Origin of the sequence: Paenibacillus sp. VMFN-D1 (assembly GCF_003386155.1) — a bacterium.
Lineage (GTDB): Bacteria > Bacillota > Bacilli > Paenibacillales > Paenibacillaceae > Paenibacillus_AQ > Paenibacillus_AQ favisporus.
The window spans coordinates 3,223,254-3,280,924 of sequence record NZ_QRDU01000001.1 but is presented as its reverse complement, the minus strand read 5'-3'; the positions used below and the strand labels follow the sequence as shown (position 1 = coordinate 3,280,924).

At 48.6% G+C, this 57,671-nt stretch carries 39 protein-coding genes and 2 pseudogenes (2 of these 41 cut by a window edge); 28 read left to right on the top strand and 13 right to left on the bottom strand.

The annotated features are described in order from the left end of the window. The 8 genes from C7820_RS15000 to C7820_RS14960 all read left to right on the top strand — a co-directional run. Positions 1 to 1,012: the 3' portion of an ABC transporter substrate-binding protein gene (locus C7820_RS15000; protein WP_116231550.1), read on the top strand. 488 nt of this gene lie to the left of the window's left edge; only the last 1,012 of its 1,500 coding nucleotides appear in the window; its start codon lies beyond the left edge, outside the window; its stop codon occupies positions 1,010 to 1,012. 141 nt (positions 1,013 to 1,153) lie between these two features. Then, the gene (locus C7820_RS14995; protein WP_116231549.1) at positions 1,154 to 2,101 is read left to right on the top strand and encodes an ABC transporter permease; all 948 of its coding nucleotides are present in this window, start codon (positions 1,154 to 1,156) and stop codon (positions 2,099 to 2,101) included. Between the two features lie 19 nt (positions 2,102 to 2,120). Next, positions 2,121 to 3,005 carry a carbohydrate ABC transporter permease gene (locus C7820_RS14990; protein ID WP_116231548.1) on the top strand — a complete coding sequence of 295 codons (885 nt, stop codon included), beginning with the start codon at positions 2,121 to 2,123 and terminating at the stop codon, positions 3,003 to 3,005. A 66-nt stretch (positions 3,006 to 3,071) separates the two neighbouring features. After that, positions 3,072 to 4,742, top strand: coding sequence for a CocE/NonD family hydrolase (locus C7820_RS14985; RefSeq protein WP_258875244.1), 1,671 nt, complete (start codon positions 3,072 to 3,074; stop codon positions 4,740 to 4,742). Positions 4,743 to 4,747: 5 nt separating this feature from the next. Beyond that, on the top strand, positions 4,748 to 5,437 hold the full coding sequence (locus C7820_RS14980; protein WP_116231547.1) for a CoA transferase subunit A: 690 nt from the start codon (positions 4,748 to 4,750) through the stop codon (positions 5,435 to 5,437). A 13-nt stretch (positions 5,438 to 5,450) separates the two neighbouring features. Further along, positions 5,451 to 6,119 carry a CoA transferase subunit B gene (locus C7820_RS14975; RefSeq protein WP_116231546.1) on the top strand — a complete coding sequence of 223 codons (669 nt, stop codon included), beginning with the start codon at positions 5,451 to 5,453 and terminating at the stop codon, positions 6,117 to 6,119. 37 nt (positions 6,120 to 6,156) lie between these two features. After that, a complete protein-coding gene (locus C7820_RS14970) occupies positions 6,157 to 6,942 on the top strand; it encodes an alpha/beta hydrolase (protein ID WP_116231545.1) in 786 nt (261 codons plus the stop codon). 1,194 nt (positions 6,943 to 8,136) lie between these two features. Next, entirely contained in the window at positions 8,137 to 8,964 is an 828-nt protein-coding gene (locus C7820_RS14960) for a methyltransferase domain-containing protein (protein ID WP_181909044.1), read from the top strand. A gap of 402 nt (positions 8,965 to 9,366) precedes the next feature. On the opposite strand, the gene C7820_RS14950 is transcribed toward C7820_RS14960, so the two are convergent. Then, complete coding sequence (locus C7820_RS14950; protein WP_181909043.1) at positions 9,367 to 11,886, bottom strand: vWA domain-containing protein; 2,520 nt, start codon at positions 11,884 to 11,886, stop codon at positions 9,367 to 9,369. A 516-nt stretch (positions 11,887 to 12,402) separates the two neighbouring features. Between C7820_RS14950 and C7820_RS14945 the strand changes: the two genes are divergently transcribed. From C7820_RS14945 to C7820_RS14925, 5 genes are all read left to right on the top strand, one after another. Next, positions 12,403 to 13,335: an ABC transporter permease gene (locus C7820_RS14945; protein WP_258875243.1), complete on the top strand. Its 933-nt coding sequence runs from the start codon at positions 12,403 to 12,405 to the stop codon at positions 13,333 to 13,335. Between the two features lie 36 nt (positions 13,336 to 13,371). Next, positions 13,372 to 14,253, top strand: a complete 882-nt coding sequence (locus tag C7820_RS14940; protein ID WP_116231540.1) for a carbohydrate ABC transporter permease — start codon at positions 13,372 to 13,374, stop codon at positions 14,251 to 14,253. A gap of 36 nt (positions 14,254 to 14,289) precedes the next feature. Beyond that, complete coding sequence (locus tag C7820_RS14935) at positions 14,290 to 15,900, top strand: extracellular solute-binding protein (protein WP_147306280.1); 1,611 nt, start codon at positions 14,290 to 14,292, stop codon at positions 15,898 to 15,900. Between the two features lie 110 nt (positions 15,901 to 16,010). Beyond that, positions 16,011 to 17,765 (top strand): cache domain-containing sensor histidine kinase, encoded by a 1,755-nt coding sequence (locus C7820_RS14930; RefSeq protein WP_181909042.1) that lies wholly within the window; start codon positions 16,011 to 16,013, stop codon positions 17,763 to 17,765. A 156-nt stretch (positions 17,766 to 17,921) separates the two neighbouring features. Beyond that, positions 17,922 to 21,005, top strand: coding sequence for a glycoside hydrolase family 2 TIM barrel-domain containing protein (locus tag C7820_RS14925; protein WP_181909041.1), 3,084 nt, complete (start codon positions 17,922 to 17,924; stop codon positions 21,003 to 21,005). Positions 21,006 to 21,116: 111 nt separating this feature from the next. Here C7820_RS14925 and C7820_RS14920 read toward each other — a convergent pair. Further along, positions 21,117 to 21,437 (bottom strand): annotated as a pseudogene (locus C7820_RS14920) (GrpB family protein); the annotation flags it as partial. Positions 21,438 to 21,874: 437 nt separating this feature from the next. Between C7820_RS14920 and C7820_RS14915 the strand changes: the two are divergent. Genes C7820_RS14915 through C7820_RS14905 form a run of 3 tightly spaced genes read left to right on the top strand, consistent with a single transcriptional unit; the run spans position 21,875 to position 24,832 of the window. After that, complete coding sequence (locus tag C7820_RS14915; RefSeq protein ID WP_116231535.1) at positions 21,875 to 24,310, top strand: heavy metal translocating P-type ATPase; 2,436 nt, start codon at positions 21,875 to 21,877, stop codon at positions 24,308 to 24,310. A 52-nt stretch (positions 24,311 to 24,362) separates the two neighbouring features. Next, positions 24,363 to 24,569, top strand: a complete 207-nt coding sequence (locus C7820_RS14910) for a heavy-metal-associated domain-containing protein (RefSeq protein WP_116231534.1) — start codon at positions 24,363 to 24,365, stop codon at positions 24,567 to 24,569. Positions 24,570 to 24,592: 23 nt separating this feature from the next. Beyond that, positions 24,593 to 24,832 (top strand): glutaredoxin family protein, encoded by a 240-nt coding sequence (locus tag C7820_RS14905; RefSeq protein ID WP_116231533.1) that lies wholly within the window; start codon positions 24,593 to 24,595, stop codon positions 24,830 to 24,832. Between the two features lie 167 nt (positions 24,833 to 24,999). Here the strand turns inward: C7820_RS14905 and C7820_RS14900 are convergent, their stop codons facing one another. The 6 genes from C7820_RS14900 to C7820_RS14875 form a co-directional block, all read right to left on the bottom strand. Beyond that, a complete protein-coding gene (locus tag C7820_RS14900; RefSeq protein WP_116231532.1) occupies positions 25,000 to 26,190 on the bottom strand; it encodes a GDSL-type esterase/lipase family protein in 1,191 nt (396 codons plus the stop codon). 322 nt (positions 26,191 to 26,512) lie between these two features. Further along, positions 26,513 to 28,219: a biosynthetic-type acetolactate synthase large subunit gene (gene ilvB / locus C7820_RS14895; protein ID WP_116231531.1), complete on the bottom strand. Its 1,707-nt coding sequence runs from the start codon at positions 28,217 to 28,219 to the stop codon at positions 26,513 to 26,515. A gap of 1,034 nt (positions 28,220 to 29,253) precedes the next feature. After that, complete coding sequence (locus tag C7820_RS14890) at positions 29,254 to 29,646, bottom strand: carboxymuconolactone decarboxylase family protein (protein ID WP_076169017.1); 393 nt, start codon at positions 29,644 to 29,646, stop codon at positions 29,254 to 29,256. 18 nt (positions 29,647 to 29,664) lie between these two features. After that, positions 29,665 to 31,311 carry a thiamine pyrophosphate-binding protein gene (locus tag C7820_RS14885; RefSeq protein ID WP_116231530.1) on the bottom strand — a complete coding sequence of 549 codons (1,647 nt, stop codon included), beginning with the start codon at positions 31,309 to 31,311 and terminating at the stop codon, positions 29,665 to 29,667. Between the two features lie 4 nt (positions 31,312 to 31,315). After that, a complete protein-coding gene (locus tag C7820_RS14880) occupies positions 31,316 to 33,562 on the bottom strand; it encodes an EAL domain-containing protein (protein ID WP_116231529.1) in 2,247 nt (748 codons plus the stop codon). 183 nt (positions 33,563 to 33,745) lie between these two features. Beyond that, a complete protein-coding gene (locus C7820_RS14875; RefSeq protein WP_309545756.1) occupies positions 33,746 to 34,828 on the bottom strand; it encodes an AI-2E family transporter in 1,083 nt (360 codons plus the stop codon). Between the two features lie 278 nt (positions 34,829 to 35,106). Here C7820_RS14875 and C7820_RS14870 point away from each other — a divergent pair, with 278 nt between their 5' ends. The 3 genes from C7820_RS14870 to C7820_RS14860 are packed head-to-tail and all read left to right on the top strand — an operon-like array spanning position 35,107 to position 36,302. Beyond that, positions 35,107 to 35,442: a DUF1801 domain-containing protein gene (locus C7820_RS14870; protein ID WP_116231527.1), complete on the top strand. Its 336-nt coding sequence runs from the start codon at positions 35,107 to 35,109 to the stop codon at positions 35,440 to 35,442. A 19-nt stretch (positions 35,443 to 35,461) separates the two neighbouring features. Further along, positions 35,462 to 35,779, top strand: coding sequence for an ArsR/SmtB family transcription factor (locus C7820_RS14865; RefSeq protein ID WP_116231526.1), 318 nt, complete (start codon positions 35,462 to 35,464; stop codon positions 35,777 to 35,779). Between the two features lie 25 nt (positions 35,780 to 35,804). Then, a complete protein-coding gene (locus tag C7820_RS14860) occupies positions 35,805 to 36,302 on the top strand; it encodes an SRPBCC family protein (RefSeq protein WP_116231525.1) in 498 nt (165 codons plus the stop codon). A 242-nt stretch (positions 36,303 to 36,544) separates the two neighbouring features. Here C7820_RS14860 and C7820_RS14855 read toward each other — a convergent pair whose 3' ends face one another. Continuing rightward, positions 36,545 to 37,399 (bottom strand): AraC family transcriptional regulator, encoded by an 855-nt coding sequence (locus C7820_RS14855; RefSeq protein ID WP_116231524.1) that lies wholly within the window; start codon positions 37,397 to 37,399, stop codon positions 36,545 to 36,547. Positions 37,400 to 37,522: 123 nt separating this feature from the next. Between C7820_RS14855 and C7820_RS14850 the strand changes: the two genes are divergently transcribed. The 6 genes from C7820_RS14850 (at position 37,523) to C7820_RS14825 (ending at position 50,462) form a co-directional block, all read left to right on the top strand. Continuing rightward, positions 37,523 to 39,577, top strand: coding sequence for a beta-galactosidase (locus tag C7820_RS14850; RefSeq protein ID WP_116231523.1), 2,055 nt, complete (start codon positions 37,523 to 37,525; stop codon positions 39,575 to 39,577). A 102-nt stretch (positions 39,578 to 39,679) separates the two neighbouring features. Further along, entirely contained in the window at positions 39,680 to 40,747 is a 1,068-nt protein-coding gene (locus tag C7820_RS14845) for a glycoside hydrolase family 88/105 protein (RefSeq protein WP_116231522.1), read from the top strand. A 428-nt stretch (positions 40,748 to 41,175) separates the two neighbouring features. Continuing rightward, positions 41,176 to 44,640 (top strand): DUF5722 domain-containing protein, encoded by a 3,465-nt coding sequence (locus C7820_RS14840; protein ID WP_116231521.1) that lies wholly within the window; start codon positions 41,176 to 41,178, stop codon positions 44,638 to 44,640. A 398-nt stretch (positions 44,641 to 45,038) separates the two neighbouring features. Next, positions 45,039 to 46,751 carry a hypothetical protein gene (locus C7820_RS14835; RefSeq protein ID WP_147306279.1) on the top strand — a complete coding sequence of 571 codons (1,713 nt, stop codon included), beginning with the start codon at positions 45,039 to 45,041 and terminating at the stop codon, positions 46,749 to 46,751. 56 nt (positions 46,752 to 46,807) lie between these two features. Then, entirely contained in the window at positions 46,808 to 49,207 is a 2,400-nt protein-coding gene (locus C7820_RS14830) for an alpha-L-rhamnosidase-related protein (RefSeq protein WP_116231519.1), read from the top strand. 130 nt (positions 49,208 to 49,337) lie between these two features. Beyond that, complete coding sequence (locus tag C7820_RS14825; protein ID WP_116231518.1) at positions 49,338 to 50,462, top strand: GntR family transcriptional regulator; 1,125 nt, start codon at positions 49,338 to 49,340, stop codon at positions 50,460 to 50,462. A 225-nt stretch (positions 50,463 to 50,687) separates the two neighbouring features. Here C7820_RS14825 and C7820_RS14820 read toward each other — a convergent pair whose 3' ends face one another. The 3 genes from C7820_RS14820 to C7820_RS14810 form a co-directional block, all read right to left on the bottom strand. Further along, entirely contained in the window at positions 50,688 to 51,323 is a 636-nt protein-coding gene (locus C7820_RS14820; protein ID WP_116231517.1) for a DJ-1/PfpI family protein, read from the bottom strand. Positions 51,324 to 51,414: 91 nt separating this feature from the next. After that, entirely contained in the window at positions 51,415 to 52,620 is a 1,206-nt protein-coding gene (locus tag C7820_RS14815; RefSeq protein ID WP_258875242.1) for an epoxide hydrolase family protein, read from the bottom strand. A gap of 25 nt (positions 52,621 to 52,645) precedes the next feature. After that, positions 52,646 to 53,461, bottom strand: a complete 816-nt coding sequence (locus C7820_RS14810; protein ID WP_116231516.1) for a helix-turn-helix domain-containing protein — start codon at positions 53,459 to 53,461, stop codon at positions 52,646 to 52,648. Positions 53,462 to 53,680: 219 nt separating this feature from the next. Here C7820_RS14810 and C7820_RS14805 point away from each other — a divergent pair. Next, positions 53,681 to 53,785 (top strand): annotated as a pseudogene (locus C7820_RS14805) (HTH domain-containing protein); the annotation flags it as partial. A gap of 161 nt (positions 53,786 to 53,946) precedes the next feature. Here C7820_RS14805 and C7820_RS14800 read toward each other — a convergent pair. Beyond that, positions 53,947 to 54,468: a DinB family protein gene (locus tag C7820_RS14800; protein WP_116231798.1), complete on the bottom strand. Its 522-nt coding sequence runs from the start codon at positions 54,466 to 54,468 to the stop codon at positions 53,947 to 53,949. A 422-nt stretch (positions 54,469 to 54,890) separates the two neighbouring features. On the opposite strand from C7820_RS14800, the gene C7820_RS14795 reads away from it, so the two are divergent. Together C7820_RS14795 and C7820_RS14790 are read left to right on the top strand one after the other, a co-directional pair. Further along, positions 54,891 to 56,561 (top strand): ABC transporter substrate-binding protein, encoded by a 1,671-nt coding sequence (locus C7820_RS14795; protein WP_240913217.1) that lies wholly within the window; start codon positions 54,891 to 54,893, stop codon positions 56,559 to 56,561. Between the two features lie 108 nt (positions 56,562 to 56,669). Next, positions 56,670 to 57,671, top strand: partial view of a DUF5711 family protein gene (locus C7820_RS14790; protein WP_116231514.1) — the 5' portion only. The gene runs 912 nt beyond the window's last position; 1,002 of the gene's 1,914 nt are visible here — the first part of the coding sequence; it begins with the start codon at positions 56,670 to 56,672; the stop codon falls past the right edge of the window.

Genomic DNA, 57,671 nt, shown 5'->3' with positions numbered 1-57,671 from the left:
GGCTGCGGATTACGGCTTTATCGCTAGAAAAGATCTGTTGAACAAATATAAAATCGATCTCAGCCAGGTGAAGGCGTACGAAGACCTAGAGCCGATTTTTAAGATCATTAAAGATAACGAGCCCGGTATCATTCCGCTCGTGCAACGCTCAAACACGAACACGATCGCCAATGAGCTGATCTCTTCGAAAATAGACTCTCTTGGCGACGGGCTCGGTGTATTGGTATTGGCTGATGACAATACCCACGTTGTCGATCTGTATGAAACAGACGCCTATCGGCAAGCGGTTGAGACAGCCAGGAAATGGTATCAGGCCGGTTATATCATGAAGGATGCTTCGACTACTCAGGAATCCAACGTTGCATTAGTGAAAGCGGGCAGGGGATTCGGCTATCTGTCAAATATGAAGCCGGGATTTGAGTTCCAGGAGACGAATCTGACCGGCTATGAGATGGAGGCGGTAAGGATCACTCCGGTCATCGGTGGATCGACCGGACCGGCGGCTTTCATGGTATCGATACCGCGTAATAGCAAGCATCCGGAAGCGGCCATGAAGTTCATGAATTTGCTGTATACGAACGCGGATATCATGAATCTGCTCACCTTGGGAATCGAAGGCAAGCACTATGTGAAGAACGCCGACGGTACAATCAAACCCCCTGTAGGTGACGATATCGGTTATGTGCTGAATCAGTGGGAGATCGGCAACAACGCGCTCACTCATGTATGGGAAGGCTGGGATCCGAATCATTGGGAGGAAATGAAAGCGTTTAATAGGAAGGCGGTCTATTCCAAGGGCCTCGGCTTCATGTTTAATTCGGAGGGGGTAAAGGCCGAAATTGCATCTGTCAACAATGTGGTGGACAAGTACAGAGCAGGCCTCGGGTCAGGCAGCCTGGATCCCGCGGGTAACCTGGATAAATTTATCAAAGAACTGAAATCGGCAGGAATCGACAAGATCATCGCTGAGAAACAAAGACAGATGGACGAGTGGCTCGCTACCAAAAAATGATTTCAGTCGCTTATGTCGCTATCGTGTCCTTTCCACATTTTTGCAGTCGTATTTAACGACACTTTAAGATCCAAGGGGACGGCAGCACGGCGGCAAAGATCGCCGTCCCTATCTTTCTTGTGAGAGGTGAAGGTTAACATCATGACACGGTTCCTGCAGAGCAAGCGACTCAAGAAACTTTTTCGTTACCGCGCGATGTTTCTAATGATCCTGCCGGGCGTCATCTATTTAATAATCAACAATTACTTGCCGATGCTTGGCATAACGTTTGCATTCAAAGACCTGAATTATTCATATCGCGGATTGTTCAATATGATCTGGCACAGCGACTGGATCGGACTGAAAAATTTTGAATATTTGTTCAAAACGAAGGATGCTTTCATCATTACGCGCAACACAATCTTGTACAATGCGGTCTTTATCGTGCTGAACACCGCTGTGGCGATTACCATTGCGATACTCCTGAACGACATCAGAAATAAACTAGCATCCCGTTTATATCAAAGCTTAATCCTGCTCCCTTATTTAATCTCGATGGTTATCGTCGCCTATTTGACGCTGTCTTTCCTGAATGTAGAGAACGGCATTATGAATCGCATCATCCTGCCTTTGTTCGGCATCGATCCGGTATCTTGGTATAACGAACCCAGGCACTGGCCGTTCATCCTGACGCTGGTCAATCTGTGGAAGAACATCGGATATCTTTGCATCATCTACTTGGCTGCGATCGTGGGGATCGATCCTGAATACTACGAAGCTGCGAAAATTGACGGAGCCAACAAGTGGCAGCAGATCAAAAATATCACGGTTCCGCTGTTAATGCCGACCATCATTATCATGACCTTGCTGGCAATCGGCCGAATCTTCAACTCGGATTTTGGGTTGTTCTATCAAGTGACCTTAAATTCCGGGCCGCTGCAATCAACGACAGACGTTATCGATACATATGTGTATCGGGGGCTGATGACCCTGGGGGATATCGGCATGTCCTCGGCGGCAGGCGTTTATCAATCCATTGTCGGGTTCGTGCTGGTCATCTTCTCCAACTATTTGGTAGCAAGAAAAGACCGCGAGCGGGCATTGTTCTAGAAGGGAGAAAGTGCGATTCATGTATGAAAACAAAATCTACCAGGCCGCCGCAAATCTGGTGATGTTCGCCTTGTCTTTGGCCGCCATTCTACCTTTTATCCTATTGTTCATCGCTTCAATTTCGGATGAGAACTCAATCGTGCTGAACGGCTATACGTTCTGGCCCGAGAAATTCAGTCTCGATGCTTATCTTTACATGTGGAATAACGTCGAGAGCATCACTAGGGCATACGGGATTACGATCGTTGTCACGGTGATCGGTACTTTCACAGGATTGCTCATATCCACGTTAATCGCATATCCGCTGTCCCGTTCTGATATGCCGATGAGATCCTTTCTGTCGTTCTTCGTGTTCTTCACCTTGCTGTTCAACGGCGGTCTGGTACCAACTTATCTCATCTACACGGAAATCTTTCAAATCAAGAATACGCTCGCTGCACTGATTGTTCCAGGACTATTGACGAACGGTTTCTTCATCTTACTTATCCGCTCGTTCTTCAGCACGACGATCCCAAACGCGGTTATCGAATCAGCATATATCGACGGCGCCGGCGAATTTAAGATTTTCTATCGCATCGTGATGCCGCTTTCGCTTCCGATCTTGGCGACGATTGGCTTGATGCTATTGATTAACTATTGGAATGATTGGTTCAATGGATTGATATATATCACCGATCCGCAGTTATATAGCATTCAGAATCTTCTAAACCGGATGCTGAGTAACATCCAGTTCCTGCAGCAGAACAACCTGGACGGAAATGCGTCGCAAGCGATGGCCAACTTGCCGATGAACTCCGTACGTATGGCGATGGCTGTTATCGGGATTTTGCCAATCATCTGTGTGTATCCGTATCTCCAGAAATACTTTGTCAAGGGACTTGTGATCGGCGCCGTCAAAGGTTGAGAAAGGAAAGATGGAGAAGTGGCTTCGTCAGTTTAATAATGGGGAGGCTAAGGAGGTCTTTGATCGATGATATCCGATGCAGTGAAACATGATCATGTCATGGTACTGTTGAGCGATGGTGTCCGCCTGTCTACCTATATCTGTCTGCCTGATGAAGAAGGAGCGTGGCCTGTCATCTTCGGGAGAATGCCGTATCCGAATCTGCTCGATTCGTGGCTGGAAGAAGCGGCATATTGGTCGGAACACGGATATGCTTTCGTCTTCCAGGAATGCAGGGGCACAGGCGGATCTGAAGGGGAGTGGACGCCTTTCATCCATGAGCAGCAGGATGGGTTGGAAACGCTCCAGTGGATCGTGAAGCAGCCGTGGTCGAACGGTCGCCTTGCCACTTACGGCGCTTCTTACTCCGGGGTCGTGCAATGGGCAATGGCGGATCGGTTGCCGCCTGAGGTCAAAACGATGTTTATCGCTTTTACGGGGATCGAGCGATACAGACAAAATTATATGAACGGGATGTTTCGCCATGATATTTACACCGTGTGGGCTCTCGGCAACGCCGGCGCAAAACCCCTTGGAACTGCGCATGATCTGTATGGGAGGGCGCTTGCTGTTCGGCCGCATATCGACATGGACGTAGAACTGTTCGGGATTCGTCTGCCCTGGTACCGGGAATGGATAACGCAAGTCAGTCCGGAAAGTGACCTGTGGAAGCACGGGTTATGGGCCGAGCTGCGAAGCATGCCGGAACGGACGAACGTGCCTGTGTGCATGACCGCCGGCTGGTTCGACCACAATCTGGACGCATCGATCATCAGTTATGGCAAGCTTCCGGAGGAAACGAGACAAAAAAGTGCCCTTGTCGTCGGGCCTTGGGTGCACACGCAACAGCCAGCGGGAGATCTTGAATATCCCGATCATGATCGCTTCGGGAAGAGACAGAAGCTGCTTGCCCTTCGCTGGTTCGACCATTGGTTAAAGGAAAAGCCCCTTGTCGATATCTCGCTGGGCCAAGCGACTGCTTATACGATCCGTGAGGAAAAGCGCCGGGTCTGGACGGGGGGCATAGATGCCGATGGAGCAGTTAAGTTCTATCTGCACGACAGAGGAAGCGGAGATACTGGCAAGCTGTCGGGGATGGCGCCTGAAATCGAACAACAGATTACTTATATGTATAACCCGGATGATCCGGCTCCGACGCGTGGGGGAGGTGCTTTGATGGCCTATCTGACCGACGATCCGAAGGCCGCTCCTTGCGCCAGCGTGAAGCAAGAACCGCCCGGCTATCGGAAAGATGTCCTGACATTCATCTCCGAACCGTTGTTGGACGGTCTACGTATCGCTGGATCAATCTGTGCAACGCTGACCGTCAGCACCGATGCGGACGATACGGCGTTTACCGTACAGGTGATGGAAGTGCTGCCGGACGGCACGACGTTCAACATTCGCGATGGGATTACGAGCCTCGCTTACCGCAATAATTCGGCGGTTCCACGCTCATACGAGAGCGGTGAGATCGTCGGAGCTGTAATCGAATTATGGCCGATCGCCTGGATGATCAGAAGAGGGTCCAGAATTCGTGTCGACATCTCTTCTTCGAATTTTCCGGCTTACCATGCTCATCCGAATGTAAGCGGCATCTGGTCTTATCAGAGAGAGGTCAAGACGGCGAAACAAACGTTATATACGGGCCGTATCCATGCATCTTGGATAGAGATTCCTGTATCAGGGGAGGGATAGGACGAATGAAACCGATCTTGGAATCATATCAGGAAGCCGTTAAAGATATACGCGACGGTTCTATACTGATGGTCGGGGGCTTTGGATTGGTCGGTATTCCGGAGAATCTGATCGTCGCGCTTGCAGAGAGCGGCGTAAAGGACTTGACGATCATTTCCAATAACTGCGGGGTAGATGACTGGGGGCTCGGTCTGCTCCTCAGGAACAGACAGATCAAGAAATTTATTGCTTCCTATGTCGGTGAGAACAAGACGTTTGCGAATCTGGTATTAAGCGGCGAGATTGAAGTGGAACTTCTGCCGCAAGGAACGCTTGCTGAGAAGATACGCGCCGGTGGAGCGGGAATCCCGGCTTTCTATACACCGGCAGGCGTTGGAACCGTAGTCGCCAAAGGCAAGGAAACGAGGACCTTTAACGGCAAGACGTACGTCTTAGAAGAAGCGCTGACGGCTGATTTCAGTTTGATCCGGGCGAGGCGCGGGGATCGTTTCGGCAACCTGGTGTATAACAAAACCGCACAAAACTTCAATCCACTGATGGCCACCGCGGGACGAACGACGATCGCCGAAATTGAGGAACTTTGTGAACCGGGCAAGATTGCGCCCGAAGCTGTGCATACGCCGGGCATCTATGTGCAGCGGATGATTCTGGGCAAGCAGCAGAAGCGGATCGAACGATTGACAGTCATGAGATAGAAGGAGGAGCAGCATGACGAGCGAGAAACAGTCGGTGCGGGAAAGGATAGCGATGAGGGCGGAGCGGGAGATTCGGTCCGGCGATTATGTCAATCTCGGAATCGGCATTCCCACCTTGGTCGCCAATTGTATTTCGCCGGATAAGCAGGTGATCCTGCAGTCCGAGAACGGTCTGCTCGGTATCGGGCCCTATCCCGAAGATCATGAAGTGGATCCTGATCTGATCAATGCAGGTAAAGAGACCGTGACCGCGATCATCGGTGCGGCATTTTTCCATAGCGCTGAATCATTCGCGATGATCCGAGGTGGTCATATCGACGTCGCTATATTAGGTGGTATGGAAGTGTCGGAGGAAGGCGATCTGGCGAACTGGATGATACCAGGCAAGATGGTGAAGGGCATGGGCGGCGCGATGGATCTTGTGCACGGCGCGAAGAAGATCGTGGTCATCATGGAGCATGTCAGCAAAGACGGTCATCCGAAGATCTTGCACCGATGCGCACTTCCTTTAACCGGGAGAAAAGTGGTGAATCGGATCATCACGGACAGAGCTGTACTGGATGTAACTCCGCGCGGCTTGATATTGAGAGAAGTTGCGTCAGGTTTTTCGGTTGAGGATATTCGAAGTATGACGGAGCCGGATTTGATCGTTGATGAAGATCTCAGGATGGATGCTTTTTAATTCAAAAATATATTAATGATAAAGGTGGTTAATGAGTATGGCACTTATTCAATGTCATTTTTTCTCCGATACTTTAGGATTAAGCACTTCAATGACGGTCATCCTGCCACAACGTACAAGAGGGCAGGTGGGCATGAACGGCGTCGCCAAAGGCGATCGCCATCCAACGTTATGGCTTCTGCACGGCGGTAGCGATGATGATACGATCTGGTTAAGACGGACATCGATCGAACGATACGTATCAGAACTCGGACTGGCGGTCGTCATGCCGCAGGTTCATCTGAGTTTCTATTCGAATATGGCATACGGTGGCCAATATGCAACATTCCTGATGGAGGAGCTGCCGATGATCGCCCGTTCCTTCTTCCCATTGTCCGATATCCGTGAGGATAACTTCGTTGCAGGCCTGTCGATGGGCGGTTACGGAGCTCTCAAATGGGCGTTGACGAAGCCGGATCAGATCGCAGCAGCTGCCGGCTTGTCCACGGCCAATTTCTCAACGATGAAATTCCGCGATTCAATGCAGCGTGCGCCTTTCTTGCGAAACGTATTCGGGGATGACCCACAGGAAGGAACGGAGAATGATCTGTATCACCTGATCAAGCAGTGCGAGCAGGTGGAGGGACCGCTACCAAGTATCTACCAGACTTGCGGCACGGCAGACTTCCTGTATGAGCATAATATAGAGTTGAAGCAAGCATTCGAACGATCATCGTTGGACTTTACCTATTTGGAGGAGCCGGGGACGCACGAGTGGGGATTCTGGGACAAAACCATTCAGGATGTTCTGGCGTGGCTTCCTTTGAAGCAAAGGAATGCATAACTTGTGGAGAGACAAGGAGGAGCATATACGCAATAGGGCTGACGTCATAGTACCCTAATCTGTATGCACACTGCATAAAGTTGGAAGATGCAAATATAGAGTTATGAAGAATGAAAGGTTGAGTGATTTGATATTATCCTCTCAAGATAGACAGTGAAAAAGAGTTCATAGTTAAATGAACTCAACACTGTTGACCGGAGGGGATTTTTTTATGCTACCTAAGAAAGGCCAAGCCTTTACCCGTTATAGCGAAGAAATAAAGAAAGGGGGGGATTCGCCTTCGTCTGGAGGAAAACTGGCGTTGTTCGATGATCATGCAAAAGAAAGCCGGGGGTCTATAATAATCCCATAACTAGAATGAACTCTACTAAATTGCAGGCTAAAAGAGTTCTGACGGAATCCCGAACGAACGGAGCCGACAGCCTTAAGGGAATACCGATACGCTTCACCAGGCCGGGAACGAATCGCGCCCCGAGCATCATCGGAACAATAGCCAACCCAGTTTGCATGACGGAGTATCCGAGGCCGTACTGCAGGAGCGAGGCGTTAAGGTAGAACAGGCCGAAGCTGCCAAAAAAATCACCAGCATTCCAAGGCTGGCGCCGCTGAGCATGGGGATACGGAACAAGCGCGGGGTCGAGACGAGGTTGACGAGTCCGAAGCTCGACCACGACCCATACGGCGCTAAGCACAACGCTGGCCGCGAAAGCGGTGATAATGACGGCGCTACTCCATCCTTGCTCTGGCCCCTCGATGATGCCGATGAGGAAAGCAACGGTTGCGGCGATGAGCAGGACGGTGCCCGCAGGATCTCAAGAGTGCGGGCACTACGACTGCTGCGCCGTACGGTTAGAGTCACCCCAAGTGCGCAGAGAAGAGCAACCGGCACGATGGCAGCGGAGAGGAATCTCCACGATCCGGTGGTCAAGAGGGCCGTGCCAGCGATGTTACCGACGAGTCCGCCCATGCCGACACTACTATAAGTGACGGTGAAATTTTTTTGGTGTTTCAATCCACGCAACAAAACGAGTTATCATACAACTAATATATTGAAAATAATTTGATGCCCATAACCAGCAAGATCGGCATGATGCACGTAGAATATGGGTGAATACACGAGGACAAATACATACTCGGTACGATAATAAATGGAATACTATAGGGTTAGGCATATAGGGGAAGGGAGGAATTGGCTTGAGAATTGATCTGGGTAGTGGAAAACAAAAATTTAATAATTGCATAGGTATAGATCGGATTGCTTATCCAGATACGGATTTGGTGCATGACTTTAATCGTCCATTTCCACTTGCAGATAACTCTGTGGACTTCGTGATGGCTTCGCATAGCCTACAGTATGCTGATGACCTTCAATCCGTCTTAACAGAGCTTTACCGGATATGCCGTCACAAAGCAATGGTTTGTATTGTGGCCCCATATGCTCATGTAAGCTCTCATATGGTTAACCCGCAGTTTAAACAACAGTTTAATGAGCATTCGCCACGGTACTGGACGCACTCTTCCGAAACGGTTATCGCGAAGGATGAGTACCTGCTATCGCAGAATAACACCTGGTCCTTGCTGGAGGAGGACTCATTGTCTATTGACTTCAGGGTGCTTCGAATGGAATTTTTTTACTTCCCTGCCTATCAAATCGGATATGATTCATTTGAGTTGGCCTTGCTCCGGCAAACGCAATTAAATGTAGCTTACCAGATTATGTATCATCTGCTCGTTGTCAAAGAGCCAGTTCCCATGGACGAAATGCTTTTTTTTAGCGAGACCGGGCAGTTTGAGGAGCCGTATTACGTGAAAGAACAAAGGATCGACCCCCAAAAAAGCGAGGAAACCGAACGCCCGCTTTACTTGGATCACATGGAGCCTGTTATACAGTATCGGGATGCAAGATGTCCCCTACCTCAACAGTCTGCAATGGGAAGCACACATCCGAATATCCGAAAACAAAAAAACAAAAGACGAGGGAATCGGCATAAAAAGCTTGTGCATTCTCCAAAAAGAGGCTAAGACACCAACAAGTCATCTGTCTTTACTTACGATAAGCCACTAAGAGATCTGATACACTTGACACGAACCGGCCCACCCTTACATTCATAGAGGGCATAGTCCAGATCTCGGTTCCACACTTTATGGCTTTCTGTGCTATTTTTTCAATTGATTCAGGTAATGTTTCAGCATACATCTCCCAGAAATCGTGAAAGTGCCCTGTAGTGTTTTGTTTGATTGTCCCTTTCTTTTTAACCGATTTCTGGTTCCTATACCTCTCCATCTATCCTCCATTTTATACCGTTTATCTTCAGTATATAATTTCCTAGACAAAAAAGACTCTTCCAAGGAAGAGCCCTATTTGAGGGGGTGATACGGTCGAAAGAATTCGAACCTTCGATTAGCCATGCATTCAATCGTCCTTTACTCAGCCTCTTCTTCGATTTGAATGTCGGCAGATGCCGTAACATTGCCTAGAACGGTACATACTGTAGCACGCAGCGTATAATGCTTAAAAAGATTGTTAAGCGGTGCGTCAAGCCGGAAGCGGATCGTATCCACTTCTCCAGGTAGGTTAACGCCTAGATCAATATCATCAAGCGTTTCCTCCGAAATCGGCCGATTGCGTACAACCAATGACCGGGGAATATATCGAAATCCTGCGGGAAGATGAACGTGCAGCCGGTTTACAATTGATATGTTGGCCCTATTTCGGACAGTGATAGTGACAGTTATCTCATCTCCCGGGGGAACGTCTTCCGGTTCCACGACGATGTCCACAACCGGAGGTTGGGGTGTACCTACTGGTGGAACTTCCTCTGGCTCTACGACAACCGGAGGTCGGGGTATGCCTCCTGGTGGAACTTCCGGTTCCACAACGGGTGTGCAGAATGCAGGCACGAACACGAAGGCTGGGGGGTAAGGCAACGTCCTGTCCGCATCCGCTTCCACCCAACTTACGAAGGCTTCGATATTGGTAGGAATATCGGGCACGTTCTCGCTGCCTCGGGATATTACGCCCGGATTCGGCGTGAGGTCAAAAGCGATAACCGTCTTGAAGAAGCGCCCTTCCTGGAGAGCGGCTTCCTGTGGAGCCCACAGGTCGCCGGCACGCAAAACGACGACATAACGATCCCCCACCTCGGTCACGCTGACAGGCCCGCTATTCAAGTTTACAGGCTGAAATAGAACCGGGCTATCCGGCGTGTGCACGAAGGCAACCTGGAGCGAATTCGCATCCAGCGTGAAGGTGCCGTCATTCAGCTGAGAAGGCACTTCAGTTGAACGACGGGGAACCATATCCATAATAACGACATTGCCAAAAAAACCGAGCTCAGCATTGGTGACGGCAAGCATCTGATCACGCAGCGCATCCTGAGCGTTGGTGATCTCGAGAGGAACGATAAACGCTTGGCCGGAAGACGCTGTCGCATCCAAATATTCAGGCAGCAGAACCGAGTGGCCGATCCCGATCGTATCGATCCTAATTCCGTTGGCGCGGATCGCCTCCGAGGCGGTGATCATAAACCGCTTGGCTTCGTTGCTGGCGAAGATATTCCGGCTCGTGTGCTCATAATAATCGATAAGGCGGGTTTGCGATATTTTTTCGTCGGTGGCGAAGATCATCAGCTCCGTCTCGGAGTTGTCGAATGTGACCGTCTCAAGCTCGCGACCAACTAGACTTTGCGGAAAAAAGACGTCTTCATATACCGGTTGAATCGGGATACCCGTGTCCGATTGCGAGAATTGCCAAATGCCGTCGACCTTTGCGAAGAACGGGCTGTGCCGGTAATAATAATAATTGGCCGCAAATCCAATTCGTCCGTTCGACCAGTAATAGCCGTTCAACGTAATGTTGTTGAGCAAATTGGGTATGGCGGGAACGCGAGTCGCATTATCGCTATTTCTTCCATCGAAGTTATGCCATTCACCTGCAAACGGATTGATAATAAGCGAACTGGTCGCAGCTGCAAAGAAGGCTTCGCTTCTGGCCAGCGCACGCAATTTGAGACTGACGGTTTGCAGCGGTGTGAAGGTCGTCGGGTCGAAGCTGTTCGGGTCGATTCCTTCCCGGATCAAATCCTCGTTCGTAACTGGCGCCCGAATACCGTTGTAGTCGGCAAAGAGCGCGTTCCCCTCTTGTACGAGCAACGCCGCGTTGATCCGGTTTGGAATATCGGCCTCATTATAGTACGCATAAAATGTGGAGGAAGCTGCGCTTTCACCATCCGTCATGAGAATGATCAACTTGTGCGCTTCGGCGGGAATGTCTTCTAACAGTTCACCTGCCAGGAGAAAACCCGATTGAATGTTTGTATTACTGTACCGACTGATATTATCGATCATCGTTTCAATTTCTGACTCATTCTGATAGAAAAAAGCGGTTTTGTCCGTTACGCTCCGAAAGTTGGCTAGCGCTGTTGCCGCCTGCGCCGGATCATAGCTATTGGCGCCAATGTAATGGTCTTGTACCGGCGCACCGCTGCCGGCTGATAATGTTAAAGGATTCGGATTGACTAAACCGCTAAACTTTCCTTCAGCGTCTGCCTGCGTTACATGTACCCTGGCACCGTTTCCGAACGTTACAAGGGCGATATGCTTGTCGACGGAAGCATATTCTTCCGAAAAAATAATGTCTAGGAAGCCGTGAATCGCTTGAGCTGCTACCTGGAAGCGCGTTTCTGTATTATTGTTGACATCCTGTGTGCCCATCGACGAAGTAGCATCAATAACGAACACCAAATATAAAGGCAAATCTAATGTTGTGAGGCTGCCTTCCGCGGACAGCTCAACCCGGAACGTGCAAGGTGTCTCCGGGCTGCTGCTCGCCTCCTTCCGAATGTTTAACGCCAATGCACTCTCCCTCTTTCCACTTATCATAAAATATGGCGATTCCAAAATGATGGCGGCTAACGTGGTTTCATCTAAAGACTTCCACTTCAAATGAATCCTACCCCCATTATATTGACGAAATTCGACCCCTATGATCATCACTGCAAATCTGGACATGTTCCCTGGATCTGCATCCTAACAGATCAGATGATAACGAAAAGTCAAAAATTAATTTGTACAGATATAATTATTAAAAGCCACAAACTTTAATCTAACGGGAAACGATAGCTCAATGAAAACATTTGAAGGTAGCTGGCTTTTTGTTCGGCTGTCTTTTTCTCAATTAACTGGCTGGATAGCAAAAATAATGTTGACTAATTGTACAAAGGTGGTATTATGTTCCACCTAATGTCTAATATAGAATCTCGGAGGTATGTGAATGCACAAAAAACTGGCAACTGCAAAGGGTACTTACATCCTGCTGTTTTTTAATGAAAGCGCTTTCGGTTTTTGTAAAAAATGATCAGTACAATTCGAATTATGAACCGTATTCAACATCTCTTTCGAGAATCTATAATTAATTCACATATCAGTTGTATTGAAGCAACCAATGAGGAGGTGAATCAAGTGTCCATTATTAAGCGCTTGCAAAGACAGTTGCCGTTTCAAGTATTCGTGTGGGTCGGATTAGCGTACCTGATTGTCTTCAGCTACATTCCGATGTTCGGGATTATTATTGCATTCAAGGATTACAAGATTTCCAGCGGCATTGAGGGTATTTTCACGAGCCCTTGGTCGGGTTTGTCCCATTTTCGTGAGCTGATCGACGACTATAATTTCCCGATGCTCGTCCGCAACACGCTGGTGATTAGCGTTCTGAAAATTATTTTCTCCTATCCGGTTCCGATTTTGTTCGCCATTTTGCTCAGCGAAGTACGTCACGTATTTTTGAAGAGGTTCGTCCAAACCGTAAGTTATTTGCCACATTTCATATCATGGGTTGTCGTTACCGGTATTGCATACGCTTTCCTATCGAGCGGCTACGGAGTAGTCAACGACCTACTGCTTAACCTTCATCTCATAAGGAAACCGCTTGAGGTGCTCACGAATCCAGATTCCTTCTGGGGGTTGGCCGTCTCGACGGCGATCTGGAAGGAAGCGGGGTGGTGGACGATTATTTTTCTGGCCGCACTGGCCGGTATTGATCCTTCTCTGTATGAAGCGGCGGAGATCGACGGAGCGGGTCGATTGAAGCGGATCTTGTACATTACCTTGCCGGGCTTGAAGAGTGCAAGCATCGTTATTCTCATTCTGACGATCGGCAGTATGCTGGGAGGCGGTCTTGTTGGCTCCAACTTCGAGCAAGCGATGTTACTGGGTAACTCACTCAACAGCGACAAGTCACAGATCATTCAGACCTATGCATTTTCCATCGGACTTGCCCAAGGACGATTTTCGTTCGCCACGGCCGTCGATTTGATGCAGTCCGTTATTTCGGTGCTGCTAATCTTCGGAAGCAATACCATTGCAAAACGACTGTCGGGGACGGGGTTGTTCTGACCGATCCCAATATCAACCCCATGCGAGGTGAAAGGGATGCGAAGAGGGAAGACAGTGGAAGACCGTGTGCTGGATACGGTTATTACCGCTATACTCGTAGTTGTGGTTTTCATTACCTTATATCCTTTCTATTATATTCTACTGATTACGTTTAACGAAGGTACGGATACAGCTGCTGGGGGCGTATACTTGTGGCCAAGACAATTTACGCTTAGTAACTACGCTTATTTTCTTCAGGATCCTAAATGGGTCGAAGCGTTTGGTGTCTCGGTGCTCCGCACGGTCATCGGGACAGCGCTCGGAATTCTGTTCACCAGTCTTGTGGCGTACGGATTGTCTAAGCAGGATTTGGTTTTCCGTTCGGGATATTTTCTGGTCATCGTGATCGCGATGAACTTCTCCGGAGGTTTGGTTGCGTTTTATATCGTGCTGAGAAGCCTTGGGCTTATCAACAATTTTGCGGTGTACGTCGTTCCGGGCATGCTTAACCTTTTCTTTATGCTGATCGCCATCTCCTTCTTCCGGGAAATCCCGGACGAACTGGGAGAATCGGCGCGGATTGACGGCGCTTCAGAGCTTCGTATATTTTCACGAATCGTGCTCCCGGTATCGATGCCGTTGCTCGCGACGATGAGTTTGTTTATTGGTTCCGGCCAATGGAACGCTTGGCTCGATTCAGCCTATTTTGTACAGGACGAGGGGTTACGTACGCTTACTTATCGCATGATGCAGGTTATCAATCAAACCATGGTGCCTTCCGGCGACACCCAAGCTGCCGCCATGTCCAGGACTAGCGTCACGCCGTTTTCCGTCCAGGCGACGGCGATGGTCGTCTCCATCGTTCCGATACTCGGTGTATACCCGTTCCTGCAGAAGTACTTCGTCTCGGGAATGATGCTCGGTTCCGTAAAAGGATAGTCGGTTTTGGGGCGTGTCCTTTGGAAGAAGAATGTTTTGAAATATAAAAAAAATGATGGGGGAATGAATATGATTCATCGGTACAAGTCGTTATTAGTCCTACTGATCGCAATTCTGTTGTTGGCAGGGGGCTTGTTAGCTGCATGTAGCAAATCTACCAATGAAACTGCATCCAGTAACCAGCCAGCGGATACTGCATCGGAATCCTCCTCTGGAGACGGTACCCAGCCGTGCACAAAACCGGTGGAATTGACGATGTTTATTGATGCGACCTGGTACCCATTCCAGGATTGGACAGGAGAAATTCCCGACATGATTACAAAGGCAACTTGTGTGAAGCCGAAGGTAACCATTGCTACTGATGACAAGCAATTGGCCTTAATGGTCGCTTCTGGCGATCTTCCGGATCTTGTAGTTTCCTTTAACTTCAAGCTGATGTCCGACAGCAAACTGAGTCATCCTTACAACGAGCTCTTCCCCAAATATGCACCTGACGTTGCCTTCGATCCGGTGAAAGTACTGGTCAACACGGTGAGTGACGGGAATTATTATGCCATCCGCAACGATTTTTCTCCAGAGTCCGAATGGAAGGCTAATCCATATGCACATATGATGACCGCAGGACTCGCCATGCGCAAGGATATTCTGGAGGAGATCGGTAATCCTCCTATTAAAACGCTGCAGGATCTCGATAACGTCTTCACCGAGGTGAAGAAGAAGCACCCGGACATAACACCGCTCATACTGAATCCGAACTGGCAACGCCCTTACTTTGACGTACAGTTCGGCGCTCAAGGAGGACTGGTCGACAACGGGGGGAAGATCGAATATTACCTCCGTCAGGATAGTGTGCGCGATTCGATGCTCTATATGAATACTCTGTATCGCAACGGATTCGTCACATCGGAGAACTTCGCATATAAGAACGAATCGGAGACCGAACAAATGATGTTATCGGGCAAAGGATTTGCCTATACGTGGACTTATTCCGGGGCGGATCGTCTGACAGCGAATTCAAAGGGCAAACTCAAGTTTGTCCAATTAGCTGAGCCGCTCAGTCCGAAAGCGTCCATTGTCAGCACGGGGACGGGTGGTTTGGGAATCTATGTGACGAAGGACAACAAGAATCTGGAAGCATCTGTCCGATTCCTGAAGTACCTGTTCTCGGAAGATGGCTGGAGGTTGGCGGAATGGGGCATAGAAGGCAAGGATTGGACTTGGAACGGTGCAGGTTATCCTGTGTTCAATTACGATCCGCAGGACTTGACCGTCCTTAAGCAGAAGGGTGTCTACTGGTGGGGAGTGCCCACCGAGACCGGTGTCGGCATGGCTCTCGGTTCCTACAAAGAAGGTTCCGAGACGACCCGTCAAGGTGAAGCATACGATAAGATCATCTCGTTCAATCCGGCCATTGGCATGATCAGTCCGGATACCGATTCGCCAGAGCAAATTATTCAGACGAATATTGACAATATGGTGAAGACAGAGGTAACGAAGGTATATCTTGCTCCTTCAGCGGAGGAAGCGCAAAAGGCTTACGATGAACTGATCAAGAAAGCAGAAAAAATAGGTATGGCTAAGCTGGAGGCGTGGGCCACAGCTCAGTATGGCCCTTTGAAGGAGAAATACGACAGTTTGAAGAAATGATGAAATGACATATAAGGGAGTTGAAGAAGAGAGGGCTCATATAGAGCAGGCCACACAATGGCCTGCTCTATATGAGATCATTTGTTTTTAGAGAACGGGGTGGATCTACCTTGCGAATCGGCACGAAGATGATAGTCGGTTATATTCTTCTAATCGTCATTCCGTTTCTATTTTTCGCAATTTTCGTTTATGCCCAGTTGAACGAGAAGTTAACGACACAGTACCAACTTGCCAATCAACAGAATATCGAGCAGCTCGCGGTGAACCTGGACGCCAGCTTCCTGAAGATTGAATCACTGTATTCTATCTACCAGAATAACTCGGCCTTGATCGATTATTTGCGAGGAAATGAGCTGAACGATAGGGATTTAATTTATTCCTATCTGAAGGATATCTCGCCGGCCTTATCGTTCGCGTCACTCGCAGAGGCTCAAGTCGATAATTTAACCGTGTATCCCAAGACTCAACGCAAAATGTTAACCGTAAGCGGATTCAAGCCATATGAGGAAGGGCGCAAAGAGCTGACAGATGCCGAACTTAGTGCATTGAGTCCAAAGGCAGGCTTATGGAAGAGAGCAAAAACCGACGGAACGCTGTCCCTCGTTTTTTATCATAAAATCTACAACGATTTGTATAGCAACGATTTGGGAATTCTCGCGATATCAGTCCATTCCACCCTTGTGGAAGACTTTGTGCAATCTCTCCGAAGCATGCATCCCGGGAACACAGTTCTTCTTACCGACGCAAATGGACAGACGATCTACCGCAGCATCGACAAAGAGAACAATTTCAAAACATTAGATGATACGGCTCGCAGGGTTCATGCGGGTGAAAAGGAGCATGTCAACGCGCAGTTTATTGTTAATTCTGCGCCAATAAAGCAGCTTGGATGGACTGTGATTGAGATCAACCCGCGAGAATCACTTGTTCACTTGTTTAGAGTGAAGCAATGGTGGCTCGTGGGAGGAGTGGGTTTATTGCTCCTGCTATCAACCCTTTATTACGCTATTTTGTCGTCCTTGACCAAACGAATGCTGCTTCTATCCAGACATATGAGGCGGGTTGGTCCCGATTGGCTTGGACATTCGTATACGGGACCTGTAGGGCAGAATGAATTCGGATACCTGATTTCGAATTACAACGCGATGATCGCACGGATAGACGAGCTTGTCAATCGAGTTCAGAAGGTCGAAATACTGAAGAAAGATGCGGAATTCAAGATGCTTCAGGCACAAATTCAGCCTCACTTTCTCTATAATACGCTGGAGACGATGCGAATGTTGGCCCGAGCCAAGGGTGATTCAACCGTTTCGGAGATGGCATACTCTCTCGGCAGTCTTATGCGATACAGCTTATCTCGGAAAGATAACACGACGGTCGGTGAAGAATGGGAGTACCTCCATCAATATTTAGCTATTCATAAGATTCGAATGCCCGATCTGCAAATCGAATGGGAGAAGGATGAAGCGGCTACCTCCATTCCTTGCCCACGGTTCATTCTGCAGCCGCTCGTTGAGAATAGTATTCTGCACGGGTTATCCAAACGGAGAGGGGGGAAGCATGTCTCGATTCGTATGGCAGTTCAAGGAGAATTCGTAATTATTATTGTGGCGGACAACGGCACAGGCATCTCGGATGACCGAATGAAGTTGCTGCAACAAAAGCTGCGGGATAACAATGGGTATGACGAAGGGGGGATCTCGGAAACTGAAGGAATTGGACTCAGCAATGTCCTTCAACGTGTCAAGGCTTACTTCGGTCCTCAATCAAGCTTGGCCCTAGAGAGCAAACTCGGAGAAGGGACCGTCTGTACGCTAAAGCTATATCTGGAGGAGCGAGATCATGCTAAACTTGATGATCATTGATGATGAACCGATTATACTGGCAGGCATCCGGGATATGGTGGAGCAGGAAAGGACACCCTTTACTAGAATCTCAGTTGCATTTTCCTTATATTATAAGGGTATCTACATTGAGAGATCAACCAATTAGAACAATGGATGGGAGTGTTATATAAGCCAATGAAGCTAAGCAGAGATTGGGAAAATCAATATGTTACTCAAAAAAATCGTTATCCCATGCATGAGCCCTACGGAGCATACGAAACCGTTGAACAGGCTTTAAGCGGAGACCGGAGAAGGTCTAAATACGTAAAGAGCCTGAATGGAATGTGGAAGTTTAAATTGTTTGGGTCTCCCGAAGAAGTAACGAATGAATTCTATAGTCCTGACCATGATGTCTCCCATTGGGATAATATTCCGGTTCCTTCCCATTGGGAACTTTCGGGGTATGGAAAACCTGTATACACTAATATGTTGTATCCCTTTGTTCAAAAAGGGGAGGGTTCACATCACGAAATTCAACTCAAGAAGAATGAATACATTTTGAATCCGCCTCATGTGCCAGATAGTAATCTTACCGGTTGTTACGTCCGAACGTTTGAAGTTGACGAACATTTTAACGCAAGGGATATATTTATCGATTTTGGAGGTGTAGAATCGTGTTTTTATCTTTGGTTAAACGGCAGACAGGTAGGTTATTCTCAGGACAGTAAGCTTAACGCTTCTTTTGATATCACGGATTACATTCAAAAGGGACAAAACCGTATAGCTGTTCAGGTTATGCGGTTTGGAGCCGGCACTTATCTGGAGGATCAGGATTACTGGCATCTCTCGGGGATCTACCGAGATGTTCTCATTTATGCAAAACCACAGATGCGCATCCATGATTATAAGATCGAAACCCTCTTTTCAGGTAATTACAACAATGCCGAATTAAAAGTGACGGTTTTACCTAATAATCAAGCTAATGGTTATGGTGAAGCCCATGTGCGGTTGTCCCTTTATGATAGCGATCAGCAATTGGTTACTGAGTTTGAAACGCCAAAGTTTGCGGATTGTGATTTCTATCTGCAAGAAAAATATGTAGCAAAGGTTACTAAAACCATTTCAAATCCTCAATTGTGGAGCGACGAGAACCCTTACCTCTATAAATTGGTGTTAGAAATGATTGATTGTTCTGGAAATGTAATTGATATTGAGAGCGCGAATGTCGGCTTCCGTGAAGTGAATATCGATCGAAAAGGGGTCCTGAGAATTAATGGGAAGCGTCTCATTATACGGGGAACTAATCTTCACGCCTTTTGTCCTGAAACAGGACGAGTCGTAACAATAGAATATATGCGTGAGCAAATTAAGGTCATGAAATCGCTGAATATCAATGCGGTAAGAACAAGTCATTATCCCCACGCAATCGAATGGTATGACCTGTGTGATGAACTGGGCATTTATTTGGTGGATGAAGCCAATATTGAAACACACGGTCTTGGCGGCCAGTTAAGCGCATCCCCCGAATGGACACATGCGTATATAGAACGGGCTACACGGATGGTTCTGAGAGATAAAAATCATCCATCCATCATTCTCTGGTCTCTGGGTAATGAATCCGGTTATGGAGTGAATCATGCTGCGATGTACGGCTGGATTAAGGAGTATGACAAAACAAGGTATGTTCAGTATGAGTCTCTGAGTCCTCCAGCAAATATCTCTGATATTGTGGCGCCTATGTATCCTCAGAAAGATTGGATCTTGGATGTCATGGCGGAAAGCGAAGATTTGCATCCTTTTATTATGTGTGAATATGCGTACGCGAAAAGTAACAGTAACGGAAACTTTAAGGAATTTTGGGATCTCATTCATAAATTCCCGCGGTTTCAAGGAGGATTTATTTGGGATTTTCAGGATAAAGCGCTGGTTAAGCATGATAAAGACGGAAATAAAAAGTATGTCTATGGCGGGGCATTCCAGGAAGAAGTTATTGATCCTGCTCCTGATATGTGCCTGAATGGTATTGTTTTCCCTGATCTAACGCTCAAGCCGGCTGCGAATGAAATAAAAAATGTACAATCTCCTATCCAAATGGATTACATTCCTGGGAATAATAGCTATCGCATTTATAATCACTACACGCATCGGGATTTAAGCCATTTGAATATGGTGTGGGAGCTGGTTTGCGATGGCAATGTGATTGAAAGCGGTAGTTTGCCTAAATATCACACAGCACCCGGATCCGTTGGTAAGCTTCAAACACCATATGATTCGTCTAAAGTCTCTGGGGAAGCTTTTCTTAATTTCTATGCTTATTTGGACGAGGACACCTTTTATTCTAAGAAGGGAACCTGTATTTATGCATGCCAGATAGAGATTAAAGATTCTGTTAATAAAGTGCATACTGGAGATATAGAAAATGATAGCTTGAAGTATGATGAAACGACAAATGAAATTCATATATATAATGAAAATACAACGGTCCTTTTCTCGAAAGAAACAGCAGAGTTCATTTCTGTAAAATACAATAACAAGAACTATTTCACGGGAGGAACAAATAACTTCTACCGTCCTCCAACAGGAATTGATGCAGGTATTCATCTCGAAACGTCCAATTATGCAGATGAATGGCAAGCTCTCGGGCTCCATTCCAATGAGAAAGAAATCAAGAATATTCGGGTATTTGCAGCACCTGCTGCTGTTATCATTCAAGTTCATTGTATATATCATGGATGCATTGAAACAAAAACCAATTATACCGTCGGCGGCAAAGGTATAGAAATCACGAATACAGTTGTGAACAATGCCAAGGTCGACACCCTCCCGAGAATTGGGCTAAGCTTTAAGTTCTCTGATGCTTGGAAGAAGTTGAAATGGTATGGTCGCGGGCCATGGGAGAACTACGCGGATCGTAAATCTGCCGCATTCGTTGGAGTATATGAGAGCACTGTAGAACGGCAGCACGTACCCTATATCTTACCGGTAGAATGTGGTGGTAAAGAGGATGTCCGGTATTTATATTTGTCATCCAATGAACAAGAAGTAAAAGTATCGGCAGCGGGACATTTCCATTTTGATATTCATGAGCACAGTATTGAGCAATATGACAACGCCGCCTATGAAGACGAGTTGGGAAATTCAGATTCTGTTTTTCTTAACATTGACTACAAACATGCAGGTCTTGGTGGAGATACCGGCTGGACCAAAAATATTCACGATCCCTATCAAATTAAGAAAGGTATCTATGTTTATACGGTAACTATAGAAATCATTTCTTAACAAGAAACTCCGGAGCAGCTACTTCACAAAAGGTGGATTTTGTACATATGTCTAATAATAGACATATGTTCTGTTCGTATTATGTATGAGGTGACTCCGAACTTCCTTAAGTTAATTTTTTGCTTGGATTTCAGTAAACCATGCAAGCGCAAGCTGTTCCATTTCCCTTACAAATGTTTTTTTTTTGGCTGGGCTATATTCGCTGGTATTTTCGAAGCGTTGAGCTAGTTCTGTCTTAAATCGACTGTATCTTGCAACTTCTTCAGGATGACACCTCAAATAATCTCTAAATATTAGGTGTCGTTCAATCTGGGGATTATCAGTTTGATAAAAATGAATGTGGTGGGTTCTTTCTTCTCCGCCTTTTCGGAATAACCTTCTTCCTGGGATACCCCAATCTCCAGCAACGTCATAGCCGAGTGAGTACAGTTTAACTCCGCAAGTGCTTTATATAAAACGATCAATGTACGGTGAATCAATAATAGTTGCACAGTGGCGGCGGCGCCGGCTGCAGATCCTTCTAAAGAGCGCCATCAAATTACGTCAAAATTAAATTATACGTAATTATGTTCTTGCTGACTGAACTGGAACACCCTCTAAATGATCATCATACACTACTCTAACCTAAACCTAAGTTCGGCAGCGAGCACGCTGCTTTTTTATTTTGGATCATCAAATAGGGTACTGGGGTACACAAAAAAATTAGAAAAGTGTTGACTGTTTATAGGGTAGGGGGGTATACTAAATGCATGAAGGCTGTTGGTAAGCAAAATAAACGCCTTAATATAACAACCCATGAAAAAAGTAATATCATGCAACTTTTAAAACTGTGAGAATGCATTTGCCAATATCCTCTAGGAGTGATGAACATGGAAGCCGTAGCCGGAAAAGAGAGCAAACAGACGACGCTGCAAATTACAGGAATGACTTGTGCTGCATGCGCCAATCGTATTGAAAAAGGACTGAATAAACTGGAAGGTGTTTCTTCAGCCAACGTGAACTTTGCCTTGGAGAAAGCAAGTGTAACGTATGATCCAGGTAAGGTGGGCGTCGATAAGTTGGAGGAAATGATAAAAAAACTGGGGTATGATACGGCGAAAGAAGTCGTTGATTTTAACCTCGAAGGAATGACCTGTGCTGCGTGTGCTAACCGTATTGAAAAAGGCTTGAGCAAACTTCCCGGGGTTACCAACGCATCCGTCAACTTTGCGATGGAAACGGCAAGAGTCGAGTATTCGCCAGCTGACATCTCCATTTCGGATATGCAGAATAAAGTTAAGCAGCTCGGTTATAAAGCGGTAACGAAGCAGGAGAACAAGAAAACGGTCGACCACCGGAAACAAGAAATTAAGCATCAGAAACGATTGCTGCTTTTATCGGCAATCTTGTCCCTTCCGTTGCTATGGAGTATGGTGGCACATTTTTCATTCACCTCGTGGATCTACCTGCCAGAAATTTTGATGAATCCGTGGTTTCAGCTCATTTTAGCAACACCGGTCCAATTTTATGTCGGAAAACAGTTTTATGTGGGGGCCTATAAGGCACTCCGAAACGGAAGCGCCAATATGGACGTGTTGGTATCGCTAGGAACTTCAGCCGCTTATTTCTACAGTCTGTACCTGACGATGGACTGGTTCACTGCCGGAGCGAACGCCCACCACGGTCCATCACTGTACTATGAAACAAGTGCGATCCTGATCACTTTAGTTATCATGGGTAAGCTGTTCGAATCGCTGGCCAAGGGCCGGACTTCCGAAGCCATCAAGTCCCTGATGGGACTTCAGGCGAAGACGGCACTGGTTGTACGCGATGGTCAGGAAATGACGATTCCGGTCGATGAAGTGAGTGTCGGGGATGTGGTTCTTGTACGGCCCGGAGACAAAGTTCCGGTTGATGGTGTGGTGCTCGAAGGAACATCCTCCGTGGATGAATCCATGCTAACTGGCGAAAGCTTACCCGTTGAAAAGAATGCCGGTGATGCCGTCATTGGAGCGACCATCAACAAAAATGGCATGCTCCGTATTAAAGCAACCAAAGTCGGCAAGGAAACTGCGCTGGCACAGATTATTAAAGTGGTTGAAGAAGCTCAGGGTTCCAAAGCCCCGATTCAGCGGGTGGCAGACGTGATCTCCGGTATCTTTGTTCCCATAGTCGTAGGTATTGCGGTGGTCGCATTCCTGGTCTGGTATTTCTTGGTCACACCTGGCGAGTTTGCAGAGGCCTTGGAAAAAGCAATCGCCATCCTGGTTATTGCGTGCCCATGTGCGCTGGGGTTGGCAACACCAACATCGATTATGGCCGGGTCGGGTCGTGCTGCAGAACTCGGGATCTTGTTCAAAGGCGGAGAACACCTTGAACAGACTCATAAAATTGACGCCATAATCCTGGATAAAACAGGAACGGTAACGAAAGGTAAACCCGAACTTACGGATGTGCTCACAGAACTGGACGAAGAGGATTTCCTCAGATTCGTCGGCGCTGCTGAGAAAAATTCGGAACACCCTTTGGCCGAAGCGATTGTGACCGGCATTCAGGAGCGCAATATTTCCCTTCCTGGAACAGAAGCTTTTGAAGCTATTCCAGGCTACGGAATCCAGGCTGTCGTCGAAGGAAAAGAACTGCTGATCGGTACTAGAAGATTGATGGAAAAGTACGATGTAGATGCTATGCATGCCTACGAATCGATGTCCAGACTCGAAGAAACGGGAAAAACAGCTATGCTCGTAGCGATCGATAAGCAATATGCCGGCATGGTTGCGGTGGCGGATACCATCAAAGAGACTTCTAAAGAAGCTGTCCAGCGCTTAAAAGGAATGGGCATTCAGGTGATCATGATCACAGGTGATAATGAGCGTACAGCCAAAGCGATCGCTGCCCAGGTTGGCATTGATCATGTACGTGCAGAAGTGTTGCCCGAAGGGAAAGCAGAAGAAGTTAAAGCCCTGCAGGCCCAAGGAAAAACCGTAGCCATGGTGGGTGATGGCATTAACGATGCTCCGGCATTAGCCACAGCTGATATAGGAATGGCTATCGGGACAGGAACGGATGTTGCCATGGAGGCGGCCGATGTGACCTTGATGCGTGGCGATCTGACGAGTATCCCGGACGCCATCTATATGAGCCGTAAAACGATGAGTAACATCCGCCAGAATTTATTCTGGGCGCTTGGTTATAACACTCTAGGCATTCCGATCGCAGCCATCGGTCTGCTGGCACCTTGGGTAGCAGGAGCAGCGATGGCTCTGAGCTCCGTATCCGTTGTACTGAACGCACTTCGGCTGCAGCGTGTAAAAGTACGCAGCTAACGATTGCAGCAGAAACGATAAGATAGCCAACAGCAAGCGAAAGGAGGTGAATATGATGCAAGATGCAAACGTCAAAGTACATGGAATGAGCTGCCGTTCATGCATTAGTAAAATTGAAGGAACATTGAATTCCATCGGTGTGGAGGGAAAGGTTCATTTTGATCAAGGTACCGTTGAAGTCAAGTACGACGAATCAAAATTTACCCTTGGAGACATTAAGGATGTTATCCGGAGTAAAGGGTATGAGGTCGCTAATTAATATCAGGAAAAGGGGTTGAGAGTATGTCCGCAAACGTAAAAATCTACACGATCCCCACCTGCAGTGATTGCAATCATGCGAAGCGATACTTCAAAGAGCAAGACGTTCCTTATATAGAATATAACTGCGAAGAAAACCCTGAATATGCAGTAGAAGTTAAAAATCTTACGGGTAAACAAATTGTCCCGACCATCCTTATTGACGATAAAGTGTTCATTGGGTTTGCAGAAAATTTCAAAGAAATAAGTGCATTACTGGCATGAATAGGATTTGGCGGGTTCAAAGGGCTCTAACTTGTAGAATTTCAAGTTAGAGCCCTTTTACGTTGCAACTTGCTGGAGGTCGGTATTTCTGGAACAAGTTCGAGCCAGCCAAGAGGCGGGATGAGCATCTGCTAAAATGTACAACGGATATTAGACCAAATGGGTTGCTAATTTTGGCTTGACTCGTAAAAAAATGATAATGGTATTGCTTCCGCTATGGCTTTGTTCCCATCGTCATTGGGGTGAGCTTTGTCGCCTGAATCATAAATATGGAGCATTTGAGTCGGCTCTTGTGGATCCGCCAATGTCCGATCCAGGTCGATGATTAGATCAGTTTGAGCGTTAGAACGGATCCATTGATTCACTTCTTGACGTACTTTTTCCCGCTCATCAGTAAAAAAATGCGATTTCCCAAAGGGTGTCACGGTACATATTGCTACCTTAAGATGTTGTTTCTTTGTTCGGTCGATCATTTCATTCAACCCTCTTATCAGTTGTTCCGAGGTAGCATCACCGAAAATATCATTTATACCGCAATTAAATATGATTCCCTTTAGACCTGGCTGGGTAAAACCTTCTGGCTCTAAACGATCAAGCATTCGTTCACCGGCATTTACTAAACCAAGAGCTGCCCCTTCTTCAATATCTCTTGCATCTCTTAAAATCATGTTGCCGGTTAGTCCCGCGTTTAGAATCGAGGGCAACGGCTGATCACGGCTCACTTGACGGATTCGATTCAGTAATAAGTCTGGCCAGCGTTGGTTAGCATTTAGACTGGAAGCATAGCCTTCTGTAATGGAGTCTCCCATCACAACAAAGACCCCAGGATCAACTTCTGAAGACATCACTTCTACATCTAATGCGGTTAACCAATAATACGAATGTGTCGTAGTATCAAATATATTGGCATCGTTCACCTTAGTTTGCTTTCCTTGCGCGATGTACGTGGAATGAGCAGGGGAAAAGTGCCAAGTTGAAACCTTTGTATAAACGGGCAAATAGAGACTAATGGTTAAATCAGTGCTTGGATCAGCATGATACGAGATAGGATCACTATACAATTCTTTCCCAACCGGTATGACAACCTTGGATGACCCTTTAAATGTAACATTGCCAACATCTTGATCATCAATATTTGCATTCTTGCGGTGGCTTGCTAGCGTGACACTGTCGAGTGTTAAAGGGTAAACTCCGTAACGATTAGAAAATTTAATACGCCATATCGATCCGTAATCGTGAGGATGTATCACCATGCGTACAGTCTGGTTCTCGAATGAAGCATGGGAGAAAGCATGACCAAAAAACCGATCATCAAATTGGGTTTGACTCGCATACCATGATCTTTTCCATTGAGACATACTAAATACTCACCTTTCTTTTAAGATAGTATACCCCCCTTATCTATTTTTATATCATTTTATTTCCATACATGCAACGTAACTAGCCCGTAAGTGGGCAAGTGAATGGAACATTTCTATTTAATTGGTTCTATTCGGGCTTGAAAAAGCATACGTAAATTTGAATAGAACCAGCCCACTGGCTGGTTCTATTGATTTTAAGTTGTTGAACGGCAAAGCAAAAATAACTGCCGCGAATGTTGTACGAAGTTGAGGGACTGTCATATAACGAAAGTGGCGGCGATGCAATGTAGGCTCCCAACGGCCGGCTGCAGCGTGCAAATCATTCGATATCCCCCAGAATCATTTCATGTAACGCCGTTCCTGCAAGGACCATAGGATATACATTCTCTTCTTTCGGGACGACAAACTCTACAAGTACGGGACCAGGTGTATTTAGAGCCTCTTGCCAAACGCGGGAAGCCTCTGCTTTATTACTCGCTCTCAACCCTTTGATGCCATAGGCTTCAGCCAGCTTTACGAAATCGGGGCTGCCGGCAAGGTCGATTTGGCTGTAACGCTTGGAATAACTGAGTTCCTGCTGCTGCTTAACCATCCCCAATACTTGGTTGTTAATCACGACAATTTTGACGGGAATGCGATGAATGGAACAAATAGCCATCTCCTGAGCGCACATTTGCATGCCCCCGTCACCGTTTACGGAAACCACAAGACGATTTGGATTCCCGATCTGTGCGCCAATGGCGGCCGGTAACCCGAACCCCATCGTTCCAAGACCTCCTGAGGTGATCAGCGAGCGGGGATGGTTAAACTTGTAAAATTGAGCTGCCCACATCTGGTGCTGGCCTACATCCGTGGTTATGATCGCCTCGCCCTGTGTGGTTTCATGGATCATTTCAATGACATATTGGGGCTTAAGCTCCGTATCCGAATCTTTGTACCGAAACGGAAAATTTCGTTTGTATTCCTGAATTTCTTTGATCCAACGATCGGATGGGGAGGCGGCAGCTTTCGTATTCGCATAGGCCAGTACAGCCTTGATATCACCGATGCACGCAATATCCGCCTTGATGTTTTTGCCAATTTCAGCCGGATCAATATCGATATGGGCAATCCGTTTGGCATGGGGGGCGAAACCATCCACCCTCATGGTCACCCGGTCATCAAACCGCGAACCCATGGAAATAATCAGATCGGCATGCTGGATGGCCATATTCGCTGCATATGCGCCATGATGGCCCGCCATGCCCAGCCACAGGTCGTGAGCACTTGGAAAACCTCCCAAACCAAGCAATGAGGTCGCCACCGGAATGTTGGTTTTATTCACGAACTCCAGCAGCTCATTGGATGCGCCTGAATAAACCACTCCTCCTCCGGCGATCATGACCGGTCTTTCGGATTCGGTAATCGCTTGAATCAAGGTATCGATCGGGTCTGTATCCAAATTCGGATCGGAATCGTACCCTCGAAGATGAATTGCCCCCGCGGGTTGGTAATACAGCTTGTGATTGGATACATCCTTAGGAATGTCGATTAATACAGGACCTTTCCTGCCCGTATTCGCAATATGGAAGGCTTCGTGCACGATGCGCGGCAGGTCTTGCACATGACGAACGGAGTAACTGTGTTTCGTTATGGACAGGGTCATGCTGACGATATCTGCTTCCTGAAAAGCATCCGTGCCCATGACCGTAGTCGACACGTTGCCCGTAATGATGACGAGAGGTGTGGAATCCATATAGGCCGTCGCAATCCCGGTAATCAGATTTGTCGCTCCCGGACCGGATGTGGCGATACAGACGCCGACTTTCCCTGTCGACCGGGCATAACCGTCTGCTGCGTGTATCGCTCCCTGCTCGTGCCGGGCCAGAATGTGTTTGAACTCCGGATTGTCGACCATAGCGTCATAAATGTACAGCGCGTTGCCTCCGGGATAACCAAAAACATGTTCAACTCCCTCAAGCAATAAACAGCGCAAAAGGCATTCGGATCCTGTGATGAGTTCAGCTTTGTCTCTCTTCGTTTCCATGTGATATCCCTCCAATAAAAAAATCCCCTCTCATCCCAAAAGCCGGCAGCATACTGCCGTACTAAAGGGGCGAAAGGGGTTGATTTTCGCGGTACCACCCTGGTTTGCCTAAAATCTCACGATTTTGGGCCTCACGAAGTAAAGTGTTTCCTTACTTCCGGCACGGTAACGTGTGCCATCCGGTTGAGACTACTCACTGAATCAAGCGCTTGATCCGGTTTTCGATCAACAGCTCGGAGATGACGTCATGCTAGGGGTTAAGGCAAAGGTTTCAGCATTTCCTTCGCTCTCTGGACATAAGAGCCCTTGACACTTTTTTCTCTTCATCGCTTGTTTGTTATATACATAAAAACCCCTCTCATCCCAAGCTCGGCAGCGATCTGCCGAACGATAGGGACGAAAAGGGGTTATTTTCGCGGTACCACCCTGATTTGCTGAAATCTCACGATTCCGGCCTCATGAAGTAAGGAATCCCTTACTTCAGCACGATAACGTGTGCCCATCCGTTTGGAACTACTCACCAAATCAACGCTCCGATTTGGTTTTCGATCAACAGCTCCGAGGTGACTATTATACAAGGGGTTAAGGCAAAGGTCTCAGCATTCCCTTCGCTCTCTGGACATAAGAGCCCTTGGTACTTTTTCCTCTTCATCGCTTTTCAAATGATATTATGAGGATATTATCACAGACGCCATGATTTTTTCAACAGGTTCTTATTCATATTTGTTTTAAGATTAGTAAAACAGGAAAGCTGTATCAATTCCGGTTTAGTTTATTACATAGTAGTTGGGTTCGAGTAGGCCTCAGCATTGAAGCTTTCCGGACTCGTATGTCTCGGAAATACGGGGGCAACTGCCGGTACGCTCACGATGGCTTGATAGACAATGAAACCTGGGTTCGGTGGATGATAATCAATGCCGACCCCAGACAATACAGTAGTTGTCAGCACGCTTTCCCCGTTGGTTTTTCTCACCAATTCTGACAACACACAGGGGGAGGGGAGGCGCAGAAAAAAAAAGCATGACAGCTAAGTGTCATGCTTCTTCGTATGTAATTCCCTGTTCATCAAACACTTTCATGACGACAAACATGGCATCCAGCGTCTTTGGAAAACCCGCATAAGATACACAGTGCATGACGGCCTCTACAATCTCATTGGGCGTGAGCCCGGCATTCAGAGCCCCTTGAATATGGAAATCGAGTTGAGCGGCCGCTCCTGAAGCAATCATAGCCCCTATCGTAAGCAGGCTCCGCTGCTTTAAATCCAGACCTGGACGGGAATACAGCGAGCCATAAGGGAACTCGACAATCAGCTTGGCCATGTCAGGACTAAATTTCTCCATTTTTTTAACCGTCGCGTTCAGCGTTTCTTCACTGACCATCCGTTGTAACACTTCTATTCCTTTATCATACCGATTCGATTCCATATACGTCCTCCGTAAGTTTTAATCTAAGCTAAGCAGTCTGGTGAGGATCGGCGGGATTTCTTGCGGATCCACCATGACCTCGATGACCGCTACTGTATTCGACTGCAAAGTTGACTGAACCGCCTGCTTGATGTCGGTTTCATTCTCACAGCGAAATGCCGTTGCGCCCATGGATTGGGCAAACAAGCTAATATCCAGCGGCCGCTCATAGACAGCACCGACAGAGCGTCCCGTGTTATAGGACATTCCCTTTTCCACCATATCTAAGCGACCGTTATTCAGCACAAAGAAGATAACCGGAATCCCGTGGTTCACTGCTGTCGATATCTCGGTGCCGTGCATCATGATGCAGCCGTCGCCGGTCACACAGACGACAGGGCGATCCTGCATAGCTATTTTCGCTCCAATCGAATAGCCGATCGCCGCTCCCATCGCGATGAACACTTCATCGAAAAAGAATGTCCCGGGCTCGATGATTTCGAAATGCTGTACGGCATGAAAGGAGTGACTTCCTGCGTCTCCGAAGAGTACCGCCTCTTTCGGAAGCACGGCCCGCAAGCTCCTGAACGCCGCCCCCGCTGACAACATGGTGGATTCCATCTGGGAGGACGCAGCAGCCGCTTGTGCCCGCGGTGTCAGCATCTCATGCTCTTTGGACGTTGCCCCGCTCCGCAAAATAAGTTGAGTCAAGTTGGAGCGAATATCGCCAAGGATCAATTGCGTCGGCGCCTGAATGGTTTTGCCTGCGAACGTAAGGTCATACTCAAATTGCAGAACCTTGTCCGGCTCCATATCGGCCGTAAATCCGGACAAAGACATGTCGCATAATTTGCTGCCGACGACGATCATCAGGTCAACGCCGGATTTCAAATAATCAGTTGCATACTTGGAACCCCCGAGGCCATATCCGCCCAAGTATAAGGGATGATTGGTAGGAAAGGCCCCTTTCCCGCCAGGGGTGGTCATTACAGGAATTCCCCAATGTTCTGCAATTGTCTGCAATTGGTCATAGGTATCCGACATGACGGCCCCTTTGCCCACGAATAGGACAGGTTTCCTGGCCTCGTCCAGCAACGATATGGCCTTATCAATATCGGGAGATACAACGGGTGAAATATGGTCCGGCAATGGCAGGTAGAAGGACTCCACTTCTTCCATCAGCACATCAAACGGGATGCACAGATGAACGGGTCCCTTTTCACCGGTGTAGGCCTTTTCCAAGGCATGTTTAAGGTAGAGATAGAGAGTGTCCCCCCGTTCGATGCGAGCACTGAACAAGGTGACAGGTTCGAACATTTTAACCAAATCTGCCCCGAACTGGCTTGAATCCTGGCTTAAAGCGCGCCCAGTCTCTTGCATCGAAGGCTGTCCGGTAATGAACAATACAGGCAGCTGGAATTCTTTGGCCTGCGCTGCGGCTGTAATCAGGTTTGTTCCTCCCGGCCCGGAAGTACCGATCGCGATCCCCATCGTTTTTGCTGCCAGGGCATAACCGGACGCTTCAAACCCACAGCCAGCTTCGTGACGACCCAGCACATATTGAATATCATAGTTTTCGAGTTCCAGCATCAGCGGAGAGATGGACTTTCCGGGAATGCCGAACACGTGGGTAATTCCCCATTTTTTAAAATGCTCGACTAATATTGTATACACTCTTTGTTTCATCTTATCACCCCTGCAAATTGGTTTTTATGGTCGTTGTTTGCATCAACAACTGTTCGATTTGTTCTGCTGGTATAGGTGGGTAATAATAAAAGCCTTGTACTTCATGGCAGTTCTGACTGCGCAGGAAATCCAACTGATCCTTCGTTTCTACACCTTCTGCGATCACATCGATTCCAAGCTTATGGGCCATTGCGATTACCGTAGCTACAATGTCCGCGTCATTCGAATCCGTCATGATATCCCTGACAAAGGATTGATCAATCTTCAGCCGGTCAATCGCAAACTGTTTCAGATAGGAGAGATTGCTGTAACCTGTCCCAAAGTCGTCGATACAGATCAGTATACCTAGTTCCTTCAGTTTTCCGAGTATCTCGATTGCAACTTCAACATTCATCGTCATCGACTCTGTGATTTCGAGCTCCAGATAGGAGGGATCGATGTGGGTTTCGAGTAAAATCTCTTTGATGGTCTCTACCAAATCATGCTTTGAAAATTGGCGAGAAGAGAGATTCACTGACACGCGCATCGGGGTAAACCCTTTTTCCTTCCATTTTTGATGCTGAAGGCAGGCGGTTTTGAGCACCCATTTTCCGAGGGGGACAATAAGTCCTGTTTCTTCGGCGATCGGGATGAACTTAGCCGGGGGGATCAAGCCAAGAGTCGGGTGATTCCAGCGAACAAGCGCCTCGGTACCGATGATTTCCCCTGTCTTTGAATCGATCTGGGGCTGGTAATATAACACGAATTCTTCTAGCTGCAGCGCTTTACGGATCGAATTCTCCAGCGTAAGCCGTTCAATACCGCCGCCGCTCGGGATAGATTTGAAAATGTTATAGTTGTTCTTCCCATCGTCTTTCATCTGGTAAAGGGCTATGTCGGCGTTCTTCATCAGCATCTCGACATCCCTGCCATCTTGAGGATAGAAGGCAATACCGATGCTGGCTGTTATATATAACTCATAGCCGTCCACTGCAAATGGTTTCTCAAATGCTCTAATAATCTCTTCCGCAACCTGAATGGCTTCCGTCTGATCCGTAATCTCTTCCAAGAGGATCGTGAATTCATCCCCGCCCATTCTGGATACCAGTTGGTCCGGACCATGACAGCAAGCTTTCAGACGCTCGGCAACCATCTGCAACAGCACGTCGCCGTTGTTATGACCCAGCGTATCGTTAATCTTCTTGAAACTGTCCAGATCGAGAAACATGACGGCAAAGATACGGCTTTCGTTCACCCCTTGTCTCAGCAATTCACCAATATGCCCGGTGAAAAATCTTCGATTCGGCAAACCGGTTAAATCGTCATGGTAAGCTAAATAATTGATTTGCTTTTGCGTATGATAACGCTCCGTGATGTCCCGAAACTGTGCGAATGCGCCCATGATCTGCATATTCTCGTCACGAATAGGGAAGGCGTCAAACAGACAGACCCGCTCGTCTTGTCCCATCTTAGGACGCAGCATGAATTCCATGTCTTCATACTCTTTCCCCGTTTGAAGGACCTCTTTAATGAAGTCGTTTGTTTTGGCATTCGGAATAGGTTTATTGATGACGTCCTGCTTTTTGGCACCGGTTAAAATTTCAGCAAACTTGTTGAACTCCGTAATGTTTCCATCCCGATCCGTAATAATAATGCCGTTTCTTGTCGTTTCGATGACCACCTGATTCAGTATGTGCAATCGTCTGTTTTGCTTCTTCAATAGCAGTTCTCTTTCGATCGAATCGACAACCGTGCATAGCATCGCCAGCAAAAAGGGGTTGTGCTGGTCGATCGTCGTCATGATCGTAATGGTTCCGAGCAAATTGGAGATATCTGTATATTGAAAGGGTACGGTATAACAGGCCGAAGACCATAAAAACTCATAATAATGCTCGTCCCCGACAAGTTGAATCGGCTCACGATGATCCAAAACCAAATTAATGCTGTTGGTTCCCGCTTCGTGTTCATTGAACACGAGGCCAACTTTAATGCCCGATTGCTGAATCACAGTCTTGATCGCTTCATCCCCGGCCATTTCCAGTATGCAGCCGTTCTCATCGGTAATCAGGATGAGCAGCGGGAGCCCTTTCATGAGCTCCAACAACTTATGAACAAAGAAATCAATGACGGACAATATTTCCTCGTATTCTGCCCGTTTTAAATTCAATTCGCTTTCAGATAAAAAGTTAGTAAAGGAGGGAATCCCCTGTGGGTCAATACCTAGCTTTTCACATTTCTTTCTAGACTCCGAGATCAAGGATAACTTCGTCAAATCAATCCCCCTACTTTACCAAGAAAAATGCAATAAATTTACTTGAATGATATGTAGCTGAAATTTACCGGTTCATTTTTCATTATGACGGCGCTCCAAGTTTTTTTCAATTTATTTTCTGTTAGATTCTGGGTGATTAAGGCAAACAAAAAGGAGGCCCCCACTAAGATCACAGGGTTGATGTTACAGCTTCATCCATTTCTCTTTGAAAAATAGAGAGAAGACGCGAACCGCAATGATTTTCAGCATCATATAAACGGGAATGATAACAATCATCGCGATGATTCCCCCAATATTGCCGGCAGCCAGGACAAGGATTACGGTTGTAAGAGGGTGAATATCCAGCTTTTTACCGAATACATAGGGAGCGATCAAGTTGTCTTGAACTTGTTGAGCGACCAGTATGATAACAAGCGACCATATAGCCGTAGCCGGCGATTGCGTCAGCCCTACGATGACAATCGGAATCGCAGACAGGATGGCACCGACAAACGGAATAAAGTTTGCAATGACAGATACGACCGTAAGCAAGAAAGCATAGGGTAAGCCAATAATCAGGAAGCCGATATACATTAAGACGCCCAACGAAAGATTGACGATCACTCTTCCGACGATAAATCCGCTTAACATATGGTCGATTCCTGTGACAATCTCACGGGAATCGTTTTGATAACGAGTTGGCGTTGCACGCACAAGTAAATTTCCGAACTTCTCTCCTTCTTTTAGCATGAAAAACAGGAGGATAGGGAAGGTGAACAGGATAATCGTAAAATTAGACACAAACGAAAACAAACCGCCTAAATAATTCGACATGAAAGAAAAGCCTTTGTTTAAGTAATTGGTGATGGAAGAGAGTGCATTGCTTTCATTGGCCGGAAATAAGGAAGCGAGGAATCCGTTCTTCTCAAGCTCATTGATCTGTTCCCCTACGGAACTCAAGAGACTTGGGACATTATCTAGAAAGCTTATAAACTGTCCGTAGAGCACAGGCCATTTGCTAGTAATGAACCAAACGATAGCAAGCGCGAAAATGACGTAAATAATCAAAATGGCCAAGGTCCGGTTAACTTTATATTTTTCCATTAACTTCACCAGCGGCCTGAGCAAATAGTAAAAAAATACGGATAGAAGCAGCGGGATGGACACTACCTCGATTAATGCAATGATCGGACGAAATACGAAACTTACTTTGGAACCTAAGAAAATTATCAAAAACAGTAATACGATAAGCATGCCAAAGCGCAATGCTTTGTTTGTGGTGAACAAATGATTCCCCTCCATTTTGTATAAAACTCCCCGGCTTGATGCGCGAATCGGGCATCCTGCGTTCGGTCTCATCTCTACAATAGTATTAAAGATACATACTTTTACGCTGGCTTAAGAATGACGTTTCATAATGTAATGAGCATCAGTCATTTAAGGTAGAACGCTTTAATGTTATTGATAATAAACAAAAAAATTTAAATATTCCTTGACGGGAATATTCCTGTGGTGGTATATTTTTCCCATAAGCTTTGAAGTATTCAAATGGGAGGGAAAACGGGATGAATCAGGAAGTCACAGCCTACATCGATAATCTGCCGAAATGGCAGGGAGAGATGAGTTCAACCCTGCGGAATATGGTTCATGAAACGATTTCGGAAGTCGAAGAACGCATTCAGTACAAGAAACCGCATTTTTTGAAAAATGGCCATTATGCAGCGGTGATCTCGCCGTCAAAGGACGCCATTGCGTTCATGATCATGAACGCAGACAGCATCGAGTTTCCAAAGGGATTCGACGGGCCTGCTGAACGGAAATGGATCAAATTGCGGGAAGGCGACACTCCGGATCTGGCTCTGCTGTCAGGTCTACTGAAGCAAGCTTCCAGCACGTTGTAACGGGAAATCGGGGGGGACAATGAAAACGACAACTTTGAACGCGCTCGCGGAACCCAACCGATTGCAGATCATTGAGCTGTTGCGCGAAGGTCCGCTTACGGTCGGGGAAATTGCGGATCGGCTGCACCTTCGGCAACCTCAAGCGTCCAAACATTTAAAAGTTTTGAGTGAAGCCGACCTTGTCGAAGTTCGGGCGGACGCCAACCGGCGAATCTACCGGCTTTGCCCCGAGCCATTCATGGAAATGGATGCATGGCTCCATACGTTTCGCAGTATGTGGGAAGATCGTTTTGACCGTTTATCCGATTATCTTAATCAATTAAAAAAATCAGATTAGCCCTAAATTCCAAGGAGGAGATCTAATGAATACTCAAGGACTTTTATTGAAACGTGAGTTTGACGCCCCCCGGGAGCTGGTATTTGAGGTCTGGACCAATCCGGCGCACTTTGGCAACTGGTGGGGACCAAAGGGGTTTTCGCTTGAAGTGGCTAAAATGGACGTTCGGCCAGGCGGGATGTTTCTCGGCTGCCAGAAGTCGCCGGATGGACAGCAGGCGATGTGGGGCAAATTCGTTTACCAGGAAGTGCAGGCACCGGAGAAGCTGGTATGGGTTCAGTCCTTTTCCGATGAAGAAGGTAACACCGTTCGCGCTCCGTTCAATCCGAACTGGCCGCTGGAAATTCTGAATATTCTGACGCTTGAGGAAAATGAGGGGAAGACGGTGCTGACGCTGCAAGGTGGACCGCTCAATGCCTCTAAGGAAGAGCAGGAAGCATTCGACTCGATGGCGCCAATGGTTGCACAAGGATTCGAAGGTACCTTTGAGCAACTTACAAACTACCTGGCTAGCCAACAATAAAGCCAATACCAAGGGTCATCTGAAAGCCTCGGAGTGAATTTGCTCCGCGGCTTTTACTATTCAGGGTAATAGATTGCATCATAAGGAAACTCGAACTTCTTCATTCGCCTCTGTCCAGGCTTCCGTGGTACCGCCGCGAGGAGGGGGGTTCCAACTAGAATCTGCAGTAGAGGGAAGGGCAAAGAGCTCAGCGCGTTCAGCTGAGCTCTTTTTGGCTTTATCTACCGTTGATCCGCTTACGGCTAGTTGTCCAGTCGACGTTCCGGATCAGACCCCGGGCCGTACAGCTTTCGGTAGGTCTCCGGCGTCATGCCTTCCTTCTGCCGAAACGTAGCTACGAAATGACTCGCGTCGCGAAACCCGACCGCTTCTCCGATGCGGCGCACGGTCCAATCGGGCCGGTAAGGGAGCCATTCCTTCGCCTTGCGGAGCCTTAGCTGAATGAGATAAGCATAAGCCGTCATTCCGAACAGGTCACGAAATCTTTCGTTCAGCTGCCGTTCACTGATGCCGAGCTGCGCAGCCATCTCCGCCAAGCCGATTTCCGGGTTGGCGAATTCGTGTTCCAGCCAGTTCAGCAGGCCTTGAACCCGATCCAGCCGCTTCGAGATGGAGGGCCGCTTATCCGTGCGGGCGTCGGTACGAAGCAGCGTAAGAAATCGGTATAAATCCGCGGAATACCGCCATCCCGACGGATCGCCGCCCGATTCGGCGAACGCCAGCATGCCTTTTAGCTGGCCGGTTATCGGATCATGGCCGGCTTCCCATTGAAACCATTCGGCGGCACCCCAGCCGAGGGAACGGACGAAACTGGCAGCGATACTGCCATGAAAAGTGATATAACCGGTCTGCCAGCCGCCGCCTTTAGGCTCATATCGGTGAGGCGTCCCCGGGGCGAGAAGAACGCCCGATCGTTCCGTCATTTTCCACGTGTACCCGTTAATCGATAGTTCTCCCTCTCCATGTAACGTCTGAAGCCAATGGAAATAAGGATAGCCCGAGGGCCTTGCTATAGTCTCCTGGTCGGGTTTGATTCCAATCGTCTCCAGCTGCAGGGGCAGCAGCTCCGAAGGGAAGGCGGGGACGACTCGGCGCATCTTATAAAAACCTCCATATTCTTATATATAAAATCCCGAATTTTATATTTTTTACAGATATCATAAGCCATTAAGATAGGGTTATCTATTGCAGTTTTATCATATAGATTGAGGTGTGACAAGTTGATCAATACGAAAAAGGCGAAAATTTGGTATGGCGGAGATTACAACCCGGATCAATGGGAGAAGCCGGTCTGGGACGAAGATTTACGTATGTTCAAGTTGGCTGGTATAGACGTCGTGACGCTCAATGTGTTTGCCTGGGCGAAAAACCAGCCCGACGAAGACACGTACCATTTCGATTGGCTCGACGAGATGATGGACAAGCTGCACGCGGATGGAATCGGCGTCTGCCTCGCCACAAGTACGGCAGCCCATCCTGCATGGATGGCGCGTAAGTACCCTGATGTGCTCCAGGTCGATTTTCATGGCCGTAAACGGAAGTTCGGCGGACGCCACAATTCCTGCCCGAACAGCCCGACTTACCGCAAGTTTGCAGCTCGTATGGCGGAGAAACTGGCGGAGCGTTACAAGGACCACCCGGCATTGCTTATTTGGCATATTAACAACGAATACGGCGGTGCGGGGAACTGCTACTGCGACAACTGCGAAGCGGCTTTCCGGGAATGGCTCAAAGCGCGTTACGGCACGCTTGATGAGGTGAATCGGGCCTGGAACACCGGGTTCTGGGGCCACACGTTCTACGATTGGAAAGATATTGTCCTGCCAAGCGGACTGAGCGAGGAGTGGGCCGGTGCGAACGGGCGGACGGAGACGAACTTCCAGGGCATTTCGCTCGACTACATCCGTTTCCATTCCGACAGCCTGCTGGAGTGCTACAAGCTTGAGTATGAAGCTGTCAAAAAGCACACGCCGGACGTTCCTGTAACGACGAACCTGATGGGCGCCTTCAAAAAGCTCGACTACCACAAATGGGCTCAGCACATGGACGTTGTGTCATGGGACAACTATCCGCGTTTCGATACGCCGCACAGTTACACAGGCATGATGCATGATCTGATGCGCGGTTTAAAAGCGGGGCAGCCGTTTATGCTCATGGAGCAGACGCCGAGCCAGCAAAACTGGCAGCCTTACAACTCGCTTAAGCGTCCTGGCGTCATGCGGCTGTGGAGCTACCAGGCAGCGGCCAGAGGGGCGGATACGATCTTGTTCTTCCAGCTCCGCCGATCAATCGGCGCCTGCGAGAAATATCACGGGGCCGTGATCGAGCATGTCGGCCACGAGCATACACGCGTGTTCCGCGAATGTGCCCAGCTCGGCAAGGAACTTGCACAGCTTGGGGATACGCTGCTTGATGCCCGTGTTCAGGCCAAAACGGCCATTTTATTTGATTGGGAGAACTGGTGGGCGGTCGAAATGTCGAGCGGTCCGTCGATCGCTCTGCGTTATGTAGACGAAGTCCATAAGTTCTATGACGCGCTGTATCGTTCGGGCATTGCGGCGGACGTCGTCAGCGTGGAGGCGGATCTAAGCAGCTACAGCCTGGTCATTGCTCCAGTGATGTATATGGTGAAGCAGGGCGTAGCGGACAAGCTGGAGAAATATGTACAAGCGGGCGGCACGTTTATTACGACTTTCTTCAGTGGGATTGTCGATGAAAACGATCTTGTCCGGACGGGCGGATATCCCGGCGAGCTGCGCAAGCTTCTTGGGATATGGGCGGAAGAAATCGATGCCCTGCTTCCGGACCAGCGCAACCGCATTCTCGTGTCTGACGGCACCCCCGGTATGAAGCCGGAATACGAATGCGGCATGCTCTGTGACTTGATCCATTCGGAAGGCGCCGAGGTCAAGGCGGTATACGGCGAAGATTTCTACCGCGGCATGCCGGCGCTAACCGTGAACAAGTTTGGCTCAGGTGAAGCCTGGTATGTGGCGACAAGCCCGGAGGCGTCATTCCTTCAAGACTGGCTGTCGCATTTGTGCGACTCCCATGGGATTAAGCCCTACATTCCCTCCGCGCCGGCAGGCGTGGAGACGACGCTTCGATCCAAGGAGGGCCAAGACTACCTATTTGTGCTCAATCATAACGCCGATGCTGTAACCGTCGAACTGGGGGATCGGGCCGGCATCGACCTGTTGACCGGCCGTACGCTAAATGGCGGAAGGGCGGAACTGATGGGACATGATGTATGGATTGTCAAGCTCGATCGGTAACATAACGTCTCATGGAAGCTAGCTCATCAGGTTGGCAGAGTTACACCTTAAGGGTACCTGGTTACCGCGTGGCTCTATTACGAGAATAGGGGATGAACCGAGATGAAAATAAACGCAAACCTAAGCGACTTGGAGCAAATCGTCGGACGAGTAGCGTCGTACACGTTTGACATGGACCTGACGTGGGATTGGCCGGGAGGCGTCGCTTACTATGGCGTCAGCAGAGCATTTGAAGTAACGGGCGAGCAGGCCTACCTTGAACGGATGAAGGAATGGGTGGATGAATATATCGAAGCCGGTCTGCCGGACTGGACGGTGAATACATGCGCCATGGGTCACATGCTGCTCACGCTATACGAGCAGACAAAAGACGAGAAGTATGCGGAGATCATTCACAGCAAACTCGATTACCTGGAGAATGATGCGCTGCGTTTCGGCGATCGGGTGCTTCAGCATACGGTATCTTCGGGGAACGATTTTCCGGAGCAGTGTTGGGCGGATACGCTCTTCATGGCTGCATATTTCATGCTTCGTGCAGGTATCCTGTTCGATAAAAAACACCTCATTAACGACGCCCTGCATCAATTTTTCTGGCATATCAACTACCTGCAGGACGACAACGACGCCCTTTGGTATCATGGCTACAACCATATTAAACAGGACCATATGTCAGGCATTTACTGGGCGCGTGCGAACGCTTGGGCTGCCTATACGATGGCTCGCGCGGCACGTATTCTGCCGGAAGGGTACCTATATCCCCCGATGATGCATATTTGGAGCTCATTGCGCGATCAGCTAGCCGCGATTAAGAAGCTCCAGAAGGAAGACGGCCTGTGGGGAACGGTTCTGGATTATCCGGAAGCTTATGGCGAGGTTTCGGCCACGGCGGGCATCGGGGCGGCCATGGTAACCCAAGGCAATCCTTTGCACGCAAAATATGTGCAGAAGGCGCTTGACGGCCTGCTGGCGAATATTGCCGGTAGCGGCCGCGTGCTGAACGTATCGGGCGGCACCGCTGTCATGAATGACATCTCCGGATACCTCGGCATCGACAGGAAATGGGCCCAGGGCTGGGGGCAAGGACTGGCGCTCGCGTTTCTGACCTCGGTGATTGAGGAGCTCAAGAAAAATGAAGCGAGAGTGGATCCCAAGTCGGTGGATGCTTTGTGAAGATGAACGGGATGCTGTTCTTGTAACAGAACGTGAAGGCGAGCGTGGTGATTACCACTCACGAGAGCAACGAATCAAACATGATTCGTTGCTTTTTTTATTATCGAGCTAGCATTGAAGTCCAGCAGAGATAGCCGGTTGACTCATCCAAGTCCGCAGCAAAACATGGAAAGCTCATTAGTATTTTCCTTGATAACAGAGAACGAGAATCCGGCTAGTACCAGGGGAGGCATTACCTTGATTATTTCACACGCAAACTTTCGCAAACATCGCAGAGAATTGCTTGAATCAAGGGAATCTTGCCATCGAGGATCGAAACGAATAGGCCTGGAGAATTATTTAAGTATACATTTAAAAATAATGATTGTATTAAGAATACTTAAAATATAAAATACATACCGAATATAATGATAAAGGAGGTTCACAAAGTGCGTCTGCGACTGTTATCAGGTATTTTGTCCGTGGTCATGCTCATTCAGCTTGTTCCGGTATTCAAGGTGCACGCAGGTCCGTATATACCGGATCTTCCGCAGTCCGATCATGTCCTCACAGGCCAGGATTTGATTCCTGCCCTCGTCCTCCACGATTTCAACACACCTGAAGATGTAGCGTCATGGAAAGCGGGAACCAACACCAAAGAGGTCAAGTATGTGACAAGTATGCTAAACGGCCCGAACTCGCCGTATGAAGGAAGCGGTGCTCTGGAACAGGTCCCGAACCCGGTCAAAGTGTATGAATGGCGCACGATTTATACGGAATACGAGCAGCCGAAGGACTTGTCTGCCTACCGTTTCCTGGCTTTTGCGGCAGACAGCTGGGGTTGGCAGGCATCTGCAGACTATGTGCTGAAGGTGAAATTGTTCAGTGGAGATGACGAATTTGAGAGCATTGCCCATATCCGCCCGGACCAATGGAAGCGGATCTTCATCCGGCTGGGCGATTGGGAAGGCAAACATGCCGTCACCAAGATGGAAATATCCTTTATGCAAAATTTTGATCTGGAAAATGTGCAGCCGGGCCAGCCGGGATACGATTCCTGGGATGGACGGTTTCAGCTCGATTATATCTGCGCGACGAATGTGATTGATCTCGGATTTAATCAGGAAGGGGAAACCGAAGGCTTCACCGCCATGAACGGCTCAATTCAGGCACAGGACGGGGCATTGGCATACCGCATGGAGGCTGAAGGCGGGTACATCGAATCACCGGAGATCAAGATCGATACTACGCAGAGAAACGGCATGAAGATCGACATGACGAACGACACGGGCGCTCAGGAACTGAAAATCCAGTGGCGGACCGAAGGGGAAGATTGGTCTGACGATCAGGTCAAATCGTTCACCGTTCCGGCCAGCGGCACCTTTTCGCAGGATTTCAACTTCTCGGATCATCCCGGATGGCAGGGCATCGTCACCGCATTCCGCATCATTCCGGAAGCAGCAGCCGGCACGATCAAGCTGGACCAGATTCGCTTCAGGCAGCTGCCGGAAATGGAGCAGCCGTATGCAGGCAAAGCGGAAGCCAGTATAGATCAGGACGGCAGGATCATCGTGGAAGGAACGGTTAATCCAGACTTTGTGTCTGCTCATCCCGAAGGGCAGCTGGAGCTGTTTGAATTGGCGACCTATGAGGATGCGAAGGCTGTGCTTTCAGCCAAGACGCCTCTTGCACAGACGGCTCTGAGCGAGTCGTTCCGGTTCGAAACGGCTGCGAACGACGGGCAGCGGAGCCGTCTCTACTCCAAATTCGCCGTTGCGTTCCGTGCGGAAGACGGCACATATACCCCAATGGATGCTCCGCAGTATATCACCAATCCGGAAGCCACCGCTCGCAACACCGAGCCCTATCCGGAGGCGCAAAGCATCAAGGGGCTTCAGGTACAAATGACGGGTGACGCCCAGGAGCTTGGGATCAGCCATGCCGCACTGAATGTAAGCTACAACGAACTGATGTACAAATCCGCTAACCATCCAGATAATACGATATCTTACGACCTTGAAGGGGAAACCTTCTATTTCCGCAAAGACCGGATCGAACGCATGGATAACGCCATCAAAAGCTTGTCCGACAACGGCATTATCGTCTCCCTGATCTTGATCATGTATGATATCAAGGATCCCGATTCACCCAATGAGTTCCTGATCCATCCGGACTCCGAGCCTGGAGGGACTGTATATGCGCTCAATACGAGTAATGAAATGGGCGTAAAATACGTGAAGGCGGCAACCAAGTTCATGGCGCAGCGTTATTCGATGCCAAGCGAACAATACGGGAGAGCCGTGAATTATATCGTCGGCAATGAAGTCGGCCAGAACAAAGTTTGGAACAATATGGGGCCCAAAAAGGTGGATGCCTACGTCCGGGAGTATGTCCAGACCTTCCGGCTGATCGACACCATCGTCAAAAGCGAGTACGCCAACGCCAGAACGTATGTATCTTTGGACCATTTCTGGAATGAAAAGCTGGACGATGCTTCTCTTTGGAAATACGATAACAAGGTCATTGTCGATAAAATGGCGGAATTATCGCGTAAAGAAGGCGATTTCGCCTGGAACATTGCTGCGCATCCTTACCCGGAAGATTTGTTCAACCCGCGCTTCTGGAATGATGCCACGGCAACGGATTCGTTCGACACCCAGCGCATTACGTTTAAAAACCTTGGCGTTCTTGTGGATTATATGAAGCAGCCGGAGCTTCTCCATAACGGGCAGATGCGGCGAATCATCCTGTCGGAGCAAGGCTTCCACAGCTTGACCAATTCGGAAGAGCATCAGAAGCTTCAGGCCGCCGCTTATGCCTATGCATATTATAAAGTGAAGTTTTTGGACGGTATTGACGCTTTCATCCTCCACCGGCATGTTGACCATGGGCAGGAGGGCGGGCTGAATCTCGGCTTGTGGACCCATACTCCGGACAGCGTCGTGACGCCGGATCAACCGAAATATATTTATGATGTCTTTAAATATATCGATACGGCCCGCTCGCTGGAAGTAACCGAGTTTGCCAAGCCGATCATCGGGATTTCGGATTGGCGGGAAGCGATTCCGAATTTTGATCCCGGCCAGCTTCAGGACCGGACGATTCCTTCGATCGGTGGCCTCGATTATATTCGTGACGTGCAGAAGCCAAGGGAAGGAAGCGGTTTTGAATCCGGCACCGACGGCTATGCCGCATCGGATGAGGTGCAGGAAGTGCGCAAAGCTTCTGGCGATGCCTTCAACGGAACGGGCTACCTGGCAGCCAGATTCAACAGCCCGTACGCGAAAAATTGGGCCGGCGTGCAGAAACAGTTCACGGAGCCGGTCGATGCCAGAAAAACGCCATATTTCACAGCCGCGCTTCGCCTGGCCGATGTGAATCCGGAAAAGGCATATGAGGCGAAGATTATTGTGTACAGCGGATTTGACCGGATCGAAGGAACTGCCAAGCTGGATGCAGCGAAGGGATGGCAGCTGGTCTCGCTTCCGCTTGGGGAATGGAAGGGAGCAAAGTCCGTTGACCGGGTGAAAATCTGGGTGCGCTCCGAGGGAGGAGCCCCGTTGACAGGAGAACTCTGTTTGGATGAAGCCCGTTTTGCCGAAAAAGTGAAATATGATCCTCATTCGTCCAACCTAAAGATTTCGGTACAGCAGCTGTCACCCAAGCTTGAGGTTGGGGCGAAGCTTACTGTCACGGTCACCAACCTTGGATCCCAGAAGCTGAACAAGAAGCTGAGGGTGGAGTTCCCCCAAGGAATTCAGGCATCCCCGGGAAGTATTGATCTTGGCGACGTTGGAACAGGGATGAGCAAGAACATCACTTTGGAGATCACCCGATATGCTCCAATAAATGAAAAAGATCTGACATTGTCGTTGGACTATGATTCCCGTAAATTCACTTTTCCTTTGGAGTGATGTAAGCAAGGGAGTAGCATGATTCCTTCAATAAAAACAAGAAATCCGACACATGAGCGACCATAGGAACATATTACGTACTTGCTCCCATTATCCATTCAAATTTCTCAACTTATATAGAAATGACTGTGGTGCTCGGTAGGAGTGCCGCAGTCTTTTTTTGATAACGAGCAGTTATCCTACATCTGAACCAGCTACTTCAAAAAGAACAGTACTAAGTTTTGGTATCGCTTCATTCAATGTATATTTAGTTGTAAACACCTCCAACAAAGTATATTATATAATTAATAAGAATACTTAATTATAGAAATAAGTGCTTGTGATATTCGTTAATGGAGGTCGAGCCGCCTATGTGTGACACGGATCCGTTGGGAGGAGCAGAAAGGATGCGGAATCATGTGAATCGAACGCACGCCGACGCCGATCAATGGGGAGGCATTGACGGGTTGGGAAGGGAGCTTCCAACGCGGGCAGAAACGGGACCGAGGCGCGAAGGCAGGTACGTAGGTTTATTTTACTTTCTGTGGCTGGGGCAGCACGGAACGTCAGGCCCTTTTGATAACAGCGAAATTCTCGCCCAATATCCCGAAGCGGTATGGGATCCAGCCCACCCGGCCTGGGGGCGGGAAAATGCATTTCACTTCTGGGGCGAGCCATTGTATGGCTATTATCTGAATGACGATGCCTGGGTGCTTCGCAGACACGTGCAGCTTCTGACGAGTGCGGGCGTGGATTTTATCGTGTTTGACACGACCAATGCCGTTACGTACAAGAAGGTATACGACGTATTGTTTCGGGTGCTGGACGAGGTATGGGGACAAGGCTTTACCGTACCGCAGTTTGCCTTTTACACCAACACGGATTCAGGAACAACGATTGCGGACTTGTACGAAGATATATACAAACCGGGGCGCTATAAGCATCTATGGTTTCACTGGAAAGGCAAACCATTGATCATTGGAGATCCGGCAGAATGCACGGAGGAGCAGCGGCCCTTTTTCACCTTTCGCCGGAATCAATGGCCAAATGAAGAAGCGAAGGTCAACGGATTTCCATGGATCGAATTTCAACGGCCGCAGCGGGTGTTTTTTAATGATGAAGGGGAGAAGGAAGTGATCAGCGTTTCCGTTGCCCAACATCCCAGTGTAGCCATGAGCGATACGCCCTTTTACGGGTACGGGAACAATTGGGGGAGAGGTTATCACGAAGGGATGGGGGAACCGGAGGCTGATCTGCCCGAATCCATTCATCGGGGCATGAATATCGCCGAACAATGGGAGTTTGCTATTGCAGAGGACCCGCAGATCATTTTCGTTACCGGCTGGAATGAGTGGATCGCCATGCGCTTGCAAGGAACACCGGATCGGCCCGTTTTGTTCGTTGATCAAGCTACGCTTGCATTCAGCCGGGATATCGAGCCGATGAAGGGCGGGTATCAAGACCATTATTATATGCAGCTGATCGGTGATATCCGCCGCTACAAGGGCATGTCCGAACCGGTGGACAGCGGAACCTTCCTCGCCGCAGAGCCGGACTTTACGACATGGCCGTCTGTACCGGAGCTGTACAGGGACTTTGAAGGGGATACGATGCGCCGGGATCATGCCGGATATGGGAGTTTTCATTATTTTCAAGACACGGGCAGAAACGATTTGGTTACCCTGAAAACCGCTCATACGGATCACTGTCTATACTTTTACACAAAAACGAAAGATCCCATCACACCCTATACGGACCCTCACTGGATGATGCTCCTCATCCGTAACCGGAGACTACACAGCCCGGGATGGGAGGGGTACCATTACATTGTGAACAGGACAGTCATAGATCGTTCCAAGACGCTGTTGGAACACAGCATAGGGGAGTGGAACTGGAAAGCGTCGGCAGAGATCCGTTATTTCGTTTCGGGGAATGAAATGTATGTTGAAATCCCGCTCGCACTGCTTCGGGGCGATGAAGCTCCGAAGGACCGGGCGAAAGGAATATGGATCGAGTTCAAGTGGATAGACAATATGCAGAACGATGGGGACATCGCAGACTTTTATCTGCACGGCGACACGGCGCCGGAAGGACGATTGAACTTTGTGTACAAATCGGTCGACGAATCATAGTTCATAAGCACTCATTTTCTGGATACTCGAGATCAGCACAAGCTGGAGGTAAAGCGATGAATAGAGATAGCTGGGAAGCGGAATGGATTTGGGCTGAGGGAACGGGGAATGAGAATAACGTATATGTGGAAGCCCGCCAATCTTTTGAACTGACGGTACCCTTTACAAAGGCGTTCGTACGGATTTCCGCCAACCAATCCTATAAGCTGTATATTAACGGCATCGAGGCGGGCAGAGGCCCCGCGCCATCCGACTTGTTATGGATGTCGTTTGATACGCACGACGTTGCTGCACTGCTCCGGAACGGCCGGAACTGCATTGCGGTGGCCGCACACAATTTTGGTAAGGACAGAATCGTCACCGAGCAGCTGCAGGGGCCCGGCGGATTGATATGCCAGCTCGATGTATACGGCACTGACGACCAAGGGGCAGGCCTGCTGACGGTTGCCAGCAGCTCCGAATGGAAATGCAGGCGGTCCCCACGGTGGAAAACGGGAGTAAGCCGCCTCCACATGTGGGGCGGATACCGTGAGCTGATGGATGTGTCCCGGGAAGATGGCTGGGAATGCGAACATTATGACGATTCCTCTTGGCCGCCCGCCGAAGTGATCGCAGCAACAGAGCAGGAGAATTCCCCCTGGCCACGCTTGGTCGCGCGCGATATTCCGTATCTGCAGGAAGACTTGGTATCCCCGGTAAGAGTGGTATCAGCTGAGTCGTTTCTTGGATCCATTCACTCCCCGGAAGCGCAATTAGCTGCTGATACGGCGGAAGGAAGGGGACCGGTGGTCATGGACGCTTCGATTCCCGGATCTTTTCCGCAGATTACCTATGACTTCGGAGCTGAGATCGTCGGCTATCCCGAGCTTGAAGTCATTGCTGAGGAAGGCGGGGTTCTGCAGCTGTTTTATGGGGAGTCGCTGGAATTGGATTTGAGGGATACGTACCTCCTCAGCAAAGGCGTAAACAAAATCACTCCGTTCGGAAGGCGTGCATTTCGCTATCTTAAGGTTGGGGTCATGGCGACGCCCGTTCCCTTGCGTATTTGTGACCTCCGGGTCCGTTTTGTTCATTATCCGTACAAAGACGGGGGACATTTCCGCAGCAGCGATGATAAGCTGAACCGGATTTGGGAAGTCGGCCGGTATACGACCATGGTCAACAGCCAGAACCATTTTGAGGATTGCCCTTATCGTGAAGGTGCGCTGTGGGTGGCCGACTCGGTTGTCATGGCCAAAGTGGTCTATCAAACGTTCAGCGATCCCCGGCTCGTCCGGAAGTCATTGCTGCAGGCGGCGAAAATACAAAACGACGACGGTTCCATACCCGGCACCGGACCGCAGCGGAACGCCTATTTGCTGCCCGATTTTTGCGCGCATTGGCTGTTTGGTGCAGCCGAATATTACGATTATACGAAGGATCGGGCTTTTTTAGAGGAATTATGGCCGCATATCGTGAAGCTTGCTGCGTGGTTTAAGAAGCAGGAAGATGACACCGGATTGTTTGCCAACGCGAATCGGGACGGCATGTGGTGCTTTATCGACTGGTCGGACGAAATCCACCGGGAGGATCGCGTAACCGCCATCTCTTGCTTCTACTATCAATTTTTGAAAACGGCTGCCGCGTTGGCGTATGAGCTGGGCGAAGAGGAGCGCGGGAATTCCTTAACGCATCAAGCAGCGGAGCTTCGCAAGTCCATCCGGAACCTGCTCCGGGTACCGAATACGGCCATTTATGCAGACTGTTTGAACGGAGATGGTCTTTCCTCCAGTATCACGGCCCAGACCAATTTTGCGGCTGCCTGGTCGGGGATCATGGATGATGAAGAAATATCCGTGTTCTTGCAGGAGTATTACCTGAAAGGACGGCTTCCGCAAATTCGCGGAGCGTTCTTCTATCATATCGTGCTCGAGACCCTTTTCCGTTTCGGTTATGCAGCGGATGCCGTACGCATCATCCGAAATTACTGGGGCGAGATGCTGGATCGGGGCGCGACAACCTGGTGGGAAACCTTTGATCCGAACCTCCCCTTTTCGACTACGCCAAGCCCCTACCTTGGGCATACGCCAACCTATTTGGAGGACGCTGTTCCGGTAAGTTTATGCCATGGCTGGGGAGCATCACCAACGTATTTATTGAACAGGGAGCTGCTTGGGATTGATATTTCTAAGGCGGGTCACGGGCAAGTTACGCTCCGTCCCAGCCCAGTGACGGAAGTTGAGTGGGCGGAAGGTTCAGTGGTCACCCGTTACGGAAAAATCAGTGCCCAGTGGAAAAGGGATAAGGACGGAGTGTACCGCTTTGCGGCTCGCCTGCCCGCGCAAATGATATGGAAGGCGCCAGGATTGCGCGACATATCCGTGTCTATGGATCAGGATCATGTTCACGTTCGAGGAACGGTTCCGGTTTATGAGGCAGCACCAAAGCGGACACCATTGGTCGATTGCGGCGGATAACCTTAGGTTGAAGGATTTTAAAATGTAAAGGCAGTCTCTCTTCCGCCAGGATCAGAGACTGCCTTTTTGCTTGCAGGAGTGACCGTGTATAAAGTATACTTAACTCAATTTGGTAAGGAGTGATGGCTTCATGGATATGGAAAAATCGGACAAGACTCCGATGTATCAATATATAATGAACGATATTAAACGAAAGATCGCCTCCGGAGAACTCAAGCCGCATGATCCGCTCCCCACTCAAATTGAGCTGGCGAAAGAGTATAACACCAGTGAAATAACGTCCAGGCGGGCGCTGTCGGATCTGGTTCAGGAAGGATTCGTGTACAGGATCCGGGGGAAGGGGAGCTTCGTCCATGAGAACCCGGATCAAGCCGATTCCAAAGGGCTGCGCACCTTGTATTTTGCCCATCAGAATCATGAAGTGAGCATCCTGAACCACCCGTTTTTTACGGATATGTTTGAAGGCATTAAAGAGGTATGTGATGATAACGGCGTCGCGTTCCACATTTGGGATATCGGGGAAAACTACGAGCTGCCCGATGATCCCGGCGCCGGCATCATCCTCCTGACGGTAAAAGGGCATTTTGACTTTTCGCGTTTAACGGCTTGGCAGGAAGAGAATCGGCGCATCGTTACGGTGCATTTTTATTATCCGCATTTGGGCATTCCCTATGTTATCGCGGATAATCTGACAGGGGGATATCTGGCCACCCAGCATCTGATCTCTCAGGGGCATCAGCGAATAGGGATTATCCTGACAGGCAGTTCGCTCTTGGAATTAAATCAGGATTTCTCCCTTCGCCTCCAAGGCTACAAGCTGGCGCTGACCCAGCATAATATTCCTTTCCATCCGGACCTGATCACCGTTGTCGACGGTGAAGACGAACGGGCGGAGATGGGGGAGGAAGGGTTCAAAAGGCTGATGAAGCTGTCGGAGCCGCCTACGGCGATATTCGCTACAAGCGACTATAAGGCTTTCGGTGCGATGAACGCGGCGAGAGAATCGGGGATGAACATCCCCGAACATATAAGCATTATCGGTTACGATGATGTAAAACTCGGCGAGTATTCCTATCCGAGGCTCACCACGGTGAATCAGAATACACGCAAGATGGGACAGAGGGCGGCGGAGATTTTGCTGTTTGAACTGGAGGGGGATCATTCGTCCCTGGTGAAAGACGAGATCGTTCCGACGCTGATCTTGCGCGACAGCACCGCCCCCTTATCGGCGAAGCAGCGCATCAGGAATAGCTAATTTGCAGGGTGCCGAATTAATCTAACCCGGCAAGTATGCTTGCCTCTTCCATCGAAGGGATGATTCAGGTTAACTGCCTAGGGTTAGAGCGCTGTGACAGGTTAGCCACAAGCAGCCTGTCGCAGCGCTTTTAGTTTTTTATCGCTTCGCGATGCGTCGCGGTAAGCTCATTACGAGAATAGAAACAGGGTGACCCAAGACCAACGTCTTAGTCACCCCCGCAAGTTATGAATTACTCTCTTGGAGCGTCTCCATCATCGCATAAAAATATTTAGGGTCGCTTGAAGTGAAGTAGTTATACCAAGCTTCTAACGTCTCTTCCGCAAACAGGTCCAACAGCGCAATAACCTCGCGCGCTAATTCTAGTGCGCCGGCCGAACCGGTTGTGATCAGATTGCCATCGACCACGACTTTCTCGTCTTTATATCGAGCAGCGCCTTTGTACGCGGGGCTGAATAAATTCAAATATTCCCGGCTGTTGCTCGTATGCTGACGATCATCCAGTAACCCGGCATCCGCTAGCGCAAGTGTCGCCCCGCATATGGCTGCCACATTGCCGCCGGCGTCCAGCAGTTGTTTTACTTTTTCGATGATCGGCCCGTTCACCGAATCCTTCCAATTGTCGGCCCCCGGCAAGAGCAATATCGCGGTTGTCTCATGCGTGATCTCATCTACGGTCACATCTGGCACGATTGTCATTCCGCCCTTCGTCGTGATAGGACGGTTGGAAGCTCCGACGGTTCGAACGGGAAGGCGACTCCCGCGGTTTTTGAAATATTGACCGGAGTTGAGCTCTGCAGTAACAAAGCCAAGTTCCCAGTCCGCCATCGTATCCAGTACATAAACATAAGCGTATTTCATCAGTTCCTCCTTGTTCATCCATGATTCTATCCGTTGAAAAGATGTTGTCGCCGATCTGTGCCAAAATGACTTCGTTTCCTCATGGTTTTCATTATGAACTTCCTCCCGAGTCGAAATAATGTAAAGGGATAAATCGTATCAGTTCATTGGCCAGAAGTTCGGGTTCTTCCAGCGCTGCAAAATGACCGCCACAGGGCATTTTGTTATAGCTGCACACATGTACCGAACGTTCAGCCCAACTTGAGGGGAACTGGATTTCGCGCGGGAAGAGCACGATACTTGCCGGTACTCTACGTGTCGCTGTGACCGGCGAAGCACTATCTTCATTCGCTTGGTTGGCCATTACAATGAGCCGATACATGCGTGCGGCGGATCCGGGCGTCCCGGTCAGCCAATAGATCATGATATTTGTGAGTAGTTCGTCCCTTCCGCCGAATGCATCATCTACGGTCTCGTCGCCAGCTCCCGAACGGATCATGCTGACGATCCAAGATGCCAAGCCAACCGGCGAATCGTTAAGTGAATAGGCAAGCGTTTGCGGTTTGGTCGCTTGCAGCTTCAGATAGGCGCCTTCTGACTGAACCCAGGTCTGCGTATCTAACATAAACTGCCGATCGGCAGGGGATATCTCCGTAATATCCTCTCTTCCGGTTGGATAACCAGCGTCCGTCAACAAGATCGCTTTCACAGCGTCGGAGTGATATGTGGATAGCATGGTCACGATTTCAGTGCCGATATCCCCGCCGCAAGTCGCGAAGCCCTCGTATCCAAGTGTTTCTGTCATCAGTTTGGCAAACAGGTGGGCGACTCGTTTCGGTGCTGTGGTTTTTCGATCCGAAAATCCAAAACCGGGAATCGAAGGCACGACAAGATCGAAGGAGTCGGATAACAGAGGGATCATCTTGTGAAATCGGTAGAAGCTGTCGGGCCAACCATGAACGAGCAAAAGCGGCACCGCATTTGGATTTTCGCTTCTAACCTGCACGAAATGAAGGGTCGTATCCTCTATAACAGTCTTGTATTGCGGTAAGGCATTTAATTTGGCTTCATGAATACGCCAGTCATACTGCGTTCGCCAATAATCGATTAATTCTTTCATATAACCGAGATCTGCACCCATATTCCAGCCTTCGCCAGCCGCTTCGTCGGGCCACCGCGTATGATCCAGCCGCATTTTCAAGTCTTCAAGATCCGATTGCGGAACATTGATTTTGAATGGAGTAATGATAGCTGCTCTCCCCCTTGAATACAGAATGTAATAGCTGCTTTCTGCATTGTAAGGGAACCAACAAGACACTGTATTGTATATTTTTTCCCGAGATCTAGTTCGTGAGAGGAATGTGATTGGGGTGCAGGCTTTCTATAGCGCGATACTCGGTCGGAGTGAGGCCGGAGAAGGACTGAAATTCTTTAATGAAATGGGACTGATCATAATATTCGCAAGACATGGCAAGATCGGCCCAATCGATATCATTGCTCTTTCTGATTAGACGTACCGCCTTTTGAAAACGCATTAAACGACTAAACCTCTTGGGTGTTAGTCCTACTTCATCCTTGAAAATTTGAATGAATCGTTTGGCGCTCATGTTAACCTGTTCAACCATGTTCGCAATGGATTCGGGGTGATGCGACTGCTGAAATGAGGCAATCGCAAACTGAACGGCTGAATGCGATGGCCTTGACCAATCACTTCGTAAGAGAAAGTATTTTTCAAGGATACGAAATCGATCTTCTACCGTGTTGGAATAAAGCAGTTCATCGCGCAGATCAGTAGCCGCTATCCCCCATAAATCATCCAACGAGACATGCGTATCTTTTAACGCAATAGAAGGCAGCTTTAGAAGGGGACCAGCGCAGCCGGGCTTGATATGTACGCCAATCATGGACCGCTCGCTTGAAGAATCCGTTATGTAATAATCAGTGTGAGGCCCACTAATCACGGAAGACGCTAGTGTCATCTCGCTGTCATATCGATTGTGTATACGAGTTTTACGATCATACAGATCAATGACGAGATCAATCGAGCCGTCCGGTAGGGTGAGTCTTCTCGAGTGCGGCGGATTCTTTCCGGTATAGGACCAGAAGTATGCGATGAAGGAAGACAAAGGAGGCTGGGGGGAATAGGTCTGAAACGGCATTGCTGTTCAGTCCTTTCTGTCTCATTGTTCAAATAACTTCATTGTACTTGATAACTTTCATGATTTGAAACAAGAAGTTCAGAAGGAGTTCGCTACTGCACTAAGAGAATTTTTATTTCATAATATCCGAGTAATATTCGTAAGCGTATGGAAAGAGTCAACAAAAATAAATGCACGTGTTCCGGATTTTGGAAATCGAGTAGAAACTGTTCGATATAGGTGATTGAAACCAGTGTAAGGTCCATCTATCGCGACATTCAGGTGCTCAGCGAAGCAGGCTTGCCTATTATAGACACAACAGGCACAGGGTATTCCTATATGGAGTGATAATTTCTACCTTGGTCCGAGCAGTTGCATTCCCTTCCTCCAGACTCCGTCTCGCGGCGGACGCTCTTGCTCTTGGCTAACGGTAGGCGTTTGCCAGCTCCCGTACGGACGCACTAAAAAACAGCCTGGAACATTCACTGTTCCAGGCTGTTTTTTGCCTACAAATGGCTTAAATTGTACAAATAAAAGGCATAGTCTGTTGGTATTCCGGGATGCCCTAGTTGCCTGAGCATCGCAGTCACGTTACCACGATGATAAGTTCCGTGGTTCACCATATGTTGGATATAGTCTACGCATCTGGCATTAAATGTTCCTGACGGATAAACTGCTTCGATATCTTCATGTTGCTCGATGAATGACCGGAAGCTATCCGCCAGTTCATCTTGCATCTGACCCAGTTCTTCAATACGTTTGCTGTTGGTTTCTGCCACTATAATCTCTATAGTGTTCTTCAAGTTCTCAAAGTATTCCTCCGACAACTCGGAGACGCCGCCTTCAGTTAAGAAAGTTAACCAACCTCGATCGATAACATAAATATGGACGATAGTGTCGTAGATAGTTGGGAAAACGCTAACGATTTTCTTTCGATATACCTCATCAGAAAGTTTCTGAAGATGCTCGCAAACCTGCCGGTTTGCCCATACATGATAATCAAATTGCTGCAAAGCATGTTTTTTCAACTTTGTTCCCCGTTTCAAATAGGGGAGCCCGCAGTTTAAGGGCAATTATGCGTCCTGCCCCTCAATAGTTTGCCCGGGAGTAAAAGCCGTTCTCATTACAAACGCCTCCTTGCGGTAATATGATCTACAATATCATATAGGGGGTGGATAAAAGTCAATTTCCCCCTAAGTCAACAATATCAAAATATATAAAGAAAAACATGAGAATGTTCTTTTTTAATCGAATTATCCCATCGATCCGCGGCAGCCTCATCGTGTTTCGCAATAAAAACTATTGCAATAGGCAAACTCCTACAGTATACTTTGTTTATTAAAGTATACAAAATTTAAAACGTATACTTATAGCTGAAGCATATTCGTTCAAGTTTATTGCAATTGTAAGCGCTTCAGATCATGACCATTCGAAATTAGGGGAGATCAATGTGAACAAAAGGAAGGGATTCATCGTTCTCTTGAGTATTGTGATGCTTTTGGCTTTATTGTCAGCATGCACCAAAGCAGCTCCCACACCACCAGACAATCCAGGCACCGCAGAATCCAATCCAACGGGTGAGGATCAGGGTAAGGAAGACGCAGGGAAGGATCCGGCCGCGTCGCAGCTGACAGGAAATATTAACATTTCCTTGCCGAATGCATCGGCGTCAGTATGGAATGCGGTTGCCGAAGCGTATATGAAGAAAAATCCGGGAGTGAAGGTCAAAGTCGACAACAAGCCTGCGGAAGGCTACAAGGAATGGCTGACGGCTCAATTTGCAGCAGGTGTGCCGGACGTTGACCTGGTTACGAATAACGAAGTCGGTGGCCTAGTAAACAGTAAAAAATTTATGGACTTTTACCCTTATTTCGATAAGGTCAATCCTTATACGAACCAGCCTTGGCAGGACACCCTGGATCTGAAGGCGATGGGCATTAACCTCGAAGGCATTGGAGCCGAAGATCATTTGTACAACCTGAACTTTGAATCCGTGCAGATCGTATGGGTGTACAACAAGGAGATTTTCCAGAAAGTCGGCATTACCGAAGCTCCCAAAACGTTTAACGAGATGATCGACGCTTTTAATAAAATAAAAAAAGCCGGATATACGCCGCTGGCGCTCGGCGGAGACTCCAAATCGATGTGGAGCGGCCAGGCGGGATGGCTGGTGCGGATCTATGCCGATCAGTACATGCGTGATTATATTAATATCATCCGGTCCCAGGAGCAGGACTATACTTACGTTCCAGAGCTCGACGAACAGTGGAAATACGATCTGACGGATCCGTATAACGATTCCAACAGTAAAGTGACCAAAAATGAAATGCGGCTGTGGAAAGCTGTTAAAGACAAAGAAGGTCCCTTCAAAATTGCCGGCAATCCCCAGTGGAAGGCTTACTCGGAAAATCTGAAAAAACTGTTCGATTATGTGCCGGACGGGTTTTTCGGAGTGAAAGAGGACCAGGCTTACAATCTGTTCCTGACGGGAAAGGCGGCGACAATGTTAGGCACGCCGGCCTCCTACTGGCAGCTCCCTAAAGATTTCGCGGATGAGGAAAAAACGGGTGCCACAGGCGGCGTGAAGCCTTTCGAATACGGATTCTTCAACATGCCTTCCATGGAAGGGCCTGAGGTGATGGCACCGGCCCGAACGATCCAGATTCCGATCGGATTCTATGGTTTCGTCAATAAAGATGCGAAGCAAAATGAGCTGAATGTGGATTTCATGATGTACCTGACGAGTCCGGAAGGTTACGCCGTATATTTGGATGCGATCCAGAAGAGTGACGACGCCTCCCTCTCAGGCGCACCGGCCATTAAAGGCATTACGCTCCCGGATGAAATGGCGGCGGCATTCGCCGATTTCAAGCCGATTGGAAATACCGAAGGATACACCAGCGCCGCGAACAATCTAGCCCGGGGAATGTGGGATTACCAGCCGTCCGTGCAGGATTGGGTAGGACTCGTACAGCGGTACTTCAGCGGTAAGCTGACAACGGATCAATATTTGGATCAGCTGCAGGCGAATATCGATAAATATATGGAACCTGCCATGAAAGAAGCTAAGAAAGAACTCTCCGACTTGGATCACCCCGAGCGGCGTCCACCGCAGCGTTAATCACTTTTTCACACGGGTCTGCACATGCATTTGCATGTGCGGACCTGTATGATTACCCGAGGGAAGCAGGCAATTCGTAAGGATGACGGATAAAAAGGGAGGTTCATCATGAGGAAAGCCCCATGGATATTTCTTGCACTGATCCTGCTTCTAGGGCTTGTCCCGGGCGCAGCACTTGCCAAAGACCATTGGTCCATTGAAGGAGCGGGGAATATCACCTCCCTCTCCGTATCAGAGGATGGGAGCCGTGTGGCCGTTGGGGGTCATAATGCGAAGGCATTTCTCTACGATTCCGAAGGTAACCCCATCTATGAGGTTGAGGCTGGAAATGTCGTTACAGGGGTAGCGCTTCTGAGTAACGGCACACTTCTGGTTTCATCGGATGACAGGCATCTGTATGCATATGACGAGACAGGAGGTCAGCTGTGGGATTCGGATCTGAAGCGGCAGGTCAAGAGCTTGGCCGCATCGCAGGACGGGGCCACCATCATTCTTGTTACCCAGCGCAGCAAAGATCTCATCGTTGTGGATCGAAATAACGGAGAACAGACAGGCAGTATCCCCATCGGTTCCTTGTTGAAGGAAGTGAGCGTATCGGGCAGCGGACAGTGGATCGTTGCCGCGACAAGCGACCAATTCGCCTATCTTCTGGACAAGGATGGCAGCCTGCTGTATAAATTCAGCGCGGATAATCAAATCCAGGCGGTGGCCGTTTCAGAGAATGGCCTGGCTGCTGTGGGTACGGCTTCCAATAAGGTGGAATTGTTTGATCAGAACGGGAGCGTTAACAGTTCAATTAACACGAGGGACATCGTGACCGATGTCGCCTTTTCAAGCGATGGGGAACGGATCGGCGTTTCGGATTTATCCGGTAACTACTATATTTTCGACGGGCGCGGAAAGCAGCTGTGGGAGTCAAAGATCACTGGGGAAGGCCGGGGCGTTCAATTTGACCGGGAGGGCAAGACGCTGTATTCGGGCACCAATGACGGAAGGGTTTTTAAGTACGATGTAGGCAGTGTCATCGATAAAGCGGCAAGCAAGGCACGCTTAAATGCTATGTTATGGGCTGCAGCCGGTGTCTTGGCGGTCTTCCTTATTCTGCTGTAC

Coding starts and splice junctions, on each gene's coding strand:
- C7820_RS14995 (WP_116231549.1), top strand. CDS start 1,154: ATGACACGGTTCCTGCAGAGCAAGCGACTCAAGAAACTTTTTCGTTAC.
- C7820_RS14990 (WP_116231548.1), top strand. CDS start 2,121: ATGTATGAAAACAAAATCTACCAGGCCGCCGCAAATCTGGTGATGTTC.
- C7820_RS14985 (WP_258875244.1), top strand. CDS start 3,072: ATGATATCCGATGCAGTGAAACATGATCATGTCATGGTACTGTTGAGC.
- C7820_RS14980 (WP_116231547.1), top strand. CDS start 4,748: ATGAAACCGATCTTGGAATCATATCAGGAAGCCGTTAAAGATATACGC.
- C7820_RS14975 (WP_116231546.1), top strand. CDS start 5,451: ATGACGAGCGAGAAACAGTCGGTGCGGGAAAGGATAGCGATGAGGGCG.
- C7820_RS14970 (WP_116231545.1), top strand. CDS start 6,157: ATGGCACTTATTCAATGTCATTTTTTCTCCGATACTTTAGGATTAAGC.
- C7820_RS14940 (WP_116231540.1), top strand. CDS start 13,372: ATGCGAAGAGGGAAGACAGTGGAAGACCGTGTGCTGGATACGGTTATT.
- C7820_RS14925 (WP_181909041.1), top strand. CDS start 17,922: ATGAAGCTAAGCAGAGATTGGGAAAATCAATATGTTACTCAAAAAAAT.
- C7820_RS14915 (WP_116231535.1), top strand. CDS start 21,875: ATGGAAGCCGTAGCCGGAAAAGAGAGCAAACAGACGACGCTGCAAATT.
- C7820_RS14910 (WP_116231534.1), top strand. CDS start 24,363: ATGATGCAAGATGCAAACGTCAAAGTACATGGAATGAGCTGCCGTTCA.
- C7820_RS14905 (WP_116231533.1), top strand. CDS start 24,593: ATGTCCGCAAACGTAAAAATCTACACGATCCCCACCTGCAGTGATTGC.
- C7820_RS14900 (WP_116231532.1), bottom strand. CDS start 26,190: ATGTCTCAATGGAAAAGATCATGGTATGCGAGTCAAACCCAATTTGAT.
- ilvB (WP_116231531.1), bottom strand. CDS start 28,219: ATGGAAACGAAGAGAGACAAAGCTGAACTCATCACAGGATCCGAATGC.
- C7820_RS14890 (WP_076169017.1), bottom strand. CDS start 29,646: ATGGAATCGAATCGGTATGATAAAGGAATAGAAGTGTTACAACGGATG.
- C7820_RS14885 (WP_116231530.1), bottom strand. CDS start 31,311: ATGAAACAAAGAGTGTATACAATATTAGTCGAGCATTTTAAAAAATGG.
- C7820_RS14870 (WP_116231527.1), top strand. CDS start 35,107: ATGAATCAGGAAGTCACAGCCTACATCGATAATCTGCCGAAATGGCAG.
- C7820_RS14865 (WP_116231526.1), top strand. CDS start 35,462: ATGAAAACGACAACTTTGAACGCGCTCGCGGAACCCAACCGATTGCAG.
- C7820_RS14860 (WP_116231525.1), top strand. CDS start 35,805: ATGAATACTCAAGGACTTTTATTGAAACGTGAGTTTGACGCCCCCCGG.
- C7820_RS14855 (WP_116231524.1), bottom strand. CDS start 37,399: ATGCGCCGAGTCGTCCCCGCCTTCCCTTCGGAGCTGCTGCCCCTGCAG.
- C7820_RS14845 (WP_116231522.1), top strand. CDS start 39,680: ATGAAAATAAACGCAAACCTAAGCGACTTGGAGCAAATCGTCGGACGA.
- C7820_RS14830 (WP_116231519.1), top strand. CDS start 46,808: ATGAATAGAGATAGCTGGGAAGCGGAATGGATTTGGGCTGAGGGAACG.
- C7820_RS14825 (WP_116231518.1), top strand. CDS start 49,338: ATGGATATGGAAAAATCGGACAAGACTCCGATGTATCAATATATAATG.
- C7820_RS14820 (WP_116231517.1), bottom strand. CDS start 51,323: ATGAAATACGCTTATGTTTATGTACTGGATACGATGGCGGACTGGGAA.
- C7820_RS14810 (WP_116231516.1), bottom strand. CDS start 53,461: ATGCCGTTTCAGACCTATTCCCCCCAGCCTCCTTTGTCTTCCTTCATC.